The sequence below is a fragment of the Aeribacillus sp. JST-2 genome, assembly GCF_056032925.1.
The window spans coordinates 1-57671 of sequence record NZ_JBVVUU010000003.1; the positions used below are offsets into that span (position 1 = coordinate 1).

General features: G+C 40.9%; 44 protein-coding genes (1 of these 44 running past the window's edge). 12 read left to right on the plus strand and 32 right to left on the minus strand.

Going from position 1 to position 57671, the window contains the following annotated elements; all coding sequences use genetic code 11:
• Positions 1-149 precede the first annotated feature (149 nt).
• From AC0KTX_RS02290 to AC0KTX_RS02310, 5 genes are all read right to left on the minus strand, one after another.
• Positions 150-1121 carry a Gfo/Idh/MocA family protein gene (locus AC0KTX_RS02290; RefSeq protein WP_474250618.1) on the minus strand — a complete coding sequence of 324 codons (972 nt, stop codon included), beginning with the start codon at positions 1119-1121 and terminating at the stop codon, positions 150-152.
• A gap of 95 nt (positions 1122-1216) precedes the next feature.
• Positions 1217-2062 carry a sugar phosphate isomerase/epimerase family protein gene (locus AC0KTX_RS02295; protein WP_474250619.1) on the minus strand — a complete coding sequence of 282 codons (846 nt, stop codon included), beginning with the start codon at positions 2060-2062 and terminating at the stop codon, positions 1217-1219.
• A gap of 259 nt (positions 2063-2321) precedes the next feature.
• On the minus strand, positions 2322-3509 hold the full coding sequence (locus AC0KTX_RS02300) for an ROK family transcriptional regulator (protein WP_474250620.1): 1188 nt from the start codon (positions 3507-3509) through the stop codon (positions 2322-2324).
• A 566-nt stretch (positions 3510-4075) separates the two neighbouring features.
• Positions 4076-4318, minus strand: coding sequence for a DUF2552 family protein (locus tag AC0KTX_RS02305; RefSeq protein WP_474250621.1), 243 nt, complete (start codon positions 4316-4318; stop codon positions 4076-4078).
• A 9-nt stretch (positions 4319-4327) separates the two neighbouring features.
• Positions 4328-4651, minus strand: a complete 324-nt coding sequence (locus AC0KTX_RS02310; RefSeq protein ID WP_474250622.1) for an iron-sulfur cluster biosynthesis family protein — start codon at positions 4649-4651, stop codon at positions 4328-4330.
• A gap of 545 nt (positions 4652-5196) precedes the next feature.
• Here AC0KTX_RS02310 and AC0KTX_RS02315 point away from each other — a divergent pair.
• Together AC0KTX_RS02315 and AC0KTX_RS02320 are read left to right on the plus strand one after the other, a co-directional pair.
• The gene (locus AC0KTX_RS02315; RefSeq protein WP_474250623.1) at positions 5197-5568 is read left to right on the plus strand and encodes an iron chaperone; all 372 of its coding nucleotides are present in this window, start codon (positions 5197-5199) and stop codon (positions 5566-5568) included.
• A gap of 22 nt (positions 5569-5590) precedes the next feature.
• The gene (locus tag AC0KTX_RS02320; RefSeq protein WP_474250624.1) at positions 5591-5962 is read left to right on the plus strand and encodes an iron chaperone; all 372 of its coding nucleotides are present in this window, start codon (positions 5591-5593) and stop codon (positions 5960-5962) included.
• A 273-nt stretch (positions 5963-6235) separates the two neighbouring features.
• Here the strand turns inward: AC0KTX_RS02320 and AC0KTX_RS02325 are convergent, their stop codons facing one another.
• Together AC0KTX_RS02325 and AC0KTX_RS02330 are read right to left on the minus strand one after the other, a co-directional pair.
• A complete protein-coding gene (locus tag AC0KTX_RS02325; protein WP_474250625.1) occupies positions 6236-6565 on the minus strand; it encodes a YolD-like family protein in 330 nt (109 codons plus the stop codon).
• An 862-nt stretch (positions 6566-7427) separates the two neighbouring features.
• Positions 7428-9842 (minus strand): PBP1A family penicillin-binding protein, encoded by a 2415-nt coding sequence (locus AC0KTX_RS02330; protein WP_474250626.1) that lies wholly within the window; start codon positions 9840-9842, stop codon positions 7428-7430.
• Positions 9843-10377: 535 nt separating this feature from the next.
• On the opposite strand from AC0KTX_RS02330, the gene AC0KTX_RS02335 reads away from it, so the two are divergent.
• The gene (locus tag AC0KTX_RS02335; protein WP_474250627.1) at positions 10378-11766 is read left to right on the plus strand and encodes an amino acid permease; all 1389 of its coding nucleotides are present in this window, start codon (positions 10378-10380) and stop codon (positions 11764-11766) included.
• Between the two features lie 343 nt (positions 11767-12109).
• On the plus strand, positions 12110-12991 hold the full coding sequence (locus AC0KTX_RS02340) for an LLM class flavin-dependent oxidoreductase (protein ID WP_474250628.1): 882 nt from the start codon (positions 12110-12112) through the stop codon (positions 12989-12991).
• On the opposite strand, the gene AC0KTX_RS02345 is transcribed toward AC0KTX_RS02340, so the two are convergent.
• The 3 genes from AC0KTX_RS02345 to hsdR are packed head-to-tail and all read right to left on the minus strand — an operon-like array spanning position 12984 to position 19099.
• Positions 12984-14375 carry a restriction endonuclease subunit S gene (locus AC0KTX_RS02345; protein WP_474250629.1) on the minus strand — a complete coding sequence of 464 codons (1392 nt, stop codon included), beginning with the start codon at positions 14373-14375 and terminating at the stop codon, positions 12984-12986. The genes AC0KTX_RS02340 and AC0KTX_RS02345 overlap by 8 nt on opposite strands.
• A complete protein-coding gene (locus AC0KTX_RS02350; protein ID WP_474250630.1) occupies positions 14372-15853 on the minus strand; it encodes a class I SAM-dependent DNA methyltransferase in 1482 nt (493 codons plus the stop codon). Before AC0KTX_RS02350 ends, AC0KTX_RS02345 begins: the two co-directional genes overlap by 4 nt.
• The gene (gene hsdR / locus AC0KTX_RS02355) at positions 15854-19099 is read right to left on the minus strand and encodes a type I restriction-modification system endonuclease (protein ID WP_474250631.1); all 3246 of its coding nucleotides are present in this window, start codon (positions 19097-19099) and stop codon (positions 15854-15856) included. It abuts the gene before it with no gap.
• A 611-nt stretch (positions 19100-19710) separates the two neighbouring features.
• Here hsdR and rnz point away from each other — a divergent pair.
• The gene (rnz, locus tag AC0KTX_RS02360) at positions 19711-20643 is read left to right on the plus strand and encodes a ribonuclease Z (protein ID WP_474250632.1); all 933 of its coding nucleotides are present in this window, start codon (positions 19711-19713) and stop codon (positions 20641-20643) included.
• Between the two features lie 96 nt (positions 20644-20739).
• On the opposite strand, the gene namA is transcribed toward rnz, so the two are convergent.
• A complete protein-coding gene (gene namA / locus AC0KTX_RS02365) occupies positions 20740-21762 on the minus strand; it encodes an NADPH dehydrogenase NamA (protein ID WP_474250633.1) in 1023 nt (340 codons plus the stop codon).
• Positions 21763-21879: 117 nt separating this feature from the next.
• Positions 21880-22722: a pyrroline-5-carboxylate reductase gene (gene proC / locus AC0KTX_RS02370; RefSeq protein WP_474250634.1), complete on the minus strand. Its 843-nt coding sequence runs from the start codon at positions 22720-22722 to the stop codon at positions 21880-21882.
• Between the two features lie 260 nt (positions 22723-22982).
• Between proC and AC0KTX_RS02375 the strand changes: the two genes are divergently transcribed.
• The 3 genes from AC0KTX_RS02375 to AC0KTX_RS02385 all read left to right on the plus strand — a co-directional run bounded on the left by AC0KTX_RS02375 (position 22983) and on the right by AC0KTX_RS02385 (position 26244).
• A complete protein-coding gene (locus tag AC0KTX_RS02375) occupies positions 22983-23954 on the plus strand; it encodes an MBL fold metallo-hydrolase (protein ID WP_474250635.1) in 972 nt (323 codons plus the stop codon).
• The gene (locus tag AC0KTX_RS02380; RefSeq protein WP_474250636.1) at positions 23951-24745 is read left to right on the plus strand and encodes an SDR family NAD(P)-dependent oxidoreductase; all 795 of its coding nucleotides are present in this window, start codon (positions 23951-23953) and stop codon (positions 24743-24745) included. Before AC0KTX_RS02375 ends, AC0KTX_RS02380 begins: the two co-directional genes overlap by 4 nt.
• Before the next feature lie 242 nt (positions 24746-24987).
• A complete protein-coding gene (locus tag AC0KTX_RS02385) occupies positions 24988-26244 on the plus strand; it encodes a Y-family DNA polymerase (protein ID WP_474250637.1) in 1257 nt (418 codons plus the stop codon).
• A gap of 266 nt (positions 26245-26510) precedes the next feature.
• On the opposite strand, the gene AC0KTX_RS02390 is transcribed toward AC0KTX_RS02385, so the two are convergent.
• Positions 26511-27149, minus strand: a complete 639-nt coding sequence (locus tag AC0KTX_RS02390) for a LysE family translocator (RefSeq protein WP_474250638.1) — start codon at positions 27147-27149, stop codon at positions 26511-26513.
• Positions 27150-27494: 345 nt separating this feature from the next.
• Between AC0KTX_RS02390 and zwf the strand changes: the two genes are divergently transcribed.
• Positions 27495-28970 (plus strand): glucose-6-phosphate dehydrogenase, encoded by a 1476-nt coding sequence (zwf, locus tag AC0KTX_RS02395; protein WP_474250639.1) that lies wholly within the window; start codon positions 27495-27497, stop codon positions 28968-28970.
• Positions 28971-29563: 593 nt separating this feature from the next.
• Here the strand turns inward: zwf and AC0KTX_RS02400 are convergent.
• The 5 genes from AC0KTX_RS02400 to gltB all read right to left on the minus strand — a co-directional run bounded on the left by AC0KTX_RS02400 (position 29564) and on the right by gltB (position 39532).
• Complete coding sequence (locus tag AC0KTX_RS02400; protein WP_474250640.1) at positions 29564-29836, minus strand: acylphosphatase; 273 nt, start codon at positions 29834-29836, stop codon at positions 29564-29566.
• Positions 29837-30569: 733 nt separating this feature from the next.
• On the minus strand, positions 30570-31982 hold the full coding sequence (gene gndA, locus AC0KTX_RS02405; RefSeq protein ID WP_474250641.1) for an NADP-dependent phosphogluconate dehydrogenase: 1413 nt from the start codon (positions 31980-31982) through the stop codon (positions 30570-30572).
• A gap of 161 nt (positions 31983-32143) precedes the next feature.
• Positions 32144-33367, minus strand: coding sequence for a DNA polymerase IV (locus AC0KTX_RS02410; protein WP_474250642.1), 1224 nt, complete (start codon positions 33365-33367; stop codon positions 32144-32146).
• A gap of 79 nt (positions 33368-33446) precedes the next feature.
• The gene (locus AC0KTX_RS02415; protein ID WP_474250643.1) at positions 33447-34928 is read right to left on the minus strand and encodes a glutamate synthase subunit beta; all 1482 of its coding nucleotides are present in this window, start codon (positions 34926-34928) and stop codon (positions 33447-33449) included.
• Positions 34929-34969: 41 nt separating this feature from the next.
• Positions 34970-39532 (minus strand): glutamate synthase large subunit, encoded by a 4563-nt coding sequence (gene gltB, locus AC0KTX_RS02420; RefSeq protein ID WP_474250644.1) that lies wholly within the window; start codon positions 39530-39532, stop codon positions 34970-34972.
• A 130-nt stretch (positions 39533-39662) separates the two neighbouring features.
• Between gltB and gltC the strand changes: the two genes are divergently transcribed.
• Positions 39663-40565 carry a glutamate biosynthesis transcriptional regulator GltC gene (gene gltC / locus AC0KTX_RS02425; protein ID WP_474250645.1) on the plus strand — a complete coding sequence of 301 codons (903 nt, stop codon included), beginning with the start codon at positions 39663-39665 and terminating at the stop codon, positions 40563-40565.
• A gap of 20 nt (positions 40566-40585) precedes the next feature.
• On the opposite strand, the gene AC0KTX_RS02430 is transcribed toward gltC, so the two are convergent.
• Positions 40586-41707 carry a M20/M25/M40 family metallo-hydrolase gene (locus tag AC0KTX_RS02430; RefSeq protein ID WP_474250646.1) on the minus strand — a complete coding sequence of 374 codons (1122 nt, stop codon included), beginning with the start codon at positions 41705-41707 and terminating at the stop codon, positions 40586-40588.
• A gap of 162 nt (positions 41708-41869) precedes the next feature.
• Between AC0KTX_RS02430 and prli42 the strand changes: the two genes are divergently transcribed.
• Positions 41870-41965, plus strand: coding sequence for a stressosome-associated protein Prli42 (gene prli42 / locus AC0KTX_RS02435; protein WP_474250647.1), 96 nt, complete (start codon positions 41870-41872; stop codon positions 41963-41965).
• A 100-nt stretch (positions 41966-42065) separates the two neighbouring features.
• On the opposite strand, the gene AC0KTX_RS02440 is transcribed toward prli42, so the two are convergent.
• From AC0KTX_RS02440 to lpdA, 6 genes are all read right to left on the minus strand, one after another.
• Positions 42066-43067, minus strand: coding sequence for an aromatic acid exporter family protein (locus AC0KTX_RS02440; protein WP_474250648.1), 1002 nt, complete (start codon positions 43065-43067; stop codon positions 42066-42068).
• An 85-nt stretch (positions 43068-43152) separates the two neighbouring features.
• Positions 43153-43590 carry a BrxA/BrxB family bacilliredoxin gene (locus AC0KTX_RS02445; RefSeq protein ID WP_474250649.1) on the minus strand — a complete coding sequence of 146 codons (438 nt, stop codon included), beginning with the start codon at positions 43588-43590 and terminating at the stop codon, positions 43153-43155.
• A gap of 93 nt (positions 43591-43683) precedes the next feature.
• A complete protein-coding gene (locus AC0KTX_RS02450) occupies positions 43684-44922 on the minus strand; it encodes a dihydrolipoamide acetyltransferase family protein (protein ID WP_474250650.1) in 1239 nt (412 codons plus the stop codon).
• 32 nt (positions 44923-44954) lie between these two features.
• The gene (locus AC0KTX_RS02455; protein WP_474250651.1) at positions 44955-45938 is read right to left on the minus strand and encodes an alpha-ketoacid dehydrogenase subunit beta; all 984 of its coding nucleotides are present in this window, start codon (positions 45936-45938) and stop codon (positions 44955-44957) included.
• Positions 45939-45951: 13 nt separating this feature from the next.
• A complete protein-coding gene (locus AC0KTX_RS02460; RefSeq protein ID WP_474250652.1) occupies positions 45952-46944 on the minus strand; it encodes a thiamine pyrophosphate-dependent dehydrogenase E1 component subunit alpha in 993 nt (330 codons plus the stop codon).
• 19 nt (positions 46945-46963) lie between these two features.
• Positions 46964-48385, minus strand: coding sequence for a dihydrolipoyl dehydrogenase (gene lpdA / locus AC0KTX_RS02465; RefSeq protein ID WP_474250653.1), 1422 nt, complete (start codon positions 48383-48385; stop codon positions 46964-46966).
• 354 nt (positions 48386-48739) lie between these two features.
• Here lpdA and AC0KTX_RS02470 point away from each other — a divergent pair, with 354 nt between their 5' ends.
• Positions 48740-48991 (plus strand): DUF2627 domain-containing protein, encoded by a 252-nt coding sequence (locus AC0KTX_RS02470; RefSeq protein ID WP_474250654.1) that lies wholly within the window; start codon positions 48740-48742, stop codon positions 48989-48991.
• 1115 nt (positions 48992-50106) lie between these two features.
• On the opposite strand, the gene spo0A is transcribed toward AC0KTX_RS02470, so the two are convergent.
• The 7 genes from spo0A to AC0KTX_RS02505 form a co-directional block, all read right to left on the minus strand.
• Positions 50107-50898 carry a sporulation transcription factor Spo0A gene (spo0A, locus tag AC0KTX_RS02475; RefSeq protein ID WP_474250655.1) on the minus strand — a complete coding sequence of 264 codons (792 nt, stop codon included), beginning with the start codon at positions 50896-50898 and terminating at the stop codon, positions 50107-50109.
• 222 nt (positions 50899-51120) lie between these two features.
• The gene (spoIVB, locus tag AC0KTX_RS02480) at positions 51121-52401 is read right to left on the minus strand and encodes a SpoIVB peptidase (RefSeq protein ID WP_474250656.1); all 1281 of its coding nucleotides are present in this window, start codon (positions 52399-52401) and stop codon (positions 51121-51123) included.
• Positions 52402-52517: 116 nt separating this feature from the next.
• Entirely contained in the window at positions 52518-54242 is a 1725-nt protein-coding gene (gene recN, locus AC0KTX_RS02485) for a DNA repair protein RecN (RefSeq protein WP_474250657.1), read from the minus strand.
• Between the two features lie 21 nt (positions 54243-54263).
• Positions 54264-54713 (minus strand): transcriptional regulator AhrC/ArgR, encoded by a 450-nt coding sequence (gene ahrC / locus AC0KTX_RS02490; protein ID WP_474250658.1) that lies wholly within the window; start codon positions 54711-54713, stop codon positions 54264-54266.
• Between the two features lie 63 nt (positions 54714-54776).
• Entirely contained in the window at positions 54777-55607 is an 831-nt protein-coding gene (locus AC0KTX_RS02495; protein ID WP_474250659.1) for a TlyA family RNA methyltransferase, read from the minus strand.
• Positions 55600-57501 carry a 1-deoxy-D-xylulose-5-phosphate synthase gene (gene dxs, locus AC0KTX_RS02500; RefSeq protein WP_474250793.1) on the minus strand — a complete coding sequence of 634 codons (1902 nt, stop codon included), beginning with the start codon at positions 57499-57501 and terminating at the stop codon, positions 55600-55602. The genes AC0KTX_RS02495 and dxs overlap by 8 nt, the downstream gene beginning before the upstream one ends.
• Positions 57502-57510: 9 nt before the next feature.
• A protein-coding gene (locus tag AC0KTX_RS02505) for a hypothetical protein (protein WP_474250660.1) crosses the window boundary here: on the minus strand, positions 57511-57671 show its 3' portion. 463 nt of this gene lie beyond the right edge of the window; the window shows 161 of its 624 coding nt (coding positions 464-624); the start codon falls outside the window, past its right edge; it ends in the stop codon at positions 57511-57513.

The window sequence follows — 57671 nt, forward strand, 5'->3', positions numbered from 1 at the left end:
ACCTTTAGACCCAGTTTATTACATGTACCAATACTGGGTTTCTTCAGTATTGCCTTTTTTCGGATCATCGGACAAGGGAATTTCCAATTTCTATGATTTTTCACCTTGACATATTACCGCAGGACTTTTTTATTTAGACATTATCTTTTTCAAGCAGATGCAACTATCACCGGTTCGCCGATATCGGCCGACTTATTGGCAGCCAAAGTCACGGCAAGTGTTTTTAATGCATCATCGTATGAAGAGAGCAGTCTTTCAGGGTTATTTTCCAATAAAGCAGCGATAAATTGGTTATCTTGTTCTTCATAAAAATCCACTTTCGATCTATGCTCGATCGTTGAGTCTTTTTCTGTAATTGTCAAGTTTACGCCATCAATATGAACCCGGAAATCTTTTCCCAATACTTCAACCCCTGATCGATGATCGGGCTGTGTCATTGAACAATCCACGTGTCCGACGGCGCCGGATTCAAATAACAAATTAACGGAAGTTACGTCATGTATGTTCATATTCGGAATATCCGTTAATACTCTCAGGCTCATAACAGCGTACACTTTTTGAACATCGCCTGCTAAATATCGCATCAAATCGACGGTATGGGTTGCTTGTTCCACCAGCTGCCCCCCGGATTTTTCGATGTCACGGTACCATGGAGTAGGTACAAAAGATGTTAAATAGTAGCCGCGAATCATTGCAATCGTTTTATCTTTTAAATATTCCTTTGCCTTCCGAACGGTATCCAAGTAGCGGAGGCAGTATCCAACCCCGCATATGACCCCGGAATCATGAATGGCTTTTGATTTGCGGCGAACCGTTTCCAAATCCAAACCAACCGGTTTTTCAATCATCAGATGAATCCCTCGGGAGGCAATTTTTTCTTCTAAATCGCCGTGTGCAAAGGGCGGTACACATAGGAAAACCGCATCGAGCTTTTCTTTTTCCAGAAGATCATCGGCGCTTGTGTACCAATTAACTCCAAATTGTTCAGCCTTTTTTTGGGCATTTTCTGCAATAATGTCGCAAACCGCTGTAATGTCCGCATAAGGATTTTTCGAAATGTTCGCCAAATGAACAGCTGCAATCCCACCGACTCCAATAAATCCAACCTTCACTTTCTCCAAAATGGCTCCCCCCCTATATTGCCGTCAATTTGTTTCCAATCATCATATATTGCACTTTTTCCACTGCGAAAAATAAGTTTTTGCTATTTTGGCCATCAAGAATGATTTCCAACGGTTGAACCGCTTGCCAGTATTACGTCCATATGGCGTGACGCATCCTCTGCCAATTGATATGGATTTATCGAATACGGCGCCAGTTCTGCCGTCAGTACATCATCATATTCTATTTCATCCAACGCTTTTTTAACTGCCGCCCAATCCACATCGCCGGCCAGCAATGGCACAAATCCTGCTATATTTCCAACTTGGGTGTTGAAATCTTTGACGTGCACTTTGCAAATGCGTTTGCCAAGGATTCTAATCCATTGTTCGGGAAAGCCGAATTGCAATACGTTTCCCACATCAAAGTATGCTTTTGCATATTCTGATCCAATTTCATCTATGTATCTTGCCATTTCAATGGGCGACAATAAAAATTTATTCCAGACATTTTCAATTCCTATATTTACCTGCAATCTTTCTGCTTCGTCCATTATTTTTTTCAATTCTTCCTGGCTTCTGCCGTAACAGTCTTCATAAGAAACTTCCTTTGTCACAACTCCGGGAACAACGAGTATGGAATCAATGCCCATAGTATTTGCAAGTTCAAGTTGTTTAAAAATCACTTTTCTGCCCTGTTCTCTCACGCTTTCATCCGGGGATGATAATGGAAATTGCCAAAGCAAACCTGTTGAAATGCTTTTCAGCTTCAAGCCGTATGATGCTGCTAAATTGGCGATGCGCTCAGCTTCCCGGACAGTCGTTTCCATCGTCAAACCGACACCGTCTGGAGGATATAGATTCAGTTCGACAGCATCAAAACCTACCTTGCTGCTAAATTCAAAAACTTTTTCCAGCGAAGTGCCATCGGGATAACACCATTGGTTTATGCCTTTTAACATCATTCAACCTCCTTCTATATTCTTTCAATTTCTTATGAAATCTCGTGTTTTCTTGAAAATTCATTTACACCTATAATAGCTTTTCCACCTAAAATGATGGCCGATTATTTCATTTTTTATATGGGAAATTCCATTCCCTCAACCAAAATGGTTTTATTTTGCTGAATTACACCATGCGCTTTTTCTCACGGTCGCTTACCCCCCCATGTATCTTTGGATGATGCTCTTCTGAAAAACTGGAATCTCTTTTCTTTTTCATTTAATTGAGCGTAAACTGAAATTTTTCTTGCAATATGACTGATGCAGCGCCAACCATTTCAAATTCTTGTCCGAGCGATGTTGATTTTATCGTTACATCTTCCAGCGGGGCTTCTAGTGCATGTTTTGAAACATATTCATTAATTTTTGAGAGGAGGATGGCGTTGTTTAGTATGATCTCCCCTCCCAATATGATGGCCTCAGGATTAAAAAGGTGGATTAAATTAATGATTCCGCTTGCCAAATAATGAACGATTTCATCTAATATTTTGAGGGCTAAATGATCCCCTAAGTTAACCGCTTTCACAAATACGTCAGGTGCAATTTTCGTAATATCGCCGTCTACCATTTCCTTTATAACAGAATCTTTGCCATTGGATAAAAATGTTAATATTCTTGAGTAAATTGCCGGCCAACTCACATAGTTTTCTAAACAACCATTGTTTCCGCAATCACACTTCATCCCTCCCCGATCGATCGTTGTATGCCCGAATTCTCCGGCACTTCCGGAAGCACCGCGGAAAATCGTTCCATTTACAAAAATTCCTGCACCGACACCCTCTCCAATCTCGATGTAGATCATATTTTGGATATTTTGATGTGCTCCAAAGTATTTTTCCGCTAAAATATAAGCATTTGTATCATTGTCCAGCCAAGTAGGCAGATCAAATTGCGTTTTCAGGATCTTCTTCAATGGCACGTTTTGCATCTTGAGTTTTGGATTGTAGCGGATCACGCCTTTATCATAGTCCACAAGCCCTTGTGTGATCACTGAAATGCCTATGCATTTCTTATAGCTGTCATCGCTGTTCAGGAAACATTTCAATTTTTCTATAATAAAATCGGCAACAGCTTCACCATAAAGCGAGTGTGTGGAAAAAATTTCTTTCCGCAATATTTGCGCCTCTAAATTCATCTCTGCAATTGTAATGGTGGAATATCGAATGGATACTCCAATTAATGTATAACAGTTCGGATCGAAGCGCAGCAAAATTGGTTTTCTGCCGCCGCTGGAAGCCCCAATCCCATCCTCTCGCACCAGCCCCTCATGAATAAGTTCATTGACTGCCGATGTGACCGTTGTCGGACTAATGTTTAATTTTTTGGAAATTTCGACCCTAGAGATGGGGCCGTATTGACGGATTGTATCTAATACAATGGATCGATTTAATTCTTGAATTAATTTCAAATCACCCGTCCTTCGCAATATTTCACCTTCTTTATTGTTATTTTGTTGTTTTCTTCATTCAATCGCCTGTTTCCTGGAAAAGAACTTGCTTTAACTAAAGTTGCGGGCAAGTGTAATTGTTGTGGATGAAGATGCTATGAAACGTTGGAATACTATGAATGCGAGGCAAAACTTATTTTTTCCAATGGCTTTATTAAGTTTCAAAATTTTGTACTGCATTTTCCTTTCTGCTATTCTCATCATCACTTATTTTGTTTATCATCGTTTAACAACTTATTAAGTATAAGCTGAAGTTGCCAAAACTTACTTTTTCCAGCGACTTTATTAAGTCTTTATAAATATAATACACACTATTCTCTATTTTCGCAATATTTTTTTATATTTTTTCAAAAATTTTCAGAATAAATAAAAATCGTGTTACGCTTTGCTAATTCTAAAAAAATGACAGCTGACCCGCTAATCAAAAGAGCGGACACAAGCCGTAAATGCATTTAACCATGCCGCAGCGAACCACAGCATGGTTAACTTGTTTCATTTCGCCATCTTGAACTAAAAAGGCAAAATCGTTATCCCAACACATCATGAATGTTTTTCATATTTTCTTCCATCCATTTCAACGCATCATCGATGGTTGGGAATTCTGTTGTTTCAAAAGTCAGTTCATCTTGGATAAGCCACACATCCTTTTTTTCATGGCCTATTCCTCCCACAGACCAATGCAGAAGGCTGTATGGATGATTATCATGGAGAAAAGATACCCATGTTTTATTCAAAGCAGTGTTTTTTAAAGAGGCTAGACGTTTTTCCATTTCGTTCCCTCATTTCACAATACATCTCATTCTCGAGTTGTATATTTGCGACGGACTTTTGAGGGTGAAAATTTGTTTTTGTTCATGATAATCAATCTTTAATTCATCATCCAGAAAAATAAGTTTTGCTTTTTCAACATATACCGGAACAAAATTGGTGTCGATCTTCATGTCGCCTTCTTCAATCTCTTTTACAAGCCAAAGAACAGGGACGCCGCTCATGACGCATCCGCACCCGTCCGTCTCATACTTCAGTTTCACATAGCGGTTTTCAGCGGCTGCCAGTTCTTTCATCAGTTTTTTGACCGCTTGATCTGTAAATGAAATGTTCATGTTTCCAATCATCCTCTTTTGCAATTTTCCTTCATTTTATCACATTTCCGCTGTCAACCGCTTATTTGGAACTGACATCGAAAATGTTTTGCAGCGAAACGGCCACTTTTCTTTTTTTCTCATCCATGATAGTGACCGTGTTGATCTAACCAGTTAAAGAAAGGCAAAAGAGCTTCTCCACAAAAAGGAATTGGAATAAATATTGTTTTTTGTTGTTTTTTATCTGTTGTTTCTAATGCTTTATAAATATTAGTGGGTTCTGTTGCAAAGTTGAAAATTAAAAATAGGATTTATGCTATGTAGCTATAGATGACATGTTGTTATATACTTTTGGACAGACCAGCTATTGCTGGCGATACAAGTCTGATACTTTTTAAAGCCTCTAATTGCATTTTTAAGCCATTTTGACTATCCAGGTTTAAAATATATAGTTGGAAATAGGTGTTGTTTAAGAACGTGTCTGATCGGTTCTGTGAGGAGTTTAACGACGAATGGGTTTGAGGAACTTCTCTGAACTACATAATTTTATTTTAGGAGGGAACAACTTGGAAGTTTTTGCGAAATATTTAGCAGGTATCGATAATCCCGACCACCGTGACCGAACAGAGGAAATTTTGACGTGGGTTGCTAATAAATTCCCAAATTTGCAACCGCAAATCAAGTGGAACAAGCCTACGTTTACCGATCACGGCACATACATCATTATGTTTGCCGCAGCAAAGAATCATTTGAGCATTTTACCGGAAAAAGAGACAATGGTGCATTTTGCCGATGAAATCGCCCAAGCTGGCTACAGCGCTTCTTCACGCTTGTTCCGGATTCAATGGACTGAACCAGTTAATTACGAATTGCTAGAGAAGATCATTGAATTTAATATCAAGGATAAGGCTGAGAATTCGAAGTTTTGGCGGCAATAGCATAATATCGAAGGAGGAAGACATGGAAGTTTTTGCGAAATATTTAGCAGGTATCGATAACCCCGACCACCGCGAAAGAACAGAGGAGATTTTGGCGTGGGTTGCTAATAAATTCCCAAATTTGCAACCGCAAATCAAGTGGAATACGCCAATGTTTACCGATCACGGCACATTTATCATCGGCTTTTCCACAGCGAAGCATCATTTGAGCGTTTCACCCGAAGAAGCAGGCATTGCCCACTTTGCCGATGACATTGCACAAGCTGGCTACAGCGCTACCAAAGGCTTGTTTCGAATTCCGTGGAATGAGCCGGTAAATTACGAATTGCTTGAGAAAATAATTGAATTTAATATTCAGGATAAAGCAGACTGTTCAACTTTTTGGCGGAAATAAAAAAAATAGGATAGCCCTTAGAAAGCGTGTGAGAGCTTCTTAGGGCTTTTGAGAGGCTTTAAGGATGATCTATGCCCCATGCTTTTACATGGGGGCTGTCTAAAAAGGCCATTTTCATGTTATATGTTTCCAAATAAAAGGCCCAAGAATGTTGATGGGTTTTGCTTTATTTATGATTTAGGCTGAAAAACCACTTTTCGGACAACCCCGCGCCCTGACATGGCGAATGTCAAAGTTTGGGGTGCGCCCTTTTATTATTACAATGCTGTTTTCTTAGTATTGCTCAATTTCAATAATATCTCCTAATTTTAAAACATGTTTTTTAGTCAAGTAATCAACAATTCGCAATTCTCTTTTTAGCTGATCAATATAATGAATATTGCCGACAAGTTTCTTCATTTCACCTTTTTGATAATAGGTGAATTGTAGAGTAATGTTTTCTTCCTTAGCCCTACGGATAACTTTATTAAATTCTTCATATTTTTGTTCATCCAAAACCGGTTTTTCGACTTTATCTAAACTTTCATTGTATTCCCTTAGTAATTTTACATGTTCCGGTAACATCATTGAAACCCATTTGATACGGCCTCTGTCACGAATCACCTCAAGACACCTACTTTTCCATTACATTTTGTGCGACATTATATAAAATCACTTGTCACTATTGAAATGCAAACATTTAATATAAATTTAATGTTCCCGCAGTCGCGAATCATATAATCGCCTCCTCAGATTAAGGCGCAACGTCCAAAATTTTGTTGAAACTGATAAATTTAGGGCTTGCTGCAACCGCAAAGAAACGTCAAGTTCGTTACCTCCAATTATTACTTCATTTATGCAAATTTATCAAGTACACCATATGATAAAACCTTTTCCAGCTATTCCAGTAAACTAACGGTCCGCTTATGAAAGATTACCCAATCCAGCGGGCAGCCATATACTCCCAAACCTGTTAAGTGTCTAATTTCCAAGCGAAAGAAAGAGCTTCACAAATTATATATTAAGTTCCTGATGGAAAAACAGAGAACAGCTTACCTTTTGGTGAAGAAAAAAGTAAAGTAGCAATTCTTAATCCAAGTGTAAAATTGTCCAGCCCGCGGAAACGTTTCCTTTTTATGACCAGCATAAAGTTACCAATTTTACGGCTTGTATGCAAAGGGCGGTCCCAATGGATTGCATGCTTATTCTAACCAAAACCGCGATATTAAAAAAACTGGCAAACAAGCAGTTTTTCTTTTTGTTTTTTATTTTAAAGGATAAATGAATGGCGAGCGAAAACTGCATCAATCCATAGCTGCATAACACCAAACCAGCATAAGCATATATTTACGAAGATTGCGAATTCTATCTACTTAGACTTTATGGACTTGCTCTTGTCGATCTTGTGTTTTTTTAGAAGTGATGACTAAGGAAACAAGCCGAACACTTATGAACGTGATCCGGCTTGTTTTTTCAGCCTTTATGTTTACTGGCTGCTGTTATCCGGTGGTTGTTTTCCAGATTGTGATCCTTCGTTCGGATTGTCGCCTTTACCAGCCCCGTTTCCCGAACCATTATTATTACTGCTTGATCCACTACCATTTCCGCTATTATTCGACCCGCCACTTCCGTTGTTATTCGATCCACCGGTTCCGTTATGATTTGATCCGCCACTTCCATTAGTTCCCTCTGGAAGTTTTTGGCCGTTTTCTTGGCCGTTGCCGTTGTTAGCCGGTTGCCGCGGCTGATCATTGACGGGAGGCTGGGTAGGCTGCTCTATTTTTTTCGTATCCTCAGGTTGTTTTTCGTTGTTCTTAGAATTTTCTTGTTGCTTTTCATTCATTTCCTTTTGATTGTTCTCTTTATTTTGCTCCCGATTTTCTTCTTGTTCTTGATCCTCTTTCTTATCCTCTTCTTTTTGTTTTGGTATTACTGGGATTGATGTTCCCTTTACAAATAATTCAGTGCGTCCGCCAACCACTCTTTCAACGACATTGTCCGGTTTTTCAAAATCAGGTGTTTCTATTTTTTCAGAAACATGGGACATGATTTCTTTAAAAATAAGCCTTGAAATTTTTGCTTTCTCATTCGTCACATACGTTTCCTGTGTCGTTTTGTCGTATCCCGTCCAAACCGCAGCAGCATAACGTGTCGTGTAGCCGACAAACCAAGCATCAGATGTTCCATCTCCCCGGATATTTTCCGGCAAGTTGGTTGTCCCTGTTTTTCCTGCAAGCGGAAGTCCTGGAATGTTCGCCAGTCGCCCTGTTCCTTCTTTCACGACGGTTTTCAACATATCGGTCATCATATAGGCGGTATAATCGTTCATCGCCTTTACCGGTTTGGAAGAAAGGTCGATTTCTTTACCGTTTGGGTACACGATTTTCCTTACCGTATATGGCTTATGATAAATGCCCTCGTTTCCAAAAGCGGCATACGCCCCAGCCAATTGAAGCGGAGACACACCTTTTTTAAAACCTCCGATTGCATATGAAGGATAGATCTGATCGAGCGGAATTCCGAGTTTTTCCGCAAACTCTTTTGCCCTGTCTTCTCCTACCTCCAAAAAGGCTTTTACAGCCGGTATATTGTAAGACCATTGCAACGCTTTTCGCATCGATATACTGCCGCGATATTTCCCGTCCCAGTTTTTGATTTCTTTGCCATGGATGGTGAGCGGTTCGTCAAAGAACTGTTTATATGTAGACCATTTGAAATGGTCGATTCCCGGGCCGTAATCCAAAATCGGCTTAATTGTCGAACCTGGCTGCCTTTTCGTTTGTGTTGCGTAGTTAAAACCTCTTTGTACTTCTTGATCTGAGCTGCGGTTTCCGCCAATTGCCCTGATGGCGCCAGTCTGTGTATCAAGGAGCACGACTCCTGCCCGGAACTGATCGTCCGGATAATTAATGTATTGATCAGTTGTCAGCACTTTTTCTGTAAATTTTTGAGCAGCCGGATCCAAGGTTGTATAAATTTTCAAACCGCCCGTATAGATATCCTTTTCTGATATTCCGGCATCAACAATATCTTTGATGACTTGATCAATAAACGCTTGGTATTTTGGTCCTTCTTTTTTCTTCTTTAATAATTTTGCAACCGGGATCGCTTTCGCATCTTGCTCTTCTTTTTTGGTAATAAAACCGTGCTTTCTCATTAAGGACAATACAATATTTCTTCTTTTTTCAGCTAAATCCGGATTTTTAAACGGATCATATTCGCTTGGTCTTTGCGGCAGCCCCGCCAACAGCGCCGCTTCGCTAATCGTCAGTTTTTTCACGGATTTGTTAAAATACGTTTCTGCCGCTGTCGCAACACCGTATGCTCCTTGACCGAAATACACTTTGTTTAAATACATTTCAAGAATTTCTTCTTTTGAATAGTGTTGTTCCAACTGAACAGCCAAGTACGCTTCCTGTATTTTTCGCTTAAGTGTTTTTTCAGGCGATAAGAATGAATTTTTGACTACCTGCTGGGTAATCGTACTTCCGCCTTCAGCGCCGAATCCTTCTTTTACGTTCGCAACGGCGGCACCCGCGATTCGTTTCAAATCGATTCCATGGTGTTCAAAAAACCGCACATCTTCTGTTGCGATAAACGCATTTTGTACATTTTTCGGTATATTTTCGATTTTGATGATTTTCCGATGTTCGCTTCCTGAAATATCCCGGATTTTTTTATTATCCATATCATAAACAGTTGAGGATAACGGATCTTTCAGTAATTTCGGGTCTAATGCAGGGGCGCTGATGATGTAAGACAATACCACGATACCGCCCATAGTCATCGTTATGATAATCGCAAGAATAAAGGCTGTCGTAATTTTTATGAGCGGAGATTTCTTAGAAGCTGATTGCTTTTTCTGACGTCTCTCCATACGCGTCTGATATTGATTTCCCATTTCCGCCTCCTCCTAACCTGTTAGAAGGTAATCTATAAATCATACACGATTAAGATTATACGGATGACGGGAAGATTTTAATGGTGGAATTTGTCGGCTGCAAAGATAATTTTTTTACAAAAAAATTATAGCGTTATTTTATCTTCTCGAAAAATAAAACACTTTTTAAAATAGTGTTTTGGATCTTCCTGTTACTTTTCTCAAGACTCGCATACAAAACATTCCCTCTGTTACCTCTTGGGACGAACTTCATAGAACTAATAGATGAAAAATAGACCTTTTCTGCAATGAATGTTCGCTTATCTTTGAAGTCCCGTGCATAACAATTCACCATAAATTCCCACATTTCGATAGCAATAAGTTTTCATTATTATTCTCTTGCTGAATCGCAGGAATATTATATACTAGAAACATATTTTATTTTTATACTTACATGCATAAAAGCATATAATCTTAAAAGCGTTTAAGTAAAAAATTTATTAACAGTTATTCTAGTATATTTTATTTCATAATGCGACAGAAAGGCATGAACACTATGGAAAAAAATCAAGCATTACAAAAAGGGCTATTGCCTCGACATGTTCAGTTTATTGCGCTGGCAGGCATGATTGGAACAGGTATTTTCAAAGGAAGCTCGGATACATTAAATATTGCGGGTCCAAGTGTCGTTATTGCTTACTTATTTGGAGGCCTGTTATTATTTATTGTCATGGCGGCATTGGCTGAGATGGCGATTGTTTATCCGAACTTAAACGTTCAGCATTTTGTTTATAAAGCTTTTGGCTTTCATATATCCTTTATCGTAGGATGGCTGTATTGGATCAATTGGATTATTGTCACCGTTGTTGAAATTTTAGCAGCAGGAAGCTTCCTAAAATATTGGTTTCCATCCGTACCGTTATGGCTTTTAAGTCTCTTTTGCACCGTTTTGATCGTCGGAATGAATTTGTTTCAAGTAAAGTACTATGGTGAAATTGAGTTTTGGTTTGCAGGAATTAAAATTTTCGCATTAACCGCTTTCATTTTATTAGGTTTTGGCATTTTATTTGGAATGATTCCAAGCAATATTGATGATCCTTTTGCTAACTACACGGCACACGGCGGGTTCTTTCCTTATGGAATTGAAGGAATGTTAAGCGCCTTTTTAGTCGTCATGTTTTCATATGGCGGGGCTGAGTTAATTGGTGTTACTCTTACAGAAACAAAAGATGCAGAGAAAGTTTTGCCAAAAGTTATTAAAGGAACGATGTGGAGAGTTATTCTCTTTTATATGCTTCCTATTCTTATTATTTGCGGTTTAATGCCGTGGAATCAAGTGACAGGGGAAAAAAGTCCATTTGTCCAAGTATTGAGCATCACAGGGCTTCCTGGAGCCGCTCATATTATGAATTTTGTTCTTATTACTGCCGTTTTATCAGCGGCTAATTCAGGGATTTATGCAACTTCCAGAACATTATATTCCATGGCTCAAAGCGGTGAAGCTCCAAAAAGGTTTTTAAAGATTTCCAAACAAGGAACACCGATTAACTGTATTATAGTTACAGCCATCTGTATTTTACTTGGAGTATTTTTAGCTTACATGACTCCCGATCAAGTCATCAGCTACTTAATGACGATACCTGGTTTTACGATTCTTTTATTATGGACGAGCATTTGTCTAGCTCAACTTAAGCTTCGTTCGCAGTATAAGACGAAACCATACTTTCAAGTAAAAGGTTTCCCATATACAACGATATTGGCCATCGTTTCTTTATTGATAATCTTTATTTCTTTTATCTTTAATAAGAATAATATGATCGGTTCTGCCGTTTGCCTTGTCATCTTAGTACTGCTCACTGCATTTTCTTTTATAAATAAAAACGAAAGAGAAAAAAGCGGAGAATCCAACAAGGAGAAAAATAGAGATATGGTACAAAATCTCTGAAATTTGGACATTAAAAGGTTCATCCGTAAAGAACTTGGATTTACTCTGTAAAATTAAAGACAAAGTAGTGATTGTATATTGTCGTCTTTAATGTACGCCCATTATAACAAAATTAAGGGCTGTCGATTCCCTCTCCAATGCTTGGGCACATCCCGTCTCCCCATGACAGTCCATTCTGCTCACGATGGAATGTCCAAACCAGCCTAGCCATAAGATAAAAAGGCCGCTTGAAGGTAGGCAATTGCTGCCTCAGCCCCTTTTTGTTGCTTGGCATCGAAAAAATAGCATAAGATAGATCTAACGTCAGTATGAACGAACAGCAAATCAAGGGAGGTGAAAACGGATGGAAATCGGCATTTACACATTTGGAGAACGGACGGTTGATCCCGAAACAGGCCAATTGATCAGCCCGGGGGAACGGCTGCAGAATCTGATAGAAGAAATTGAGCTGGCCGATCAGGTCGGACTGGATGTGTTTGGCATCGGTGAACATCATCGGCCCGACTACACTGTTTCGGCTCCTGCGGTGGTGCTTGCCTCCGCTGGTGCCCGCACTAAACGCATCCGGTTGACCAGTGCGGTAAACGTCTTAAGCTCGGACGATCCGGTGCGGGTGTTCCAGCAATTTGCCACCTTGGATCTGCTCACCCAAGGCCGCGCTGAAATCATGGTCGGCCGCGGTTCGTTTATCGAATCCTTTCCCCTTTTTGGCTACGACCTGAAAGATTATGACGAGCTTTTTGAGGAAAAGCTTGATCTTTTGCTCAAGCTGCGGGAATCCGAACGAGTTACATGGACGGGAAAACATCGTCCGCCGCTGGACAATCTAGGGGTCTATCCCCGACCACTGCAAAATCCGCTTCCGGTTTGGATAGCCGTTGGAGGAACTCCAGAGTCTGCCGTCCGTGCGGGCATGCTCGGTCTTCCGATGGCGCTGGGCATCATCGGCGGTCTGCCTGAACGATTTGCGCCTTTTGCTCAATTACACCGGGAGGCAGCGCAAAAGGCGGGGCACAAAACACCGCGCCTCAGCATCAATTCTCATGGTTTTCTCGCCGATTCATCGCAGGAAGCGGCTAATTCACGTATACATCTATTTAAGCCTTCGCAATCTTTGAGTGTTGACAGCTTGCTTTGTTATTCACATAAAAGGTTAATCGCTTCAACATTGAAAGCGGTAAAAGTTCACTCACTGAATGAGCTCTTACATAAATGTTTTATTTAGATTTTAACACTTCCTTTAACAACTCAATCGCATGTTCATCGGCTGGATCGTTTGTACCTAACTCGCCGCGGAAGGCTTTATATAAAATCGAATTTTTTATTGAAACCAATTCCGCTTCCAATTGTTCAATTAAAGTTTGTTCTTCAATTAAATTATTTAACATTTTATCTAAAATTTTAACTATTTTTTTCCACTCATTCTTTGGTGGAAGCGGGAAAGGGAGATCATTCATTTTTTTTGGTGATACCCTTGGAAGATTAATACCATTACTATTTGAAACTGCATAATCTATAGTCGATGGAAGTCCCAAATAGTAGTCTAAAAGTTGGTTAAGATATTTATGTTCAGTCCTAAATACTAGTATATCCGTAGAAGCTACACCATCGAAATCAACAATTGCATGCTTATTCAAATAAGGACGAAGCTTTCCATACAATACATCTCCCTTTTTAAAAACAACCTTTTTACTCTTAATGTCTTTAGCTAATTCAATATGAGATATACCTCCTCCTTTTATTAAATGCTCTAAACCTACATAGGTTTCATTTCCAATTGGTAGTACCTGTTCTTTAATTTGTTCAAAAATAGCACCTGTTTTTACCCACACCCAATTCTTTGGCACTTCATATGGTTGCTCTTCTTTTGGGATAAGGTCTTTTTCTTTTATGTGATTAGAAGTTTCAAACATACTCTTCTCGTTAGGATCGTTTGTACCTAATTGTCCCTTAAACGCCTTATCCAAAATCGCTGCCCGTCGAAGCTCAAAAGATTCTTTCACTTCTTCAATTAACCGCTTTGCTTCATCAATTTTTGCAAAAAGCCGCTCAATCTTCTCAGCAATGCGTTTTTGTTCGTTTAAAGGTGGAAGCGCAAATGGAAGTTTAGACATTTTACTTTTGTTTATTATGGATACGGTTGTAGATGAAGAAGATTTCAATAATAAATTTTGATAAGTAGAACTTAATGAAAAATAGTATGTGTATTTCGGATAAATTACTTTTTTATTCGGAATTAGAGAATTTATTTGTTGATTTGTAGTACATTCTACTAAATTAAATCCAGTCTTTCCAATCGAACCTATACAACAAACTAATGTTGAGTGTTTTGGAATTATTCTACTTACCTCTTTACCCTTATCAGTAAGATATTCAGAAGCTACTATCACCGAATCTTCCTGATCTAAATCTCCGGGTTTAACAAATGGAAAATTTCCACCATAATACTCATTATTTTTTTTAGATGGAGTAGCCCCAGTTACTATTTCATGTATAATACAAGTTCTAGTCCAAACCCAATTTTTTGGAACTATATAAGGCTGTTCTTCTTCCGGCACTAATGCTTCTTCTAGTAGTTCTTCCAACGATTTTTGTTTCTTTTTGCTCATTTTTTAAGCACCTCAGATGTTTCTGCGACTTTTAGCATTTCTTTAAAATCCGTTTGGTAGGTGTTAGGTTGTTCGACAGCTTTTAACTCGGCAATGACTTCGTTTAGTAACGAAATCGCTAGTGCTAATTTTTCCACCGCTTCTTCTGCAGATTCGATTGGGTCTGGCAGGTTTTCGTAGACGGACAAGGATTCATCAGCAATTAGACCAATATCCAAGCTGTCGCCTTTTTTTGCAATTTCTTCACGTGAAAACACATTCCAGCGCTCGTCTTTGACTTGGCTGCGGTCTTCTGCCGTGTAAGCTTTTATAAATCCTTCAAAATGTTCTTTCGTTAGCGGATTCCGTTTGCCAAAGGAAGGCATGTTTGTTCGTAAATCGTATACCCATACTTCTTTTGTGTTGCCGACATCTGATGTCCCGCGGGTGAAGAATAAGACGTTCGTTTTTACCCCTTGGGCATAAAAAATCCCTGTCGGCAAGCGTAAAATCGTATGCAAATTACATTTGTCCATTAAATCACGGCGAATGTCGGCTCCTACCCCGCCTTCAAACAAGACGTTATCTGGAAGAACAACAGCGGCACGAGCTTTGCCGTTTGCCTTGAGAGCGCGGTAAATATGCTGCAAGAAATTCAACTGTTTGTTCGATGTTGTAAAGGTGAAGTCTGTTCGTGTTGCCCGCTCGCCGCCTTTTTTTGTTCCAAAAGGCGGATTCGTTAAAATCACATCAAAATTTTTCAAACTTTCACCTAGTGAAGAGAGGGTATCTCCTAACAAGATTTCCCCATGAATATCATGAAGCAACGCGTTCATGACCGCTAAACGATGCGTGTCTCTGACAAGCTCTACACCGGAAAATGCCTTGTATTTTTGAAATTCAATTTCTTCTTGAGATAAGTCAAAATAATCATCGGTCTGTTTACGAACATGGCGATCTGCTGCGATCATAAAGCCGAATGTTCCCGCAGCAGGGTCATGGCAGCGTTCGCCCGCCTCGGGATTGACAAGTTCGACAATGACATCAATAAGGACGCGAGGCGTAAAATATTGCCCCGCTCCCGATTTTACTTCACTTGCGTTTTTTTCTAACAGCCCTTCGTATAAATCCCCTAACCCTTCTTGCTTCGCATTGTACCAATCTAAGTTATTGGTCGATTGAATAATTTTTTCTAGGTTCTTTGGTTCTCTAATATTCGATGTCGCATCTGTATAAATTTGTTTTAATAATTCATTTTCCTCTTTTCCTAAATCAAGCAACAGCTGTTGATAATGCTCTTTCAGTTCAATTCCGTCTTTTTCTACTAACGAATCCCAGCGATATTTTTCTGGAATCATATATTCTCGGCCGGTTTCTTTCATCATTTTTAAGAACAGCAAATACGTTAGCTCTGTGACGTATTGGTGATACGTAATGCCGTCATCACGAAGCACGTTGCATAAATTCCATAGTTTTTGGACGATTTCTCTGTTGTTCATCTACGCTTGCTCCTTCTTTTGGTGATAGTTGTACAAATTATCATTAATTTCGCGAACTATTTGTGCTAATTGTCCATCGAAAATTTGATTTAATTGTTTAAAACCTCCACGGCTCTTAAAAGGTTCGTATTCAAAAGCCTTTTCAGGGTCCGGATGAAGGACGGATTCTTGCAGCAACTGCTTTTCGATTCGCTCTAGCCATTTCTTTTGCACAGGCGGCCACGCTTTCATTTGGTAAATTTTCTTCATAGCGTGCTTAATTCGTTCTTCATGGCTAATAAGCGGATCTCCTAAAGCCTGCTGGCGAATGAAGGCGATGATGTCCGCTGCGATGTCTTCATTTTTCGCCTCGCGCCAAGCTGCTTGTAATTTTTTCTCAGAAAAACCTTTCTGATCCAGTTCAAGCAGCAATTTCTTTAACTCTTCTCTCGTTAATTCAGTTGGACGTTGACATACAATCATTAACGCAGGGATTTTGTTCATATTGTTCCGGACAAACTCCCCGAATGATTGTAAATAATCATCCGGTTTTTCCGCATTCCCATACCCGCGTTTGACCCCGATAAGCTCATCTTCATGTGTGGAAATATATTGTTTATTTTCCCGATAGCGATTTTCATCGATATAACGGAACATCGATTTGTACTCTTTTAACTGTCCAGTTAATTCAGCAGGATTCAAGTTTTTTACCCAATCTATAAATTCATCAACTGTTTTTCCACCAGATAATACTTTAAAGTCTTGGTGCTGCTTCTCTGACCATTGGCGTTTTTTTCGTTGGATTTTGGCAATAATTTGTTCTTGTTGATGTTGAAGGTGTTCTTCTTTTTCTAAACCTTCTAATTCTTCTACTAATTGAGTCAGTGAAATATTTGGTCGAGTGACAACAGGCTTCATGCTTGTATATGGTTTTAAAGACTCATAGATTCCAACCGCATCGAAAATATTAAAGTGATCTTTTCGGATTTCTTCACATCTTCTCGTTGCTCGTCCTAGCATTTGCTCATAAAGAATCCGCGAGCGAACGCGGCGCAAGAAGACGAGATTTGTAATTGCTGGAACATCGACACCTGTCGTTAGCAAATCCACCGTCACAACAATAGTTGGATATTTTTCATTTTTAAAGCGTCGAATCGCACCTGATGGATCCTTAATGGAGCCTGTAATTTTCATAATCGCATTGTCTTCGACTTCACCGTATACTTTTTCAAATTCTTCTTTTAAAAGACGTACGACTAAGTCTGCGTGATCATCTGTCGCTGCAAATATCAATGTTTTGCCTTCATCGTCCGGAGAAATATAATTCGTCAACTCTTGTATAATAACACGATTAAAGCTTTCTGTGATAACTTTTGTATTAAAATGTGCAACCTCAATATTCACTTCATCTTCAAGGTACTCTTGTGAAATTGTGCCGGAAACCGTATCATATACGTCGACTGTTTCACCTTTGGCCCAAGTGATTCCTTCCTTTTTTAATACCGTTTCAAATTGATACGGTGGTTCATGGTCGACTAAATATCCATCGACGACTGCTTCACGATAAGAATAAGTGAAAACCGGTGGTCCAAAAATTTCTGTTGTATGCAGCGCAGGAGTTGCTGTTAAACCGATGCGAACGGCATCAAAGTAATCAAGTACTTTTCGATATTTACTTACATAGTCATTGTGATCTCTTATTTCAATTTCTATGTTATTCATCTCTTTATCTAGTGTATAGCCTCGATGGGCTTCATCGACAATAATGCAATCATATTGATCAATCGATGGTATGTCTTCTGTTTTCTCGTTGTAGAAAATGCGTTTTAACATTCCTTGTACGGTAGCGATATGTACTTTCGTTTCATCATCTGGTTTTTGATCGTATAACGATTGTAAGCTATAAATTTGAGTGAACGTTTGGAAATTTTCCAGCTTACTTTCTTTAAAAGCGCTTTCCGCTTGTTCTCCAAGAGCTTTTCGGTCGACAAGGAATAATATACGATTAAAACGCTTTGCTTTGAGCAATCGGTAAATGAGACCAATCGCCATTCTTGTTTTTCCTGTTCCGGTTGCCATTGCGATTAAAATGCTGCGTTTTTTCTCTTTCAATGCTTTTTCGACCGCTTGAATGGCTTTGACTTGATAGTCTCGTAATTTAAGATAATCAAATTTTTCATCACGCAAAAATTGTTCCGAACGTTCTGTATCTTTTTTTAATAGATTTTTCAGTCCTTGAGGAGTGTACCATCCATGAAGTGGTCGGGGGTGATTCGTTGATTTCCGCGCATCTAAAAACCAAATGCCTGACTTTTGTTCTAGCTGTTTTAAAAAGGGGCGGCCATTGGTTGCGAACAAAAATGGAACATAGTAATCTCCCCATGGCTCATGGATCACTTCATGACCATGCCGAACAACAAGTTTTGCATATTCTTTTGCTTGCTCAATGTCAGATGGGATATCTTTACTAGCACGTTTCGCTTCAATGATCCCTACTAGCTCGGGGCCAATAAATAAAGCATAATCAGCGTAACCATGTTTTAAAGGCCACTCCGCAATCGCCATGTTTTTTCCTTTTTCCGGACGAACTCCTTTTGAGAAACGCAGCTTTTCTGAATCAGCCTCCCAGCCAGCATCACGCAATTGCTGGTCAATGAGAATACGGGTTTCGGCCTCTGTCAATTCAAAGTTAGCGACTGCCCGTTGTGAATATTCACGTCGTTTTTGCTTCTCTTCACTGCTTATATATATCTGTTCTATGCGTATCTTCTCAAGCTCTGTTTCCAAATGAGCCAGCTTTTCTTCGTATGACTTAACTACATCGTTCCATTCATCTTCTGATATAGATGTTTGCGGTGTCGGTTCGATATATTCTGGAGCTTGAAATGACCAATCGCCATACACTTCCATAAACCAAACAGCAATTCGAAACGCCATATGTAATAAAGCTTTGGCTTCATTTACTTCACCATAGCTCGGATTATGTACCGCTTGATTCCCTTTCAAACGAATGACCGTAAATAAGTCATATATTTCCTTCGGCAGAATTTGCTCATAAAAAAGAATTCTCAGACGCTCCTGTTGATCAGTTCTGCGTTCTTCCTTTATTTCTTCTAACGCTAAAATATATTTTGTTATAGTTTCAGCAAATTTTCTAAGTTCACTTATCGCCACATTTGGATTTTGATAGACATTTCGTTCTGCCGTTTCCCCAACACGGGCGAGAACTTCCCATTTTTCTTCTAAAAAGCGAAAATTTTGCGACATATACACACCTCACCCATAAGTACATATATAGTGCTATTTTAGCATAAATTTTACAATATATATCATTTCCAGTCATACACCTATTTAATAGAATCAAGTCCATAAAATTGTGCAAAAATGAATTGGCCTAAAAATGCTAGCCAATTTCAAATCCGATCCTTTCAGATGCTTGTTATTCTAACCAAATTTAAAAAAAGAGCTAAGACTTTAACTGGGAGGCGGGCAGTCACATGCGGTAAAGAACCGCTGAAAACTTCGGTTTATTTATTGTTCATTTCTTGCGGATTTTATGTTATTCTTGTCGGTAAGGTGTTGCTCCTGTAATTAGGAATTCCGGCCAAAGGCGGCCAGCCTAATTATAAGGAGTTTTTTTACACCATTAAAAACATTGGCCTGTTGGTTTCATTGTTGATTAAGTCCTGAATTTTGTGTAAAAAGGAAGCGGTTTGATTGGCCGGGAATCTATGTTTGCTGGGCTGTGAGTGTGAGTTTACACAATAATCAGGTCTCGGCCTCATTGTTTGCGGCAAAGCGAATGTGATTTAATTTTTTATACATAAATGAACATGTTGAAATTTGTAATGGAGCAAAAAGAACGGGAGGAAATGCCATTGAAATTAGTTTTTTTAGGAACAGGAGCCGGCATTCCGGCGAAAAATCGAAACGTTTCGTCGATCGTTCTCGACCTTTCGGAAGAACGCGGCACCATTTGGATGTTTGATTGCGGGGAGGCGACACAGCAGCAAATTTTGCATACAACAATAAAGCCGAGAAAGATTGAAAAGATCTTTATCACGCATATGCATGGGGACCATATTTACGGACTGCCGGGCTTGCTGGGAACGAGATCGTTTCATGAAGGCAAATCTCCCCTTACCATTTACGGTCCTTCCGGAATCAAAAAGTTTGTCGAACAAACGTTAAAATTAAGCTACACTCATCTGCAATATCCGATTGTGATCAAAGAAATCGAGGAAGGCGGGGCAGTGTTTGAAGATGAACAGTTCATTGTCCAATCCGGAAAGCTAGAGCACGGCATTCCTTCTTTCGGATACCGGATTGTGGAAAAAGATCTCCCCGGAAGGCTATTAGTCGATCGGTTACAGCAGCTCGGAGTGAAACCCGGCCCGCTGTATAAAAAATTGAAAAACGGCGAAACAATTGAACTCCCGGATGGCCGCATTTTAAATGGACAAGATTTTTTAGGCGCTCCGAAAAAGGGGAGAATCGTGGCCATTCTTGGTGATACAAGGTATTGTCAACAAAGCGTAGAATTGGCCAAAAATGCCGATATCGTTGTCCATGAAGCGACATTTGCCCACGAAGAAGAAACATTGGCTCACAATTATTATCATTCCACAACGGTTGAAGCGGCCAAAGTCGCTCTGGAGGCCAATGCGCAAAACTTATGGCTGACACATATCAGTTCCAGATATCAAGGGGATGAAGATATGCAAAAGCTTGTCTCTGAAGCAAGGGCAGTTTTTCCAAAATCAGATGTTGCTTATGATTTTTTGTCTGTGCCGATTCCAAGAAAAGAATAAGAAGCCAATCGGTTTTGAAAGAAAATGCTGCAGCGAATTCATCAAAAAAGTGCAAGAAGACAGTCCGGCCAGAAGGAATGCCTTCTGGCTCCTGCCTTATTTTTTCCAGCCTCGTTCATATTGCACCGGAGCTTCGATTGTTGTGTTGAGTTCCAGTGCAGCATGATAAGGCCAATAAGGATTTCTTAGCAATTCACGAGCAAGGAAGATGAGATCGGCCCGATGGTTCTTCAAGATTTCTTCCGCCTGTATTCCTGATGTAATCATGCCGACTGCACCAGTTGCAATTTGCGCCTCCTGCTTAATTTTTTCCGCATACGACACCTGATAGCCAGGATAAACATCAATGGCCGCCGGTACAACGCCTCCGGAACTGACATCAATCAGATCAACGCCGTCTTCTTTCAGCCATTTAGCTATTCGTACATAATCTTTTATCGTTAATCCGTCTGGATGATAATCATTGGCGGAAACGCGGACAAACAAAGGCCCTTCCCAGATTGGTTTAACAGCTTGAATGACTTCTTTCAAAAAACGGTAGCGGTTTTCAAGGGTGCCGCCATATTCATCATCGCGCTTGTTGGTTAAAGGGGATAAAAATTCGTTAATTAAATAACCGTGAGCAGCGTGAATTTCAATTAAATCAAATCCAGCCTCTTTTGCTCTTTTGGCTCCTGCTGCAAAATTTTCGACCGTCTTTTTTATCTCTTCCTTTGTCATTTCTTTTGGTATCGGACTTTTTTCATCAAAAGCTATCGCTGAAGGAGCAAGATTGTCTCCCTCCGCTTGTGATTTTCTTCCCGCATGGGCAAGCTGGATGCCTGTTTTTGCGCCATATGACTGGATTTGTTTAACAAGCTTTGCCAATTTTTCAACATGGGCATCGCTCCAAATGCCAAGGTCTTGATTTGAAATTCTGCCTTCGGGTGAAACAGCTGTCGCTTCCAGAATGATAAGCCCCACTTGGCCGACGGCTCTTGAAGTATAATGGGTGAAATGAAAATCTTCGAGGAATCCTTTTTGATTTACCGCAGAATACATGCACATAGGCGACATGACAATCCGGTTTTTCAACGTAACATTTTTTAAAGTCAATGGTTCAAATAATGCTCTGCTCACTTTTTTCGCCTCCCTAAGAAATTTCTAGAAAATTATATCAAGCATTATCTTTTCCGTCACAAAATTTGCTTATGAGCAAACATGTATAAAAAAATAGGGTGCTTGCCGCCCCTATTTTTAATATTTACTCTTTGTGAATAATTTTTCTTCCAAAGATTTGTTTAATTCTTGAGAGCGCTCAGTTGCCCGCTTAATGCAGCGAATGATTGCCTCGTCCACCCGCTCGCTTTTTAAAATGCTTAAACCGGCCTCTGTTGTTCCTCCTGGGCTTGTCACTTCCTCTCTTAACGTGGATGGGTCTTTGCCCGACTGTTGCAGCATAGAAGCCGCCCCGTATAATGTCTGTACGATGAGGGAACGGGCACTTTCTTTTTCCAACCCGATTTCCAGAGCCGCTCTTTCCATTGCCTCAACAATGTAATAAATGTAAGCCGGGCCGCTTCCGGCAAGACCTGTCACCGCATCGAGCTTGTGTTCTTCCGTGACTTCGACCGTTCCGATCGCTTGGAACAATTCGGCGGCTTGCAATAAGTGTTCTTTTGTTGCATATTCTCCTTTTGCAATGGCGGTTGCTGATTGCCTGATGGACGCCGATGTATTGGGCATCGCTCTAATTACAGGTATCTTTTTGGCAAATAATTGCTCGATCGCTTTTGTTGAAACGCCAGCCAATACGGATATGATGAGATGGCTTTCTAAAGCGTATTCCGAAATGCTTTCGATTGCTTTGTCAGCATCCTTCGGTTTCATTGCCAGAAGGATGATTTGGGAGTTTTCCATTAACTGTTTCTTGTTCGTTGTGATATGAATTCCGTATGTTTCGTTTAATTGTTTCAGCCGTTCTTCATTGGAATGATTGGTGATAATCATATCGTTTGGTTTAATTTTATTTCCGTTGACCAATCCGGATAGTATCGCTTCTGCCATCGATCCTGCACCGACAAATCCAATTTTGTACATCCATTAAGACCCCTTTCCATTTGTTATGGCTTGATGAAAAAAAGCGTCTGACATCCTCCAACGGATGAACAGACGCGCGTATAGAGTTTATCTACTCATATCGCGTGTCGGCAATAAACAAAAGCAAGAATTTTTCATCATTATGCAATTAGAACGCCGGCTTGTCAAGTTCGAAAACGAATGACAAAAAGGGTTGACCTTTGTAAAATATGGTTATATCAATCAAAAGCGGTTTCGCTTAAAAAAGGCGGTTTTCAATTATGGGAAGTAAGGTTGCCATTCATAAAATAACAATTCCAACTCCCTTTTCGGTAGGAGATGTCAATGTATATCTTGTAGAAGGGGATGCTTTAACATTAGTGGATGCCGGGCCAAAGACAAGTGAGGCGTGGAACATGTTGAAAAAGCGGCTGAAGGAATTGGGATTTGTCCCGGCCGACCTTGATCAAATTGTTCTCACTCATCATCATCCCGATCATATTGGTTTGCTCGATTTTTTTGATAAAGATCTCCCTGTTTTGGGGCATCGATTAAATACTCCTTGGCTGTGCCGGGACGTCGCTTTTTTTAAGCGGCAATCCGAATTTTTTTTAACATTAGCCAAGCAGCTTGGGGTTCCGGAGAAATTTGCCGAAAAAATGGCCAATTTTGATCTCTCCATCTATTCTTGCACGCATCCCTTGACGACTGCAATCAAAGAAGGGGATAAAGTAGATGGGTTGCCCGGCTTTACGGTCATGGAGACGCCCGGGCATGCCCAAAGCCATATTGTTTTGTATAATGAAAAAAATGGACGGATGATCGGCGGCGATCATTTAATCAAAACGATTTCGTCCAACCCTCTTCTTGAAATGCCTGATAAAGGAAAGGAACGGCCGAGACCGCAGCTTCAATATAATAAATCGTTAAAAAGGCTTCTGGATATGCCCATTTCTGTCGTCTATCCCGGCCATCGGGAGGAAATATTTGAGCCTCATCGGCTAATTCGCCATCGTTTAGAAAGGCAGCACGAGCGGGCTATCAATGTCTGGCATCTTTTAAAAATGAAGAAAATGACTGCATTTGCTCTATGCAAACTGCTTTTTCCGTCCGCCTATGAGCGCGAATTTTTATTTGCCATTTCGGAAACAGTGGCTCAGCTTGATTATTTAGAGAATCTCGGAAAAGTGAATAAACAATTGGAAGATGGGGTTTGGATTTTTTCGACAAACGATGAAGAGGTGAAAAAATGAATTCTCGGCTCAAAGATCGAGTGGTGTTGATTACAGGCGCTTCCGGAGGCCTCGGAGAAAAAATTGCAAGAATGGCTGCCGCAAGCGGCGGACACTTAGTGCTGCTTGCCCGCCGGAAAGATCGACTCAGCAGGCTGGCTGCTGAACTGGAAGCTTCCTTTTCGGTCACCTGTACGTATTACCAGCTTGATATGAGCGATCTTGATGCAGTGACGACTATCTTTTCCAAGATTATAAATGATTTTGACCGCATTGACGTTCTTGTCAATAACGCCGGTTTTGGCATTTTTCGCACTGTCGAAGAAGCTGGACTAGAGGAAATGCAGCAAATGTTTAAAGTGAACGTATTCGGTTTAATCGCCGCGACAAAAATGGTGCTTCCGAAAATGCTTGCCCAAAAGGAAGGCCATATTATCAATATCGCTTCTCAAGCAGGAAAAATCGCCACCCCGAAATCCGGCATTTATGCGGCAACGAAGCATGCTGTTTTAGGGTTTACAAACTGCTTGCGGATGGAAGTGGCCGACAAAGGGATTTTTGTCACAGCCGTTAATCCAGGTCCGATTGAGACGAACTTTTTTGACCTTGCTGACACGTCAGGCGAATATGTTCAAAACGTTAAACGGTGGATGCTTCAGCCCGACGATGTGGCGAGGAAAGTCGTCCGCTCAATGCTTACAAACAAACGGGAAATCAATCTTCCTTTTTGGATGGAACTTGGCGGTGTTTTGTATCGGTTAATGCCTTCTGTTTTCGAGAAAGTAGCCGGGAGCTTGTTTCGCCAAAAATAAAGGAGAGCGTTCTCCGATATGAAAGGATAATATGTCGTCTGTCAGTTTGAAATCCATGATGTTTTTTTGTTGTCGAGCCGGGCGTTGAATTGTTGCGCCCGGTTTTCTTTATTGCCCTATTTCGGGTCGTTCAAATTTTTGGCATTGCAAAGAACTGGAGTAAACTTCCATTGAAAAACGAACATATATTCCCATAAAATAAAAATAACGAACATATATTCGTTTTTTTGGGAGGGTGCGCAATGAATTATGAGGCATTGCCGGAAAAGCGGATCTTATGCATTGACATGAAGAGTTTTTATGCGAGTTGTGCTGCTGTCATCTTGGGGCTTGATCCTTTAAAATCTTACATTGCCATTGTTGGCGATAAAGAGAGGGAAGGAAGCGTCGTATTGGCGGCTTCTCCAAAGCTGAAAGCAGATTTCGGCATTCAAACGGGATCGCGTTTGTTCCAAATCCCGAACGACCCCCGCATTCATCTCATTCATCCGAAAATGACGGTCTACTTGCGGATTTCAACCGAAATTACCCGGCTGTTAAACCGATATGTGCCGAAAGAAAGCATTCACGTGTACAGCGTCGACGAATCCTTTATTGAAGCAGACGGATCCGAAAAGCTTTGGGGGGATGCAAAAGAATTGGCCAAAAAAATAACGGAGGATTTAAAACGGCAATTTTCGCTGCCGTGTGCGGTCGGGATTGGGCCGAATATGCTGATGGCCAAGCTTTGTTTGGATTTGGAGGCGAAAAGAAAAGGAATCGCTGAATGGACGTATGATGATGTCAAGACAAAACTTTGGCCCATCAGTCCGTTAAGCAAAATGTGGGGAATTGGGGCAAGGCTTGAAAAGACATTGAACCGAATGGGAATTTTTACAGTCGGGCAGCTGGCGAATTACCCGCTGGAGCTTCTTGAAAAGAAGTTCGGGATCATGGGAAATCAGCTTTATTACCATGCCTGGGGAGTGGATCTTTCCGATATCGGCGCTCCGCTTATGGAAGGGCAAATCAGCTTTGGCAAAAGCCAAATTTTGCTTCGGGATTATGCGGATCCTGAGGAAGTAAAATGCGTCATTTTGGAAATGTGCGAGGAAGTGGCGAAACGGGCAAGAGAACACCGAAAGGCGGGGCGAACGGTCAGCTTGGGAATCGGCTACAGCAAAAATGAAGGCGGCGGAGGATTTTACCGTTCCAAAACGATGGATGAGCCAACGAATATTACAATGGACCTTTATCATACGTGTCTTTCCCTGTTTGACCGTTTTTATGAGGGGAAGACGGTCCGGAAAATTTCGATCGCCCTTTCCAACATCGAAGAAGACGACACAATGCAGCTTGATTTGTTCCGGCCAAACCGCATGAAAGAACATCGGTTGGGATATGTCATGGATGCCATTCGCAATAAACACGGTTCCGATGTACTCTTGCGGGCGGTGTCGTATACAAAAGCGGGAACAAGCTTAAGGCGCAGCAAACTGATCGGCGGCCACCATGCTTAATCGCCAAGAAACATAAGCCCGGCACTATCGGCATCGTTGATCGTCTGACGGGAATCACGCACACTATAAAATTCTCTGCGGTTTTTTATCCACGCAAAAGTTGTATGGATATTATCATATATAAAAACCAACGGTGCCGGTTCAGCAGCAAACGTAAACTAGACACGATGTTTGAAATTTGTAATATCGAGATATTCCTTATTGGCTGATTAATCTAGAGACTGCTTTAAAGATTCGCATGTCCATCATGACGGTGAAACCCTAGATTAAACCATACGCAAAAACGTTTGAAAGGCTTTATATCCGAAACTTATGCCAAATCCTATCAAAGAAATGCCAGCAGCAACAGATAACCATTTTAACCATTGTTGGCTGATCATTTTTCTTCCGAAATGCACAAACAGCGCTACGGTAAGATCCCATAATGCGATCCCCAAAAATATTGCGCTGCTTTCGAGCAGTGCTTGATATCGTTCAACGGAAGTTAATTCGATAGCCAATACAGATCCGTAAATGCTGACCCAAAAAACAATGTTGAGCGGATTCGATAAGGCAATAAGAAAGCCTGAAAAATAGGATTTAGCCAGGCTTTCTCTTTTTATCTCTCCATTTATTTCTATTTGATCGAATGCTTCTCTTATGCTGCCATAACCTAAATAACATAAAATTAGAAATCCGGAAAGCCACATGATAACCTGTACTAATAATTGCGTTAAAAAGGTGGACAAGCCAAAAAATATGGCAAACATTAAGACTAAATCTGCCGACATACCGCCTAATCCAACAACCCATGAATGAAAAAAGCCAAATTTTATTCCTCTCTTGACCATCTCTATATTAATGGGGCCAATAGGAATCGATAAAGATAAGCCAAGAAGGATCGAGGCAACAAAACTATTAGGCATCCGTTATATCTCTCCTTTTTAATGAACGAGTCATCAAGTTTTCTTAAGTTTGCTTTCTATCCTGTCGGCTTCCATTATGTCTCCCGGATGAACAGGAGAACATGGAAGACCGATTCAAATTAGAGAAGCCGTCACCCAGCTTTCATACGCAACAATACATTGAATTTGTCTAATTATATTAAAGAATTGTTTCAACAAAACGATTAATTATTTGCTTTACAATGCATTTACCTTTACAATTAAATATTTGAAGGTACATAATTTTCAAAAGAGGAGAAATAAGATTCCTCTTGTCAATCATAACACAAAATCAAAGAAAGTATTGAATAAAGCGAGGTACGGTCAGTGGAGAAACTACAAAAACCAAAAGCGATCATTGTTATATTCGGCGCAACAGGAGATTTAGCAAAGCGGAAATTGTTTCCATCCATTTACCGTTTGTATCAAAGCGGTAAGATCGGCGAAGAATTCGCCGTTGTTGGCGTAGCAAGAAGACCATGGACAAACGAAACGTTCAGGGAAAATGTCAAAGAATCCGTGGAAAATTCCGTTTCCGTCAACAGCGATCTAACATCCTTTACATCACATTTTTATTATCAACCTTTTGATGTATCGGATCATTCATCATATCATGACTTAAGAAGTTTGCTTTCCGACTTGGATGGAAGATATCAAACAGAAGGGAACAGAATATTTTACTTGGCGATGGCGCCTGAATTTTTTGGAATAATCGCCAACAATTTAAAAGAACACGGTTTAAAAGATACAAACGGATGGACAAGGCTTGTCATTGAAAAACCGTTTGGACATGATCTCCCTTCCGCTCAAAAATTAAACGATAAAATCCGCGCCGCATTTGATGAAGAACAAATTTATCGAATTGACCACTATTTAGGAAAAGAAATGGTGCAAAATATTGAAGTCATTCGATTTGCCAACGCACTCTTTGAACATTTATGGAACAATCGTTTTATTTCCAATATTCAAATCACTTCAAGCGAATCACTAGGCGTGGAAGACCGAGGCAACTACTATGAAACATCGGGCGCGCTCAGAGATATGGTGCAAAACCACATGCTGCAGATGGTGGCCCTGCTTGCGATGGAACCGCCAATTAAATTAACGACGGATGAAATTCGTTCCGAAAAAATTAAAGTGCTTCGGGCTTTACGGCCGATTAAGGAAAACGAAGTCGACAGCTATTTTGTAAGAGGCCAATACACAAAGGGGACAATCAATGGAAAAGAGGTTATCGGCTATCGAGAAGAACCGAAAGTTGATCCTAATTCCAATACAGAAACGTTTGTGGCCGGAAAAATTTTGATTGACAATTACCGTTGGGCAGGCGTTCCTTTTTACATCCGTACAGGAAAGCGGATGAAAGAAAAATCAACAAAAATTGTTGTCGAATTCAAAGATATTCCAATGAACCTGTACTTTAAAAAGGAAGCCGACCGGGTTCCAAATTTGCTCGTCATCCATATCCAGCCTGATGAAGGGATTACGCTTCATCTTAACGCCAAAAAAGCAGGGGTAAGTTCAGAAGCCACCCCCATCAAGCTTTCATACAACAATAATGGCATCGACGGTATGAATACTCCTGAGGCATACGAAAGATTATTATATGACTGCATGCTCGGGGATGCAACAAACTTCACACATTGGGATGAAGTCGCCTTATCTTGGGCATTTGTTGACACGATTTCAAAAGTTTGGTCGCAGACAACCGCAAATTTCCCTAATTATGAAGCGGGTTCATTGGGACCAAAAGAAGCGGATGAGCTGCTAGCCAAGGACGGCTTCCACTGGTGGCCGATTTAATGACAGTTTTCTATTTACTTAATTAAGGGCCTGTCTGAAAAGCCCATTTTAGTGTTACATGTTTCCAAATAAAAGACCAAAGAATGTTGATTTAACAGCATTCTTTGGTCTTACTTTTTTCATATTTGGGCTGAAAAACCATTTTTCGGACAACCTCTTTTCACATCATTGATGTTTCCGTCTGACATCATGATAAACGGCATCTTTATTTAAATGATTGAAGCATCTTTCGGGCGAAATAGGAAAATATTTCAATAAAAACATAATGTTCCAATTCACTTTCATTGCCATTATTAGCAACTTGGCGAGCTTTTTCAGTAAAAATATGGACAAATCCGTATGATTGTGTAAAATCTTCCTTCCGGCCAAACGAACCAAGATTCCCGCAAATCAAACCGCTTCCTTTTTACACAAAGTTCAGGACTTAATAAAATTATTTCATCTATGCCAATTTGCGGATAAACGACTGGAAACCTTGTTCATCAATAACCTTTCTTTAAATTATCGATTTATGAATAAAAGTCGAAGTTATTAAAAAACAGATCTTCACTGAAACATCATCATCAAGCTTTTTTGTTATCTTTTATTCAAAATTAATAACGAATATCAAACTTTTGAAATTCTTCCACTTCTTCATGTTCCGTTAATTGTATATTTTCAACTTTTGAAAAAGGGCTTCCTTTTTGAATAGAGGCAAGAAAGTCCTGCAAATTTTGTTCCTCTCCTTCTGCAACGATTTCAACCGTTCCGTCCAACTTGTTTCGAACCCAACCGGAAATTTGGTGCTCGATTGCTTTTGATTGCGTAAAATAGCGAAATCCCACTCCTTGTACACGTCCTGAAACAATGATATGATATTGTTTCATTTTTTCACTCCTTTCATAAGTATTGTTCATTTCTATCTTAATCTATTTTGTACCGAATTTAGATATAAACGAAAAGGTTTGCAAATGAATTAACAGAAAAGATTTGAATTTCTATAAATAATGCTAAAGAAAACAAAACCTATATTAGTAAAACATTTGAAAGAGCAACTAAATTTTTATTTGATTTAAAACATCCCATTCTCTTTCACTGTAATGATTGGCAACTTGATGAATTTTCCCGTTTTTCAGCAATCATATTTTATTTTCCAATTTATAGGCGATCGGAATCATATTGTGGATAAAAGAACAATATTTCCCCTTCTGGATAACAAACAAATCAGCATTGTAATCGGAACTAAAGATACTAGCGTCCATCCAACAGCAATACCTTTAGTTTTATTAAAAAAGCAATGGCTAAAGCTAGTTGGCGCTTCATACCATGTGAATAATTAATGGTAAGTTCGTGGATAAACGACTGAATTCCTTGTTCGGCAATCCTCTTTAGACATGTTAAAATGATGAATCTTTTTTAAAGTTTCCGAAAATTAATGTTTTAACGTTTATCCAAAAATTTGAACTACTGTGCTTCATCCGGCAGCTATCACCATTTAAATTTTACAATCTTCAAACAAGCATTGTTTTTCGCATATCACTAAAATTGATAGACAAGAGAGATTTGGTTATGGAGATAGTACATAAAAAAGCATCGGCGAAAACCGATGCTTTTTTGTCGTTATTTATTCAGCCAATCTGTATGGAAGATGCCTTCCTTGTCGATGCGTTGATACGTATGAGCGCCAAAATAATCACGCTGCGCTTGAATTAAGTTTGCCGGCAATGTCTCGGTGCGGTAGCTGTCATAATAAGCGAGAGCAGCAGAAAAACACGGCACTGGAATTCCTCTTTCAATCGCCACCGCAATGACTTGTCTTAATGCACCTTGATAGCTTTCAACAATTTCTTTAAAATAAGGATCCAACAATAAATTTGGAAGGTCGGGATCGCGGTCGTAAGCGTCTTTTATCTTTTGCAAAAACGCTGCGCGGATGATGCAGCCGCCGCGAAAGATCATGGCAATATCGCCGTATTTTAAATTCCATTTATATTCTTCGCTTGCCGCTTTCATTTGCGCAAACCCTTGAGCATAGGAGCAAATTTTGCTCATGTACAGCGCTTTGCGGACGGCTTCAATCAGCTCTTCTTTGTTCCCTTCATAAGGCTGTGCATTCGGTCCGCCCAACAGTTTGCTTGCTTTGACACGCTCTTCTTTCATTGCGGAAATAAAACGGGCAAATACCGATTCAGTAATGATCGGGAGAGGGATTCCTAAATCGAGTGCGTCTTGGCTTGTCCATTTGCCAGTTCCTTTTTGTCCGGCGGTGTCAAGGATGACATCGACAAGCGGCTTCCCTGTCTCATCATCAATTTTTGTAAAGATATCTGCCGTAATTTCAATTAAATAGCTGTCAAGCTCCCCTTTGTTCCATTCAGCAAAAACTTCATGCAGCTCTTGTGCATTTAATCCAAGCACATGTTTTAAAATAAAATAAGCTTCTGAAATTAATTGCATGTCTCCGTATTCAATGCCGTTATGAACCATTTTTACGTAATGGCCGGCGCCGTCCGAACCGATGTAAGTTGTACAAGGTTCTCCGTTCACCTTAGCGGAAATGGCTTCAAAGATCGGACGCACAAGTTCATGAGCTTCTTTTGGCCCTCCCGGCATGATGGAAGGACCTTTTAAAGCCCCTTCTTCCCCGCCGGAAACCCCGGTGCCAATAAAATGGATGCCGCGGTCGGCGAGCAGTTTGCTGCGGCGCTGAGTATCTTTGTAATATGTATTTCCGCCGTCAATTAAAATATCTCCTTTATCAAGATGTGGCAGAAGCTGTTCAATGGTGGCATCAGTAGCTGTTCCAGCTTTTACCATCAATAAAATTTTCCGAGGTTTTTCAAGAGAGTTGACAAATTCTTCAATGCTGTATGTTCCAACAATTTTTTTTCCTTTTGCTTCCTTCAGCATTTCATCCGTTTTCTCCGGCGAACGGTTATAGACGGATACACTGTAGCCTCTGCTTTCAATATTTAAAGCTAAATTCCGCCCCATCACCGCCAGCCCGACGACTCCGATTTGTTGTTTTGACATATTGATTACTTCCCTTTCTATTTCAAATAATGACTAGTCTACAAAACTGAAAATACCATAATTGCCGCCTTCATTTCAAGTGTAAACACCCAAAAGAGGTTCTGCCCAAAAGAACTGAAATTCAACATTTTTTCCGCTTTGAAGATGGTGAGAGGCAAGCCTCACTCCAGCAAAAAGTCTTTTTGAAAACTTGTTCCTTCTGAATGGTTCCCCTTTATAGGTTTTAACCCTTTTCTGACAACTTCTTTCCCATATTTTTGCGATAATGCTTCCAATGCTTGATATAAGGATTCGTTCTTAGCCTCGTCTTCAAACGTGAAAAGATCCAGCTGTTTATAAGCGGCCTTTTTGCCGACTACGTCCTGCCCGGTGACGCCGATCAGCCGAACAGGTTGTTTTTCCCAGAGTTTATCCAATAACATTGATGCATGATGAAAAATTTCCTGCTCATCATCTGTTGGATTTTGCAACTTCATGCTTTTTGTCACGGTTGTCCTGTCTTTGTAGCGAAGCATTATATGAACTTTTGTCGCCAGCGCCTCTTTTTTCTTTAACCGAAGGCTTACAGACATTGACAGCCGTTTTAATTCCATTTTTAATTGTTGCTCATCTTCCGTATCTTTTGGCAATGTTGTCTGATTGCCGACGCTTTTAAAATCATAAATGGAGGACGGATCCACAGGGCGATGATCAATTCCGTTGGCTTTTTCCTTTAACCGAATTCCGTTGATGCCGAGCAATGCTTTTAACTGAACATCATGTGATCCGGCTAATTGACCGATCGTTTCAATCCCGATATTCTTTAATTTTTGAGCCGTTTTTGCCCCCACTCCGTGCATTTCCGAAACGTCAAGCGGCCAGAGTTTCCGTTTTACGTCCCGTTTTCGCAAAATGGTAATGCCGAGCGGTTTTTTCATATTCGATGCCGTTTTTGCCAAAAATTTGTTCGGAGCAATACCAATGCTCGAAGGAAGCAAGAGTTCATCAAGCAAACGTTTTTGGATCGTTTCAGCCAATTTTACTGGATGAATGGCAACATCTGTTACATCCATATACCCTTCATCAATAGACACAGGCTCAACCATTGGCGTGTAGGAACGCAAAATGGAAAACATGGCCTTTGACGCTTTTTTATATCGTTCAAAATTTGGTTTTTTAATGATTAACTGGGGACAAATCTTTTTCGCCTCCCAAACCGGCATCGTTGTTTTTACCCCATAAGCTCTTGCCTCATAGCTGCAAGTCACAATGATCCCTTTTCGTTCCTTCGGATTGCCGGCAATCGCAAGCGGCCGCCCCTTTAGAGAAGGATCGAAGGCAGCCTCGACTGAAGCATAAAAGCTGTTCATATCGATATGAAAAATAACACGGCTCATATCCATCACCCAACACCATTTTAACACATCTCAAAAAGAAAGGTCAGACTGCATCGTGTCTGACCTAGCTAAAGAGAAACATATTGTTTTAAGGAAGATTGGTTGCCCCCATTAAGAAACGATCAACTTCCCTTGCCGCCCCGCGGCCTTCATGGATCGCCCACACGATCAAACTTTGTCCTCTTCGTGCATCACCTGCTGCAAATACACCATCAACATTTGTTGTATATTTGCCGTAAGGTGCGTCGATTTTGTTGTTTCTTGATTCCACGCCGAATTGCTGCAAAAGAGGCTGTTCTGTGCCTTCAAAGCCGATTGCGATAAAGACTAAATCACAAGGCCAAACTTTTTCTGTGCCGGGGATTTCTTTAAATACCGCTTTACCGTTCTCATCAAACGTTTTTTCCATTTGAATCGTATGCAGTTCTTTTACATTGCCGTTTTCATCGCCGACAATTTTCTTTGTTTGAATGCAGTACTCACGAGGATCCCGGCCAAATTTTGTTTTCGCTTCTTCATACGCATAGTCTAATGTAAAAACGAGAGGAGCTTGCGGCCACGGATTATCATCAGACCGTTCTTTCGGCAATGCAGGATGCTTTCCGAATTGGACAACGCTTTTGCATTTTTGTCTCAACGCCGTCGCAACACAGTCAGCGCCAGTATCGCCGCCGCCGATTACGATCACATGCTTGTCTTTTGCATCGATGAATTTCCCGTCTTCAAAATTCGAGTCAAGCAAACTTTTTGTTGCCTTTGTTAAATAATCCATTGCAAAATGGACACCGTTCAATTCCCGTCCTTCAATGGCAAGATCGCGCTGTTTTTGCGCCCCTGTGCATAGCACAACCGCATCATATTGCGAACGGAGCTCATCAGCTGTAATATCTTTGCCAATTTCCGTATTTGTAACAAACGTAATGCCTTCTTCTTCTAAAAGACGCACTCTTCGTTCAACAATTTCTTTTTCAAGTTTCATATTGGGGATGCCGTACATTAACAAGCCGCCGATTCGGTCGGCGCGTTCGTAAACCGTCACAGTATGCCCCGCCTGGTTTAGTTGATCGGCGCACGCAAGTCCGGCAGGGCCGGAACCGACGATGGCGATTTTTTTTCCGGATCTTTTTTGCGGGATTCTCGGCTGAATCCATCCTTCTTCAAATCCTTTATCAATAATGGCTCTTTCAATGCCTTTAATGGCTACAGCAGGATCGGAAATGGCAACGGTGCAAGAACCTTCACACGGAGCGGGACAAACCCTGCCGGTGAATTCAGGAAAATTGTTCGTTTTCAATAGACGATCTAATGCTTCTTTCCATCTTCCTCTATAAACGAGATCATTCCATTCGGGAATTAAGTTATGAATCGGACATCCTGAAGTTAAGCCGTTCAATTCCATTCCCATATGACAGAACGGCGTCCCGCAATCCATGCAGCGGGCACCTTGTCTGGCAAGTGTTTCATTTGAAAATGGAAAGGAATATTCCTTCCAATCATTAAGGCGGGAAAGCGGATCACGTTTTTTTTCTCCTTCACGAACGTACTCCATAAATCCTGTTGCTTTTCCCACTAGTCTCCCCCTCCTTTTCAACTGCACCTTGGAGCGCCGCTTTAATTAGCGACCGTCTCCAAAGCAGATTTTTCGACCGCAGCTTTTTTCTTATTGTTGACAACTGCTTCAAAAGCTTTAAGCACAGCTTCTTCTTGTGACAATCCCGATTTCTCCATTTTCTCAATAGTGCTGATCATCAACTTATAGTTTCTCGGAATCACTTTGATGAATTTTCCGACATACTCTTGCCAATGAGCGAGAATGTGTTGAGCTTTTGCACTCTCTGTAAATTGATAATGCTTAGCAATCATTTCATGGACAATGCAGATTTCTTCTTTGTCCTCAAGTGATTCAAAAAGCACTAATTCTTTATTGGCTGTTCTTTTGAATTTTTCTTGATCATCCGCTAAAACGTAGGCAATTCCTCCGGACATGCCGGCCGCAAAGTTTTTGCCGACAGAACCAAGAATCACAACGCGTCCTCCTGTCATATATTCGCAGCCGTGATCGCCGACACCTTCCACAACTGCATTTACACCACTGTTTCTTACACAAAATCTTTCGCCGGCACGGCCTTGGATATAGGCTTCACCGCTCGTTGCTCCGTAGAAAGCAACGTTGCCAATAATGACATTATCGCTTGAGGCGAAAGATGCCCCTTTCGGCTGGCGCACGATCACTTTACCGCCCGAAAGCCCTTTTCCGATATAATCGTTGGCATCGCCGGTAAGAGTCATTGTCATTCCTTTCGGTACAAATGCAGCAAAGCTTTGCCCGGCAGAACCGTTGAAATGAAGTTTGATTGTATCTTCCGGAAGTCCTTCTTCTCCGTAACGTTTCGATATTTCACTGCCTGTAATGGTGCCGACGACGCGGTTCACATTTTTAATATTCAAATGGAGGTCAATTTTTTGTTTCTGTTCAATCGCTTCCGCAACTTTCGGCAAAATTTCCTTCACGTCTAATGATTGCTCGATTTTATGGTTTTGCGGACGGGCAAATGTTCTTGGACCATCGACTTGATAAAGCAGTCGGGATAAATCAAGATGTTTCGCTTTCCAATGCTTTTTCGCCCGATCGCTTACTTTTAATACATCAACTCTTCCGACCATTTCTTCTACTGTCCGGAATCCGAGCTGAGCCATGATTTCACGGACTTCTTGAGCAATGAAGTACATGAAGTTGACGACGTGCTCAGGTTTTCCCATAAATTTTTTGCGCAATTCAGGATTTTGCGTTGCAACGCCGACCGGGCATGTATCGAGATGGCATACGCGCATCATGACACATCCGAGAACAACAAGCGGTGCAGTAGCAAAACCGAATTCTTCTGCCCCGAGCAAAGCTGCCATGACAACATCGCGGCCCGTCATTAATTTTCCGTCTGTCTCAAGTACTACTCGATCACGCAAACCGTTTAGCATTAATGTTTGATGGGTTTCAGCAAGACCGAGCTCCCATGGCAGTCCGGCATGTTTAATGCTCGTTTTCGGCGAGGCTCCTGTGCCACCGTCATAACCGCTGATTACAATGACATCGGCGGCTCCTTTTGCCACTCCTGCGGCAATCGTTCCAACACCGCCTTTGGAAACAAGTTTCACACTAATTCGCGCATCGCGGTTTGCATTTTTTAAATCATGAATTAATTGAGCCAAGTCCTCAATCGAATATATATCGTGGTGTGGAGGAGGTGAAATCAATTCTACGCCAGGAGTTGAACCGCGCACTTTTCCGATCCATGGATATACTTTTTGGCTCGGCAGCTGTCCGCCCTCTCCCGGCTTCGCCCCTTGCGCCATTTTAATTTGCAGTTCATCAGCATTAATTAAATAATGGGTTTTTACGCCAAAGCGGCCAGAAGCCACTTGTTTAATGGCGCTTCTTTTCCAATCGCCGTTTTCATCGGGCAAGTAGCGTGCAGAATCTTCTCCCCCTTCGCCGCTGTTGCTTTTTCCGCCAATTCTGTTCATTGCGATTGCAAGGGCTTCATGAGCTTCTTTGCTTATTGAACCGAAGGACATTGCGCCGGTTTTAAAACGGCGGACAATCGATTCAACTGGTTCCACTTCTTCAATTGGAATTGGCTTTCTTGTTTCATCAAAATCAAAAAGATTCCGTAAAAATGTCATCCGCTCTTCATTTGCCATCTTCGAATATTCTTTAAAGAGATTGTAATCGTTTTTCCGACAGGCCCATTGGAGTGTATGGATCGTTTTTGGATTAAATGCATGGTGTTCCCCCGATCTTCTCCACTGCAATTCACTGCCCGGATCAAGTGTTTCATCTTGGTACGTTGTTTTATAGCTTTGAGCATGGCGCATTTTTGCTTCTTGTTCAATTTCTTTTAAACCGATTCCCCCGATTTGGGAAGTCGTGCCGGTAAAGTATTTGTCAATGACCTCTTGTCCAATGCCGACTGCTTCAAAAATTTGGGCGCCGCGGTAGCTTTGCACTGTTGAAATGCCCATTTTCGACATGACTTTGACGACACCGTCAGTCACTGACTTTTTATATTTTTTCACAGCTTCTTTATATGAATATGAAATCGTTCCCTTTTCAACCGATTGCCGAATGGTTTCTAATGCCAAGTACGGGTTTACGGCGTCTACTCCATATCCGATTAAAGCTGCAAAATGATGAACTTCTCTCGCTTCTCCGCATTCAACAATAATGCTTGCTTGTGTACGGGTCCCTTTTTTCACTAAATACTGGTGAAGGGCGCTTCCGGCGAGCAGTGTCGGAATTGGTGCATGATCTTCATCAACTCCGCGGTCGGACAAAACGAGAAGAGTAGCACCGTTTTCGATCGCTTCATCGGCAGCTTTGAAAAGTTGATCGAGAGCTTCTTGCAAGTCATCCTTAAATAAAGATGGAATGGTCACGCATTTAAACTCCGGATAAGGATTGTTTTTCAAGGCTGCAAGTTCTTCGTTTGATAATATCGGCGTGTCTAAACGAATGCGACGAGCTGCCGATTGATCAGGATGAAGAATGTTTCCTTCCTTGCCAAGCAGCGTCATAGTAGACGTTACGATCGATTCACGAATGGCATCAATTGGCGGATTTGTTACTTGTGCAAACAGCTGCTTAAAATAATTAAACAAGCTTTGCGGACGATCGGACAAAACGGCAAGCGGAGTGTCGTTGCCCATTGCCCCAACCGGATCTTTTCCTTGGTTGACCATTGCTGCCACCGTTTTTTCGACATCTTCAAACGTATAACCGAAAGCCTTTTGCCGCTTGATCAAATCGTCAATTTTTCCGGCGTCTTCCGGAACTTCCAAATCGTGAAGCGAAATAAGCTGGTTGTCGATCCATTGGCGATAAGGCTTTTCTTTCGCTATTTCTTCTTTTATTTCCTGGTCAGAAATGATTCTGCCTTCTTCCAAATCAATTAACAGCATCTTTCCTGGGCTGAGTCGGTCTTTATACAGCACATTTTCCGGTTCAACATCAATCACGCCTACCTCGGATGAAAAAATAATGTAATCGTCCTTCGTTACATAATAGCGAGCAGGTCTTAATCCGTTGCGGTCTAAAATCGCTCCGATTTGCTTTCCATCCGTAAACGAAATAGCGGTCGGACCGTCCCAAGGCTCCATGAAACAGCTGTGGAACTCATAAAATGCTTTTTTATCGTCATCCATTTCGCCATCCCAAAACCAAGGCTCGGGAATGAGCATCATTGCGGCATGCGCCAGCTTTTTCCCCGCCAACACAAAAAATTCAAAAGCGTTGTCCAAAATGGATGAGTCGCTTCCGTTTGTATCTAAAATTGGTGTTATTTTTTTCAAGTCATCTTTGAAAAGTTCTGAAGCGAACTGTTTTTCTCTAGCTGACATCCAGTTGATATTTCCCCTGAGAGTGTTGATCTCCCCGTTGTGAATTAAATATCTGTTAGGATGCGCTCTTTCCCAGCTTGGAAACGTATTCGTGCTAAAACGAGAGTGAACAAGGGCAAATGCCGATTGAAATCTTTCGTCCTGCAAATCCACATAAAATTCATCAAGCTGTTCAGGTGTCAGCAATCCTTTATAGACGATTGTCCGGCTTGATAAACTGGCAAAATAAAATTCGTTGTTTTCAATAAGCTTTTCAGCTTGTTTGCGGATAACGTACAGTTTTCTTTCAAATGCAAGCTCGTCTTGAATATCATCACTTGCCCCAATAAATACTTGACGGATAAATGGTTTGCTTTGTTTTGCGAGTTTTCCGATTTTTTCGATATTAACTGGAACGGTTCTCCAACCTAATAATGTTTGTCCTTCTTTTTCAATAATTTTGTTGATCTCGTTTTCATAATGCACCCGTTCATGTTCACGTTCCGGCAAAAAGACCATGCCTACGCCGTAGCGGCCTTTTTCAGGCAAAGGCATTCTTCCGCAGGCCACTTTAAAATAATTGTGCGGAATTTGCACCATGATGCCGGCTCCGTCACCGGTTTCCGGGTCGCTTCCTTGTCCCCCGCGATGCTCCAATTGGCAAAGCATGTGCAGGCCTTTTTTGACTATATCATGAGAAGGTTTCCCTTTCAGATGGGCATACAAACCGATACCGCATGCATCATGTTCAAATTCAGGACGGTAGAGACCTTGTGCTTTCGGTAATCCAAAGTGTTTCATCTCTCTTCTCCCCCATTCCTCATACCGATAAAGTCTGTAAATATAATTGTAGTTTTCAAAAATAATATTAACAATATATAATTTAGATAAAACTAATCTCATATTGAGATGGAATTTAGGAGGAAATGATATGGAACTCAGGCAGCTGATCTATTTTGTGGAGGTGGCCAAACGAGAACACGTTTCGGAAGCAGCAGAAGCACTTCATGTGGCTCAATCCGCTATCAGCAGGCAAATTGCCAATTTGGAGGCCGAGCTTGGGGTCAATTTATTTGAACGGGATGGACGCAATGTAAAACTGACGCCGATTGGACATCATTTTTTGCCGCATGTCGAAACAGCTTTAAAAGCAATTGAGCATGCTAAACAACAAATTGAAGAGTTTTTAGATCCTGAAAGAGGAATGGTCCGGATCGGTTTCCCGACTAGTTTGGCAAGCCATACAATGCCTGCAGTCATTACAGAATTTAAAGAAAAGCATCCGAACGTTTCATTTCATCTCCGTCAAGGAACCTACAGATTTTTAATTGAAGCCGTTAAGAACAGGGAAATAGACCTGGCATTTCTCGGGCCAGTGCCGACAGAAGAAAAGGGGATTAAAGGGGAAATTTTATTTACGGAGTCTTTTGCAGCTCTCCTGCCCAGCAACCATCCATTGGCCAGCCGATCGAGTTTAGTCTTGAATGAATTGCGCAACGATCCTTTTGTAACATTTCCGAAAGGGTTTATATTGCATAAAATTGTCCATGAAGCATGCCAACAAGCAGGGTTTTCTCCGGTTATATCTTCAGAAGGGGAGGATTTGGACGCCATTAAAGGGCTTGTTTCTGCCGGGATTGGCGTCACATTGCTTCCGGAAAGCACCTTTTATGAAACGATGCCGCGGTTTACAGTGAAAATTCCCGTTGTTATGCCGCTTGTTAAACGGAATGTAGGGATTATCCTTCCAGCAAATTATGAATTGGCTCCATCCGTAAAAGTGTTTTATCAATTTGCCAAACAGTTCTTTTCCGTAATTGAAAAATATAAATAAAAAGGCGGTTTTTGCACCGCCTATTCGCCAGCCACTTCTTTAACGATCGCTACTATTAATTCAGCCGTTTTTTTCAGCTCTTCGATCGGCATTTTTTCATTTGTCGTATGGATTTCTTCATAGCCTACGGCCAGATTGACTGTAGGGATGCCGAAACCGGCGATGATATTCGCATCACTGCCTCCCCCGCTTTTTAACAATCTGCTTTCCCTGCCGATTGTTTTCACCGCTTTTTTGGCAATTTCCACAACTTTGTCACCGTCATTGAACGTAAAACCGGGATACATGACTGTGACATTTACGTCCGCTTTGCCGCCCATTTCCTGTGCCGCCCGCTCAAAAGCATTTTTCATCGTTTGAACCTGCTTTTCCATTTTTTCAGGGTCAAGTGAACGCGCTTCCGCTAAAATGTCGACACGATCGCAGACGATGTTTGTTTGCGTTCCTCCTTCAAACCGGCCGATATTTGCTGTTGTTTCCTCATCAATGCGCCCCAGTGGCATATTGGCGATTGCTTTCGCCGCAATCGTTATCGCCGAAATCCCTTTTTCCGGAGCAACCCCTGCATGGGCTGTTTTTCCATGAATGACAACTTCAATTTTCGCTTGTGTTGGCGCAGCGACAATAATATCACCAACTTTCCCGTCGCTGTCGAGCGCATATCCGTATTTAGCCGTAATTCGCTGCCGATCGAGAGCTTTTGCTCCGATAAGACCCGATTCTTCTCCAACTGTAATGACAAATTCAATTTTTCCATGGGGTATTTTTTCTTCTTTCAACACCTTGACGGCTTCCAGCATGGAAGCAAGCCCCGCTTTATCGTCGGCGCCAAGAATTGTCGTGCCATCCGTTACAATATATCCATCTTTGATTGAAGGCTTTATATTTTTTCCTGGTACAACTGTATCCATATGTGATGTAAAATAAATCGGGTCGACACCGTCTTTCGTTGCTTCAAGCGTGCATATGAGATTTCCTGCACCATGTCCAGTTTTTTCAGCGGCATCATCCTCCATCACATCAAGACCAAGCCCGCTAAATTTTTGCTTTAATACATTGGCGATTTCCCGCTCATTTTTTGTTTCCGAATCGATTTGCACAAGCTCCAAAAATTCATCGACTAACCGTTTTTCATCAATCATTTTTCTACACTACCTCCCGCTTATGTATACATCTTAAGTGTAACCGATTTTGCTCATCATTGCGAAACTAAATGTCTGGCAGCAATCAGTGAAACGGTTGTTCCATTATTTAAAACATTGTACAATGATATACGGAAAAGATCCTAAAGGAGGTAACCGCCTATGCCCGGCAAGAAGACACAAAAGCTGGTTGTTTATTTAATGCTAGGTTGTTTGCTTTTGACAACCATTTTGACAGGAATCAGTATGTGGCTATAAAAAAGAGTGATCTTGTCCGATAAAGTCACTCTTTTTTACTTTCCCCTTATTGTTTCGAACTTCCCCTTTTTTCATTTATTCTTCACATGAAAAAAGGGCTTTATTTTTCCTTCCTCTTCGCATGGTTCTTTTTTGCCGATTTGGTATTGGGAAGACCTTTAAACTGGCTTTTGATGATTAAATATTGCTCCATTTCATATAAGAAATGATATAAACTGGCTCTAGTTTCAAACTCTTCTCTTGTTTTCGGAAGAGGTGTTTCCTCCATCTTTTTCCTCATGTTTTGAAGCTTTTTTAAAAATTTGTTGGCTGTATTGCCAGAATGAATGTTGTTTTTCAGCTCTTCTATAAAATCAGCTATGAGCTTGGCCTGTTCAACATTTGTTGTCATCATGGCGAACGTCGGCAAAACACGCTCAATAATTTCAAATTGCTTCTCCCTCATTTTAAAATAAATATAATAAAGATCTTCATTCCGCAGCAATTGATTTTCAACATTTCGAAGCGCCAGCCCTTTGGCTTTTTCCAACAAGGAAGCTGTTTCGGTAATCTCCTTCCCGTCCCAGTTCATGTCTCCCTCCCTTAAAAAAGCAACGATGTTTTCGAAAATAACGGCAAAGTTTTCCTCAATTTTGTCCCTGTAAAGAATCAGATCGTTTTCAAGACTCGGCATGTACAAATTCATGAGCAGGGCTACACCAATTCCTGTAATTATGAGCAAAAATTCGTTTTGAATAATTCCCCAGTTTATTTGTCCAGCAGCGTATAAATGCAAGATAATGACGGTGCTTGTAACGATTCCTTCAGTCGTTTTACACAAAACCATTGTCGGAATGAAAAAAAGCAAAAGAATTCCAATTACAATTGGATGATACCCGATAATCTCAAAAAATAGACTGGAAAACACCATGCCTGTCACACAAGCGAAAAACCTGGCCCAAGCGCTTTTTAACGATTTTTTTTTCGTGACTTGAATGCAAAGGACCGTTATAATTCCGGCAGAAACAAAGTTGTTCAAACCAAGCAGCTGGGCCAAGAAAATAGCAAGAGGTGCACCGACCGCTGTTTTTAACGTTCGATAGCCAATCTTAAACTTTCGCATTTTTCTCACCATTACCTGTTTTTTCTTTTATTATTGCGCTAGCTGAACAAAATAAAAAGGCGCCGAAATTGGCAGCCTTTTCACATTATACTTCATCGCAATATTTTTCAAAAGCATCCTGCAGCTTCTGAACAACAGACATTGGATCATGTCCTTCAATTTCATGACGTTCAATCATGGTGACGAGTTTTCCGTCCTTCAATAAAGCAAAAGACGGCGAGGATGGCGGATACCCGGTAAAATAAGATCTGGCCCGTTCAGTCGCCTCTTTATCTTGGCCCGCAAAAACGGTTACTAATTGATCCGGGCGCTTGTCAAAATGAAGGGCATGATAGGCCGCAGGACGAGCAATGCCGCCTGCGCAGCCGCAGACAGAATTGACCATGACAAGAGTAGTTCCTTTTTTATTTAAAGCTTCGTCTACTTCTTCAGGCGTTTTTAATTCTTTATATCCTGCAGCAACAATCTCCTCACGTGCTTGGCGAACGACATCATTCATAAAAAAATTGAAATCAAGATTCAACTTCACTCTCTCCTTTTTACCGCTGTATAGTTTCATCTTACAATGGATGCATTTATTAGGCAATGATCAAGCATTTTTAAAAAAATTCCTTTATTAATAGATGGATGTTGTCTCTTTTGAAATGCTTTCCAGACGTTGTTTTAATCTTTGCATAAATTTTCCGCATACAAGGCCGTCAAGCACTCGATGATCAAGCGATAAACAAAGGTTGACCATATCTCTCGCAGCGATCATCCCATTTTTCATCACAACAAGGCGCTTTACAATTGTTTCGACTTGTAGGATAGCGGCTTGAGGATAATTGATAATTCCCATCGATTGAATCGAACCAAATGTTCCTGTATTGTTGACGGTAAAAGTGCCACCTTCCAAGTCTTTCGCTTCGATCGTTCCTTTTCTTACCTTATTGGCAAGTTCATTGATTTCCCGGGCAATGCCTTTAATCGATTTTTCATCAACCTGCTTGAGGACCGGCACATAAAGAGCATCATCTGTTGCCACAGCAATGGAAATATTGATATCTTTCTTTTGAATAATTTTATCTCCCGCCCACATCGAATTCATTTGCGGAAACTCTTTGATCGTTTCTGCAACACTTTTAACAAAAAATGGGAAATACGTCAAGGAAAAACCTTCATTTGCTTGAAACTCGTCTTTGATTGCATTTCTAAACTCAACAAGACCGGTTACATCCACTTCAACCATCATCCAGGCATGAGGAATCTCTTGCTTGCTTCGCACCATATTGTTGGCAATCGCTCTTCGTACTCCTGAAACTGGAATCTCTATATCTGTATTTGCCCACAATGGCGCTTGAGCGGAGGATGCCGTTTGTTCGTCTCCTGCCTGTTTTCCCATATTTCTTTGTTTTTCTTGATTATTTATTAGCTTTAACAGATCTTTTCGTGTAATTCTTCCAAAAGCCCCTGTTCCGTTGACTTTTTCAAGATCGATGTTATGTTCTTGAGCAAGACGGAGAACTACCGGGGAATAGCGTTTCTTCATTTTCTTGCTATCCTCTGTATGTTGCATTTCAGGAACATTTGTTTCGGCCTGTTTTGGTTCAACAGCGGTTTGTAAACTTTCCGTTTTCTCAATTTCAATTTTGCAAATCACTTCACCGACTTGAAGAGTATCCCCTTCCTCTGCCACAATTTCTTTAATGACACCTGCATAGGATGAGGGAACTTCGGCGCTTACTTTATCCGTCATGATTTCCGCAATCGGATCGTATTTGTTGACCTTATCGCCTACGGAAACGAGCCATTTACTGATCGTTCCTTCCGTTACGCTCTCTCCAAGTTGAGGCATTTTCATTTCTTCGATAAGCACGCTGTGATTCCTCCTTGAATTTAGGGTCAACCTCAAAACTCCGCCAATTCCCGCATAGCTTTTTCGATTTTATCAGGATTGATCATAAAAAATTTCTCCATTGTCGGGGCATACGGCATCGCGGGCACATCAGGCGCTGCAAGTCTTTTAATCGGAGCATCGAGATCGAATAAACAATGTTCGGCAATAATGGCCGATACTTCACTCATGATGCTGCCTTCTTTATTATCTTCTGTAATAAGGAGCACTTTGCCTGTTTTGGCTGCTGCCTCAATAATGGCTTCCTGATCAAGCGGATACACCGTTCTTAAGTCTAAAAGATGGACGGAAATGCCATCTTTCGCTAAACGTTCTGCAGCTTGCAAGGCAAAATGGACGCAAAGCCCATATGTAATTACTGTTATATCGTCTCCTTCAAGTTTGACATCCGCTTTCCCGATCGGCAAGACATAATCATCTTCCGGTACTTCTCCCTTAATCAGCCTGTATGCCCTCTTATGCTCAAAAAACAAAACAGGATCATCATCGCGAATGGCGGCTTTTAATAATCCTTTTACATCATATGGGGTGGAAGGAATAACAATTTTCAAACCCGGCTGGTTGGCAAAAACGGCTTCAACGGACTGGGAATGATATAACGCTCCATGAACTCCTCCCCCAAACGGCGCTCGAATCGTTATCGGACAGTTCCAATCGTTATTTGAGCGATATCGAATTTTTGCCGCTTCTGAAATAATTTGATTGACAGCAGGCATGATAAAATCAGCAAATTGCATTTCACAAACAGGACGCAGTCCGTACATAGCCGCTCCTATGCCGACACCGGCAATCGCGGATTCAGCCAGCGGAGCATCAATGACCCGTTCTTCTCCAAATTTTTCGTACAACCCTTGTGTGGCTTTGAACACCCCTCCTTTTTTACCGACATCCTCCCCGAGAATAAATACTTTTTCATCCCGTTCCATTTCTTCCCGAAGTGCTGCCGTAACTGCTTCAATATATGACATGATTGGCATGATCTTTCCTCCTTCAGTCCCCGTACACATATTTAAGAGCATTTTCAGGTGCAGCATAAGCTGCCTTTTCGGCATAATCAGTTGCATCATCAATCATATTCATGATTTTCGTGACCATTTCTTTTTCTATCTGATCATTTAACAATCCGACTTCCCGCAAGTATTTTGAAAAAATTAAAATCGGATCATTGCTTTTTGCCTTTTCAATTTCTTCTTTTGACCGGTAGCTGCGGTCATCGTCGTCACTGGAATGAGGAGTCATCCTGCACACAATCGTTTCAATTAAAGTCGGTCCTTCTCCGCTGACAGCTCTTTCCCTCGCTTCTTTAACGACTTTATATACTTCAAGAGGGTCGTTTCCGTCTACCGTGATACCTGGCATACCGTACCCAATCGCCCGATCTGATACTTTTTCGCAAGCCAATTGCTTATGCGCCGGAACGCTAATGGCGTATTGATTGTTTTCGCACATAAAAATAACCGGTAATTTATGTACCCCGGCAAAATTCGCCCCTTCATGAAAATCGCCTTGATTGGAAGACCCTTCTCCAAACGTGACAAAGGCGACAAAATCCTTTTTCTCCATTTTGGCCGCCAACGCTATGCCAACCGCATGCGGCACTTGTGTCGTAACAGGCGAAGAGCCCGTCACAATCCTATTTTTCTTTTGTCCGAAATGCCCCGGCATTTGCCGCCCCCCAGAATTAGGATCTTCGGCTTTAGCAAAAGCAGACAACATCAATTCTTTTGCTGTCATCCCGAAGTGCAGCACAACCCCAACATCACGATAATAGGGGAGAATGTAATCCTTTGTTTTGTCCAATGCGAAGGCTGCACCGACTTGGGCGCCTTCCTGTCCTTGGCACGAAATTACAAAGGGGATCTTCCCTGAACGGTTCAAAAGCCACATCCGTTCATCGATTTTTCTAGACAGGAGCATTGTTTCATACATGTTTAAAACATCTTGATCGCTTAATCCTAAAGATAAATGGCGATTTTTTGGCATGTGGAGACCTCCTAAAACTTTATAAATGTATCGATTTCCCATCTGCTGCAAGAGCCGCTTCCATGATCGCTTCTGACAATGTTGGATGAGGATGAATTGAATGCGAGATTTCCCAAGGCGTCGCGTCGAGAAAAAGAGCCAGACTTCCTTCGGAGATCAGATCCGTGGCATGAGGTCCGATCATATGTATGCCTAAAAGATCATCTGTTTTTTGATCAACAATTATTTTAACAAAACCTTCCGATTGCCCGAAAACGAGCGCTTTGCCGTTTCCTCGAAAAGGGAATTTCCCGACTTTAATCTGATAGCCTTGGTTTATCGCTTCTTTTTCTGTTAATCCAATACTGGCCACTTCAGGATTTGAATAAATGCATCTTGCAACTTGCCTGTAATTGATGGGAGCAGGGTTTTCGCCTGCTAAATGCTCTACAGCACGGATTCCTTCCTGTGAAGCGACATGGGCAAGTTGAAGACCGCCGATGACATCTCCAATCGCATAAATATGTGATTCCCTCGTTTGATAAAACTCGTTTGTGACAATAAACCCATCATTTATTTCAATTTCCGTATTTTCCAGGCCAATTCCTTCCGTATTTCCTATTCTTCCAACGGATAAAAGCAATTTTTCGCCATGCAATTGCAACTCTTGGCCTTTATGCTCAACAAATATGGTAACACCATTTTGAACATCCGTTTTTTCCGTCAAAATTTTGGCTCCTGTCAAAATGCGGACGTTTTTCTTTTTTAACTGCTTCTCCATCTCTCTTGCGATTTCAACATCTTCAGCTGGCAAAATATGGTCGGTATATTCGACAACTGTCACTTCAACATCAAAATCGGAAAACATTGAAGCCCATTCAACCCCGATAACTCCCCCGCCAACTATAATGATGGAAGATGGAAGATGTTGCAGCTGCAGCGCCTCATTTGATGTTAAAATGGTTTCGCCGTCAACCGAAAATCCCGGCAAGAATCTTGGACGGGATCCAGTTGCAATAATGACGTTTTTAGGGAGCAAGATTTCATTTTCTGCGCCGTTTTCCATCTCAACAGAAATGGCTCCTGTCTGCGGAGAAAAAATAGACGGTCCTAAAATACGTCCAATGCCTTTGAACACATCGATTTTTCCTTTTTTCATTAATTGCTGAACCCCTTGATGGAGCTGTCGGACGATTTTTTCTTTTCGCTGTTGAACTTTTTGGAAATTGAGTTTAATTCCCGCTGTTTCGATGCCAAATTCCATGCTTCTTTTCGTTTGTGCGAAAACTTCCGCACTTTTTAAAAGCGCTTTGCTTGGAATGCAGCCGGCGTGCAGGCAGGTGCCGCCTAGCTTTTCTTTTTCGACAATAGCTGTTTTTAAACCAAGCTGGGAAGCTCTGATAGCGGCGACATAACCGCCGGTTCCTCCTCCCAAAACCACTAAATCGTACTCTTTCGCCATGAAATTCTCCTTCCTTGGGTACATCCATATTCCAGAAAAACTTTTTACTCGATGAAGCTTATTTCAAACACTTCCATTTACAGGATAACATTGAAAAGCGTCGGACATACATTCTAATTATCATTTGTTCACCAAGCTCTTGCAATGATTTAGACTTAAAACGAGCAAAAAAACGAACGAATGCGTATTCATTGTTTATGTTTTCCATATTTATTTCCAATCGCTGATTTTGTTTGTCCAAATCAACAGTATATCTTCATCATAACATGTTTATAACTGTTGACAAATCTCTATATGCCCGTAAAAATGAAATTGATCCGTAAATTTTTCTATATAGAAAGGATAATCAAAAGAATGATTCGGTTCATTGCGCTCATGATTATGGTCATTCCCGGCATTTTTGCGGTTTACGGGATAAAATTGATGAGGGATATGCTGTTTGGAATATTGCAGCCGCCATATCCATTTCTTTGGCTGCAATTTTTAGCCGGTTTTTTCTTTTTTATTGCAGGTCTTTCTTTTATCGGCGGATTTATTTTGCATCGAGATCGAAAACGAAATAAAGTGCAGGCTCGATTTCAAAAAAAAGGAAACCGCCGTGCCTAATCGATTAGTGGATCTCATTTTAAAAGTTAATGCAGCGATTTTTTTGTGTAAAGCAATTTCTATTCGAAATATAGGCGAATTTTCGATTTTCAACTAATCACGTGCTTTGAAAGAGAGCCTGCATCATTTCCCAGCTTCCTCTGCACAATCGAATGCCTGTCACATCGATTGTGCAGGGGTTTTCGCTTGTTTATTTCATTTTCCGTCTAGACCAAGTTTTTTCTGCTTTAGGAAGCCTTATGCTTCAGTCTCAGCTTATCGGCCACCATTGCAATGAACGATAAGATAAACGGTGGTTTATACGGTGTTTGTCAGGAGTTGTCCTCATTTTTTTAATATATTTTGCCGTCTACCTTGTATTCTTTTTAAAAGACAAAAATCTGGCAGTAAATCGTAAATTTTGCACTTCTCCCCTGTTGTTTTTATCATCTGCATTTCCTCTTTTCAGTTCATGTTCTGAGTATTACCTATATTTTCCACAAGATCTTCTGCTTGTGAAGAAAATAATGGTACCCACGCTATTTTAGAAAATAAACTTACATGGAAAATGAGCAGAAATATCGATTTAACATATGGCCTAGAGTAAATAAATATTTGTAAAGGGGAATTTTATGGAAAGGGAGATCACAATATTCGTTGTTTTGGGTGCAGTCCTATTTGCTTTATTGTCAATGTTCGATTTCATTCAATATAATACCATTAATTGGGTGAACAATATTCTATAAGCTCTATTTATTCTTGCAATGATTAGACTTCTTATATTGCTATTGAATGCCAATAATAAAAAAGTAAAATAACTCTCCTTCAGAGGAAAAGCTTATAAATTCCGTTGCGGTTTTATTTCTCCGATACCATCACACAGATTCCCCTAATTTTTTCGTCTAAAAAACCTCCGCAATGTTGCCCGTAGCTTCGCATTGATTTGCGGAAAACCGACGTTTCCTGCAATCCATCACTCGATTCAAAAATCCGCAAAATAAAAACGCCCTCCTACCGGAATTTCTTAAAACTCCAATAAAGAGGACGCTCCCATTAATAACCTTCAGTACATTCTCATATTCGTTAATCAGCCTGTTTTTTGCGGCTCCGTCAAAATGCCGCTATCCCACGGTCAGTCAACTCGCCTTATGCTCCAGTCTCAGCTTATCTGCCACCATCGCAATGAATTCTGAGTTTGTCGGTTTTGCTTTCGACATGCTGACGGTGTAGCCGAACAGAGAAGAAATCGACTCGATGTTGCCGCGGCTCCAAGCGACTTCAATCGCGTGGCGGATTGCTCTTTCTACGCGGCTTGCTGTTGTATTATATTTTTTGGCGATATCCGGATAAAGGACTTTCGTAATGGAGCCCAAAAGTTCAATATCATTATATACCATGGATATAGCTTCCCTCAAATATAAATAGCCTTTTATATGCGCCGGAACGCCAATTTCATGAATGATGCTTGTAATGCTGGCATCTAAGTTGCTATGTTTATGTTCGGAAATCGATGATGAGTGCAAAACGGAATTTTTCGTGAGAGCCGAAGTTGTTTTCCCGCTTACTTGGCGTATATTGTTTGCTAGCTGCTCCATGTCAAACGGTTTTAATATAAAATATGCCGCCCCGAGGTCGACTGCTTTTTTCGTCACATCCTCTTGGCCAAAAGCTGTCAGCATGATGACATTTGGTTTTTTGGCTGTATTGAGTCCTTTTATTTTTTGCAGAACGGCCAAACCATCAAGATGCGGCATGATAATATCCAACACAAGTACATCCGGATTTTTTTCTTTTAAAATGTTCAAACATTCTTGCCCGTTGTAAGCTACTCCTATCACTTCCATGTCATCTTGACTTGATAAATATTCTTCCAATAAATGTACCAATTCTCGATTATCGTCCACGATCACCACTTTTATTTTTTCCACACGTACTTCCTCCCAATCTATTTTTACAAAAATATACAAACCATTTTCTTAATGTTACTTTCGACAACTTTGATTAGATTCCTCTTATTTTTTTAAAAAAGCGGAAAAATTTAAGCCTTTCATCAAATTTCTCCTTTTTTCTTTCATTTTCGATTATATAGATATGCATGTCGAAAAATTTTATTCCAATTTTATCTTGGATGAAAGAAAAAAGCGAGCAAGTTAACTCGCTTTTTGATTGCCATAAATATGAATGCCCGCATCTTGAAGCATCCATTCAATATGAACGCCGTATCCGGAAGCCGGATCATTGACAAACACATGAGTAACGGCGCCGACTAGCTTTCCATTTTGAATGATCGGACTGCCGCTCATGCCTTGAACAATCCCACCGGTTTTTTTGAGCAGTTCTTTATCCGTAACTTTAATAACCATTCCTTTTGTTGCTGGAAATTTTTGGTTAACAATGCTGACAATTTCTACATCAAAAGACTGTACTTTGTTTTTTTCCACAACTGTTAAAATTTTTGCTGGACCCTTTTTCACTTCATTTGATAATGCAACAGGAATCGGCTTATCCATGATGCCATTGGCAATCTGTTTGTGCAATTTGCCGAAGATCCCAAATGGACTGTTTTTTGTAATCACGCCGATTACTTCCTGTTCATCGGAAAATCTCGCTAATTTTTCCCCTGGACTTCCGCCTCTCCCTTTTTGAATGGAAGTTACGGTGGATTGAACAATTTTTCCGTTTTCCACAACAAGCGGTTTTTTCGTGTCCATATCAGAAATAACGTGGCCCAATGCCCCGTATTTTTTCGTTTTTGGATCAAAAAATGTCATCGTTCCAATTCCGGCGGCGGAATCCCTTATATAAAGGCCAATGCGGTATTCATTGTCTTTTTGATCTTTTACAGGCAACAGTTTTGCTTTGAATTGTCGATCATTGCGTTTTACTTCAATCTCCAGCGCTTCTCCATTTGTTCCAGCTTTTTGGATAAATGGGGCGACATCACTCATTTTTTCGATTCTTTTCCCGTTAATTTTGGTAATGACATCACCTACTTCAATCCCTGCTTCTTCTCCGGGAGATTTTTTCCCTGCTTCCGTTTCAATTTGGTGATATCCGACAACGAGAACACCTAATGTGTTTAATTTCACACCGATGGATTGCCCGCCTGGAACAACTTTTAATTCCTTCAAAACGTTGACATTTACTTTTTTTATCGGCACATTGCCAAGTTTATAGACAATTTCGCCGCTGCCTTCTTTATTTCCCTTCAATTTCAAGTCTTTGCCGTCATTTTCCACTTGAAAAGCGTTTTGGGCATATACTTCCTTTTGTGCCGGGATTGTATTTTTTATCGTATAGGCTTCACCTTGAAAAATTGCGATTTGCTTCGGAATGTTTAAATATCCGCGAAATTCTTTGGAAAAACTGAAAGCGATGAAAGAAACAAGGAGAATTGTTCCAATTATCTTTCTAATGGCATCTTCTTTCATTTCTTCACTCTCCTCGCTCCTAACCCACACCATATGATCCATATCACATGGCTACATTCTTTAATCTTTCCTGGAGCGAGACGATTTATAACCCGAGCCGGCAAGAAATTATTTTCCTAAGGAGTTTTGGCTGAAACGGCAAGCTCTAAAACTTCTTTTGCATGCTGCTTTGATAATTCTGTGACCTCATCTCCAGCAATCATTCGGCTAATTTCGTTAATTTTTTCCTCATCGGAAAGCGGATGAACGATCGTTTTCGTTCTTCCCTGTTTTGTCACTTTTTTCGATATCAAAAGATGGGTATCAGCCATTGCCGCCACTTGAGGAAGATGGGTAATGCAAAGGACTTGAGAGCCAACCGAAACTTGGTAAATTTTCTTTCCTATCGCTTGCGCTACCCGTCCGCTTACACCCGTATCCACCTCGTCAAAAATGATGGAAGTGATCCCTTGATGCTTGGAAAAAATGGCTTTTAAAGCAAGCATGATTCGCGACAGTTCACCGCCGGAAACGATTTTTCCGAGCGGTTTAAGCGGTTCGCCCGGATTCGTTGACAAGTAAAACTCCACCATATCAATTCCATTGCTGTCAAAATGGGCATTAGTTCCATTGATGAATGATAAACGGCTGCCTTCTCTAGATGAAAACTGAACCTCGAAAATGGTTTTATCCATATATAATTGCTTTAATTCAGCGGTAACTTGAGCAACTAATTTTTTGGCATATTTTTTTCTCAGCGCCGATAAATTTTTCGCTTCCACCAGCAAATCTTTCACAACCGATTCGATCTCTTTTCGGATGGTTTGGACATGGCTTTCTCTATTTTCTATGGCATCGATTTCTTCTTCAATTTCTACGGCATACTTTAAAATTTCTTCAACAGACTGTCCATATTTTCGTTTTAGACGATGGATGACATTGAGCCGTTCTTCAATCATATTTAACCGTTCCGGATCAAACTCCATATTTTCCAATTCATTTCTTAGTTGAAAAATCAAATCCTCGATCATATAAAAACTGTTGGACAACGTATCAGAAAGCGGTTTTAATTTATCGTTCATTTCTGCCGCTTCTTCTAAATGGCTCATCGCAAGGCCGAGAAAATCCAGTCCGCGCTGTTCCCCTTGAAGCGCTTCATAACAGTTTTTTAAAGCTTCATAAATTTTTTCAAAATTGGTTAATTGCTGGCGTTCTTCTTGGAGATTGACGTCTTCGCCAGCTTTTAAATCGGCACTTTCAATTTCCTTTAATTGAAATTTCAATAAATCGAGCCGATGGGCCATTTGCTGCTCATTTTCAGATAATGCCTTTAACCGTTTTGTTAATTCAACATATTTTTGATAAAGCACTAGGTATGCATCTTTTGCTTTTTTCAACTCTTCCCCGCCATACTCATCAAGAAGATGAAGATGCTTCTGTTCATCCATAAGCTCTTGGTGATCATGCTGGCCGTGAATATTCACGAGCGTGCTGCCGATCTCCCGAAGAATTCCAAGCGTAACAAGTTTTCCGTTAATGCGGCAAATACTTTTGCCGTTAGCGGAAATATCTCTGCGTAAAACGACCATCCCATCATCCGCATCAATCCCGAGTTCCCGGCATTTGAAGATGCATGGATGGTTTTCTTCTTCCAAGAAAAACAATCCTTCTAATTCAGCCCGTTTTTCGCCAGCTCTTACAAATTCAGATGAACCGCGGCCGCCGACAAGAAGGGATATGGCATCTATGATGATCGATTTCCCCGCTCCCGTTTCCCCAGTTAACACCGTTAATCCCTTTTCAAAAGAAAGTGTTAATGATTCGATGATGGCAAAATTTTTAATGGATAACTCCGATAACATCGCGTTCACCCCAAGGTTATTTTAAAGCATGTCCAAAATTCTTTTAGTCAACGTTTCCGCATCTTCGTTCGTCCGGCAAATCATCAAAATAGTATCATCTCCGGAAATCGTTCCCACTATTTCATCCCATTCTAGGACATCAATCAGAGCACAGATGGCATTCGCATTACCCGGCATTGTTTTCATCACGAGCAAATGGCCGGCAGAATCAATTTTTACAAAGGCATCCATCAACGCCCTTTTCAGTTTTTGCAGCGGATTAAAACGTTGATCAGCGGGAAGGCTGTATTTGTAACGGCCGTCAGTTGTCGGAACCTTCACTAAATGCAATTCTTTTATATCTCTGGAAACTGTTGCTTGTGTTACATTAAAGCCTGATTCTTTCAGCATTTCGACGAGCTCATCCTGTGTTTCAATCTCAAAATTGGTGACTAGCTCGCGAATTTTTATATGGCGCTGTCCTTTTGTCATTCAATCACCTCTTTTTCGTTTTTTCATGAAAGCTGCATAGAAAAACAGGAATAACTGCGGCTGTTATCCCTGTTTTCCTCTTAATGTGGCATGAGCTTCTCGGACAATTTCTTCGACGTTGTTTGGAATTTTTTTTTCACCTTTTTCTTTGCATCCTTCCCAATAAAGGTGAAGCAAAAATTCAATGTTTCCACTGCCGCCGGTTATGGGGGAATAAGAAATATTCATGCAATCAAAACCAATTTTTACGGCAAACGATTGTATATCACGCAAGACTTCTTCATGAACAAAAGGATCTTTGACAACCCCTTTTTTTCCTACTTTTTCCTTACCCGCTTCAAATTGCGGTTTGACCAAAGCAACACAGTTACTTTTAGGAACTAATATTTCTTTTAGTACCGGCAATATTAATTTTAATGAAATAAAGGAAACGTCAATGGTGGCAAACTCTGGAAGACCGTACTTAAAATCAGCCGGCGTCACGTAGCGGAAGTTTGTCCGTTCCATTACGACTACTCGCTTATCCTTGCGCAATTTCCAATCCAACTGATTGTAGCCGACGTCAACGGCATAGCATAGTTTTGCACCGTTTTGCAAAGCGCAATCAGTAAAACCGCCCGTAGAAGAACCGATATCAACCATAATTTTATCGGCCACGTTAATCTGAAATTGTTTCAATGCTTTTTCAAGCTTCAGACCGCCCCTCGACACATACGGCAAAGCATTCCCTTTTATTGTGAGAGGAATATCATGATCAACTTTCTCTCCGGGCTTATCAAGCCTTTTCTCATTGGAATAAACTAAACCCGCCATAATGGTCCGTTTCGCTTTTTCCCGCGTTTCTACAAGGCCTCTTTCTACAAGCAATACGTCCAAACGTTCTTTTTTAGCCATACTTCATTCCTTTTTCTTTTTTTGGTATCATATGCATAATCTGTTGCGCAATTTTTTCTTTTGTCAGTCCGATCTCTTCTAACAATTGGGATACGCTTCCATGTTCAATAAATCTGTCAGGAATCCCCATTCGTTTAATTGTCGTATTGGAAAAGCCTTGTTCTTCTGCAAATTCCAAAACGGCGCTGCCAAAACCTCCCGCCAGCACTCCCTCTTCCACTGTTAAAATCGGAATATTTTCTTGAAAAATTTGCAAAAGCATTTTTTCATCGAGAGGTTTTATGAAACGGGCATTGACTACTCTGACAGATATTTTTCTTTTGGCAAGCATTTTCGCCGCTTCTAACGCCATTTCAATCGTTGTTCCAAAGGTTAAAATGACAGCATCCATTCCTTTGACAAGCACTTCCCAGCTGCCGATCGGAATTTCCTTGAACTCTTCATCAAGGGGAACTCCTAGTCCCGTCCCTCTAGGGTAGCGGAGAGCAATCGGCCCGTCATCATACCGAAGGGCGGTGTAAACCATATGCTGGCCTTCGTTTTCATCCTTTGGCATCATCAATACCATATTGGGGATATGCCGCAAAAAGGCAATATCAAACACCCCTTGGTGTGTTTCGCCATCGGCGCCGACAAGGCCGGCCCGGTCAATGCCAAAAAAGACATTTAAGTTTTGCCTGCATATATCGTGCACAACTTGGTCATATCCACGCTGCAAAAAGGTTGAATAAATCGCCAAGAAAGGTTTCATGTTCTCAGCAGCAAGCCCGCCCGCCAATGTGACCGCATGTTGTTCAGCAATGCCGACATCGAACATTCTGTCGGGAAACTCTTCCCGAAATTTCTCCAGCTTTGAACCAACTGACATGGCAGGAGTAATAGCCACGATCCGTTCATCTTGGCGCGCTAATTTTCGCACTGTTTCACTAACTAATTCACTCCATGACGGCGCAGAAATTTTCGGTTTAACAAAAGCTCCCGTCTCAATTTTATAAGGCCCTGTGCCGTGCCACGTCCCAATTTTATCTTCTTCCGCTGGAAGATAGCCTTTCCCTTTTTTCGTGATGACATGCAGCAAAACGGGGCCTTTCGTTTTTTTGGCATAACTTATGTTTTCCATCAACGCTTCAAAGTTATGGCCGTCGACTGGTCCAAAATACGTAAATCCAAGCTCTTCAAAAAACATTCCCGAAACAAACAAATATTTTAAACTATCCTTGAGCCGTTCGGCAGTTGAGGCAAGTCTTCCGCCTACAGCAGGAATTTTTTTCAACAAATATTCGAGTTCTTCCTTCGCCCAATGATATTTACCGGCTGTTCTTAATCTTCCCAATACGTGATGCAGGGCGCCAACATTTGGAGCAATCGACATCTCATTATCGTTTAAAACAACAATGATATCTTTCTGCTCGTCGCCAATATGATTCAACGCCTCGAGAGCCATGCCGCCGGTTAAAGCCCCGTCTCCGATAATCGGAACAATATACTCATCTGTCCCTTTTAAGTCGCGGGCAATAACCATTCCCATCGCTGCGGATAATGAAGTGGAGCTGTGGCCAGTTTCCCAAACATCGTGCACGCTTTCGGAACGCTTCGGAAAACCTGACATTCCTTTATATTGTCTTAACGTATCAAAATCTTTTGCGCGCCCCGTCAAAATTTTATGAACATATGCTTGATGGCCGACATCCCAAATAAATTTATCCTTGGGGCTGTCAAACATTTTATGCAGGGCAATGGTCAATTCGACCACGCCCAAATTTGGGCCGATATGCCCTCCTGTGACCGATAGCTTTTCGATCAAAAACCGGCGGATATCCTCGCTTAATTCCTCTAATTCATGTACCGACATGTTTTTTAAAAATTTCGGACTCTGAATGGACAAAAGATCCAAAAGGATCACTCACTTTCGATTCTTGTTTAATTTTTTCTTTTTATGATTTTTCCCTTTTTTCTCACTCAACACAGCAATTTTAAAGCGAGTTTCAAGAAAATAAAACAATTTTCCAACATAAAAAATAATCGGTGTTGAAAAACGGATCGCAAATGCTTTTCCAAATGCTT

Excerpts from the sequence above, each read along its gene's own strand:
- AC0KTX_RS02295 (WP_474250619.1), bottom strand. The coding sequence starts at position 2,062 with ATGTTAAAAGGCATAAACCAATGGTGTTATCCCGATGGCACTTCGCTG.
- AC0KTX_RS02305 (WP_474250621.1), bottom strand. The coding sequence starts at position 4,318 with ATGGAAAAACGTCTAGCCTCTTTAAAAAACACTGCTTTGAATAAAACA.
- AC0KTX_RS02310 (WP_474250622.1), bottom strand. The coding sequence starts at position 4,651 with ATGAACATTTCATTTACAGATCAAGCGGTCAAAAAACTGATGAAAGAA.
- AC0KTX_RS02320 (WP_474250624.1), top strand. The coding sequence starts at position 5,591 with ATGGAAGTTTTTGCGAAATATTTAGCAGGTATCGATAACCCCGACCAC.
- AC0KTX_RS02330 (WP_474250626.1), bottom strand. The coding sequence starts at position 9,842 with ATGGGAAATCAATATCAGACGCGTATGGAGAGACGTCAGAAAAAGCAA.
- AC0KTX_RS02335 (WP_474250627.1), top strand. The coding sequence starts at position 10,378 with ATGGAAAAAAATCAAGCATTACAAAAAGGGCTATTGCCTCGACATGTT.
- AC0KTX_RS02340 (WP_474250628.1), top strand. The coding sequence starts at position 12,110 with ATGGAAATCGGCATTTACACATTTGGAGAACGGACGGTTGATCCCGAA.
- AC0KTX_RS02345 (WP_474250629.1), bottom strand. The coding sequence starts at position 14,375 with ATGAGCAAAAAGAAACAAAAATCGTTGGAAGAACTACTAGAAGAAGCA.
- AC0KTX_RS02350 (WP_474250630.1), bottom strand. The coding sequence starts at position 15,853 with ATGAACAACAGAGAAATCGTCCAAAAACTATGGAATTTATGCAACGTG.
- hsdR (WP_474250631.1), bottom strand. The coding sequence starts at position 19,099 with ATGTCGCAAAATTTTCGCTTTTTAGAAGAAAAATGGGAAGTTCTCGCC.
- proC (WP_474250634.1), bottom strand. The coding sequence starts at position 22,722 with ATGTACAAAATTGGATTTGTCGGTGCAGGATCGATGGCAGAAGCGATA.
- AC0KTX_RS02375 (WP_474250635.1), top strand. The coding sequence starts at position 22,983 with ATGGGAAGTAAGGTTGCCATTCATAAAATAACAATTCCAACTCCCTTT.
- AC0KTX_RS02380 (WP_474250636.1), top strand. The coding sequence starts at position 23,951 with ATGAATTCTCGGCTCAAAGATCGAGTGGTGTTGATTACAGGCGCTTCC.
- AC0KTX_RS02385 (WP_474250637.1), top strand. The coding sequence starts at position 24,988 with ATGAATTATGAGGCATTGCCGGAAAAGCGGATCTTATGCATTGACATG.
- AC0KTX_RS02390 (WP_474250638.1), bottom strand. The coding sequence starts at position 27,149 with ATGCCTAATAGTTTTGTTGCCTCGATCCTTCTTGGCTTATCTTTATCG.
- AC0KTX_RS02400 (WP_474250640.1), bottom strand. The coding sequence starts at position 29,836 with ATGAAACAATATCATATCATTGTTTCAGGACGTGTACAAGGAGTGGGA.
- gndA (WP_474250641.1), bottom strand. The coding sequence starts at position 31,982 with ATGTCAAAACAACAAATCGGAGTCGTCGGGCTGGCGGTGATGGGGCGG.
- gltB (WP_474250644.1), bottom strand. The coding sequence starts at position 39,532 with ATGAAACACTTTGGATTACCGAAAGCACAAGGTCTCTACCGTCCTGAA.
- gltC (WP_474250645.1), top strand. The coding sequence starts at position 39,663 with ATGGAACTCAGGCAGCTGATCTATTTTGTGGAGGTGGCCAAACGAGAA.
- AC0KTX_RS02430 (WP_474250646.1), bottom strand. The coding sequence starts at position 41,707 with ATGATTGATGAAAAACGGTTAGTCGATGAATTTTTGGAGCTTGTGCAA.
- prli42 (WP_474250647.1), top strand. The coding sequence starts at position 41,870 with ATGCCCGGCAAGAAGACACAAAAGCTGGTTGTTTATTTAATGCTAGGT.
- AC0KTX_RS02440 (WP_474250648.1), bottom strand. The coding sequence starts at position 43,067 with ATGCGAAAGTTTAAGATTGGCTATCGAACGTTAAAAACAGCGGTCGGT.
- AC0KTX_RS02455 (WP_474250651.1), bottom strand. The coding sequence starts at position 45,938 with ATGCCAATCATGTCATATATTGAAGCAGTTACGGCAGCACTTCGGGAA.
- AC0KTX_RS02460 (WP_474250652.1), bottom strand. The coding sequence starts at position 46,944 with ATGCCAAAAAATCGCCATTTATCTTTAGGATTAAGCGATCAAGATGTT.
- lpdA (WP_474250653.1), bottom strand. The coding sequence starts at position 48,385 with ATGGCGAAAGAGTACGATTTAGTGGTTTTGGGAGGAGGAACCGGCGGT.
- AC0KTX_RS02470 (WP_474250654.1), top strand. The coding sequence starts at position 48,740 with ATGATTCGGTTCATTGCGCTCATGATTATGGTCATTCCCGGCATTTTT.
- spoIVB (WP_474250656.1), bottom strand. The coding sequence starts at position 52,401 with ATGAAAGAAGATGCCATTAGAAAGATAATTGGAACAATTCTCCTTGTT.
- recN (WP_474250657.1), bottom strand. The coding sequence starts at position 54,242 with ATGTTATCGGAGTTATCCATTAAAAATTTTGCCATCATCGAATCATTA.
- ahrC (WP_474250658.1), bottom strand. The coding sequence starts at position 54,713 with ATGACAAAAGGACAGCGCCATATAAAAATTCGCGAGCTAGTCACCAAT.
- AC0KTX_RS02495 (WP_474250659.1), bottom strand. The coding sequence starts at position 55,607 with ATGGCTAAAAAAGAACGTTTGGACGTATTGCTTGTAGAAAGAGGCCTT.